Genomic DNA, 56,517 nt, shown 5'->3' with positions numbered 1-56,517 from the left:
CAGCAGATCCGCCGTTGATTAGACACTCCCCACGAATCCGAGAGATCGCACCCGGCGTGGCCGGTGACGTGGCAGCGGTGCTTCCACCTGGTCCGGCTGCACCTGGACGCGGGCGGGACGCTGCCCACCATGGCGGGCGAAGTCGTGCGCCAGGGCGAGGATCTGGGGCGGTGGGTTCAGTCGGTGAGGCTTGGGTGGGACAAGCTCACCGGGGTGCAGCAGTGGATGTGCGAACAGGTCCTCGGGATCGAGCCCGCGACCGAGGACGAGAAGCCGAAACTGCGTACGAGCCAGGCACAGAAGTGGGCGCTGCACCTCGCCGCGGCCCGGCAGTTCTTCGAGCGCGAGGGGCACCTTTGGGTGCCGCGCAAGCACGTCGAGACGATCACCACCGGGGGCAGCGGCGAGGACCAGGAGCGGCGGGTCGTACATCTGAAGCTCGGTGCGTGGGTTGGGAACCAACGCTCCCGCGCCGCGATGCTGACGCCCGAGCGAATCGAGCAACTGTCCCAGGTCGGGATGCGGTGGACGTGATGGGCATCGGGGCTGGGCAGGGTGATCCTGTCCGGCCCCGCTGTCGTCGAAGGGTCAGCCGAAGTCGAGCGTCTCCTGCGCCGGGGCGGTCGGGGTCGGGCGGGGCAGCGGTGCGCTCGTTCAGCTCGTCCTTCCAGCCCTTCGGTGGGGGCCACGAGACGCCCCAGGCGGCGAGCTGGTCACGCTTCCAGCCGCCGGCGGGCGTGCGGGCGGCTTCGATCTCTTCAGGCGACGGCAGTGCAGTGCAGGCATGTGGGGTGAACGAGCGGCGCGCAGCGGCCCGAACGGAGTGAATCATCGGCAGGCTGCTGTCCGGGACTGTTCATTGGCCGCGTGGTCTCTGTTCCGGGGGGACTTCTACGCCTGCCTTACGCGCCGATCGGATGTGCTGTTCGGGGGCTGCTACATGTGTCCGGTCACGTCTACCAAGGAGGCAGCTGGCCGCAGTGATGGCCGCTGCGGTTCCGGCTACGAGGAGCAGGACTCGGTGGTCCACGAGAGCAAGCAGGCCCGCTCCGGTGGCCAGGGCAATGGCATTGGGGGCAAAGAGGAGGCTGTTTGCGGTGGCCGCCACTCTGCCCAGGAGTTCGCTTGGCGTCTCGCGTTGGACGGCCGTCATAGCCGCGATCAGCACGCAGGGCAGTCCCGCGCCGATCACCGCGCTGGCAAGCAGAACTACGGGCACCGAGGGGATGACGCGCAGGGCGACACCCACCGCGAACAGCATGATTCCGGCTGCGGCGAAGACTCGTTCGGACATCCGCCGCAGCAGAGCACCGGCGAACAACCCGATGACTACGGATTGATTTTCGTGAGGTAGTCGGCGAGGGAGTTCAGGATCTCGTCGGCGGTCTTGGTCCAGGTGAAGGGCCTGGGGTTCTCGTTCCATCCCTCGATCCATGCCGTGATGTCTTGCTCGAGGGCCTTCACGGAGGTGTGCACGCCGCGGCGGATGAGCTTGTCCGTCAACAGGCCGAACCACCGCTCGACCTGGTTCATCCAGGAGGAGCCGGTGGGGGTGAAGTGGATGTGGAAGCGCGGGTGTTTTCCCAGCCACGTCTTGATCTCGGCGGTGTTGTGGGTGGCGTAATTGTCACAGACCAGGTGGACGTCGAGGCCGGCGGGCACGACCTTGTCGATCCGGGTCAGGAACTTCTTGAACTCGATGGCCCGGTGGCGGCGGTGCAGTGCTGATATGACGCTGCCGTCGGCGATGTTGAAGGCGGCGAACAGGCTGGTGATGCCGTGCCTGTAGTAGTCATGGGTGCGCCGCTCGGGCATGCCGGGCATCATCGGCAGAACCGGCTGGGACCGGTCCAGCGCCTGGATCTGGCTCTTCTCATCCACGCACAGCACCACCGCTTTTTCGGGTGGGTTGTGGTACAGGCCGACGACGTCGACGACCTTCGCGACGAACTGCGGGTCGGTGGAGAGCTTGAACGCGTCCTGGAGATGGGGCTTGATGTCGAACTTCTTCCAGATCCGCCCGATGGTGGACTTCGACAGCCCGGAGTGCTTCGCCATCGAGGCCCGCGACCAGTGGGTGTCCTTGCCCGGGGTGGACTCCAACGTCGCCGTGAGCACGTCCTCCACCTGGTCCAGCAGGATCGAGGGCGGCCTGCCGGGGCGGGGCTCGTCAATCAGCCCGTCCAGCCGCAACCGGATGAACCTTGATCGCCAGCGGTTCACCGTGCCCGGTGCGACGCCGAGTTCGGCGGCGACCTCCTTGTTGGTCCCGCCCTCCGCACACCGCAGCACGATCCTCGCCCGCAGCGCCAGGAACTGCGCGGTCGTCGCCCGCCGCACCCAGCGCGTCAGCTCCGCACGCTCAGCCTCGCTGAGTACCAGTTCCGGTTTGCGCCGACCCGGCCGAGGCTCGTCCACGAGGCCCGCCATCCGCCGGACCGCGAACCGCGAGCGCCACTTACGCACCGTCTCCGTGGACACCCCGAAGTCTGCCGCCACAGCGGTGTTGGAGCCGCCCTCGGCACAGGCCAGGATGATACGGGCCCGCTCCGCCACACGAGCCGACACCGCACCACCCGCTGCCCAACGCGCCAACTCCGCCCGCTCCTCGGCAGACAGCACGACTTCGACAGCACCAGGACCCCGAGACACCATGAAAACAGCCTACAGACTTAGTCTCGCCATTTCTGGCGCAGGACACTAGTAGTACTTCGTTAGGTCGGGCTGGAGAGGGTCTGTTGTCTTCGCCTTCGGGGTGGTAACTGGCGATGGCAGGTGGGGCATGCGCCGGTCCAGCAGAGCAACAGGTCCTGCATGGTGTGGAGGACCTGGTAGAAGGTCAGGCCGGCGCTGTTGCTTTTGGGTCCAGGCGGCGGAGGGTGCAGAAGGCGTGGGCGGCGGTGACGAGGGTGGCGTGGTGGTGCCAGCCGCGCCAGGTGCGGCCTTCGAAGTGGTCCAGTCCCAGGCCGTGCTTCATCTCGCGGTAGTCGTGCTCGATCCTCCAGCGCATCTTCGCGAGTCGGGCCAGTTGCCGCAGCGGGGTGTCGGCGGGCAGGCTGGTCAGCCAGTACTCGGTGGGCGCTTTCTCGCCGGTGGGCCACTCGCTCAGCAGTGTCGCCGTGGGCAGAACACCGTCCCAGGCGGTGGAGCCGCCAGCCCGGGCGATGGCGTGCCTGCGGGCCGCGACGCCGGCCGGACGCACCGTCTCGACTTTGAATCTTGAGCGCATCGCACCGCGCGAACCGGTGCGCCAAGTGGCCTGCCGGTATGCCTTGCGTCCGGTCCCGGTGGCCAGGTCCTTCAGGGAGGAAGCCTTGGTGCGGTAGCGGACAGCGGGTTTGCGTCCGGTTCCGCTCCAGGCGGGGGCGGTGGGGACAGCGTCGGCCGGGTGAGCGGATTCATCCGCCCGGACGGCGACGACGAAGTCCAGACCACGGTCGGCCAGAGCCTGCCGGAAGGCGTTGTTCTGGCCGTACCCGGCATCCGCGACGATCACCTTGGGTTCCAGGCCCCAGCCGATCGCCTCGTCGATCAGGTCCAGGGCCAGACGCCACTTCTCCCGGTGCCCCACCTCCTCGGGCACCCCCGCCTTGGCCCGGCGCGGTGTCGTCCTGCCACTCGGCCGGCAGGAACAGCCGCCACGAGATCGGCACGGAAGCGGTGTCGGACGCGGCGTGCAGGCTGACCGCGACCTGGCAGTTCGACTGCTTGCCCAACGCCCCGCACCACTGCCGGGCCACCCCCACCGACATCTTCCCGTCCTTGGGGAACGACACATCGTCGATCACCCACACCATCGGATCGACGACGGGAACCGTCTTGACGGCTACCGCCCGCAACACCGCCACGTGGTCCCACGGAGACTGGTTCACGAACTGCTGCAAGGCCTGCATGTCGCCGTCCGGCAGCCGCTCGGCCATCGGCTGGATCGACTTCCTGCGACCGTCCAGCATCAACCCCCGCAGGTAGCAGTCACCCTTCGCCCGCTGATCCCTCCGCGGCACCGACGCGAACACCTCAGCCACGAACTCGCCCAGCTCGCCCCGGAGTTGCTCGATCTCCCCCAGCTCCATCAGAGCAGCATGCCCAACCCGGCAGCCCGAGATCAAATCAACCTAACGAAGTACTACTAGTGCTGTGACCGCATAAGTTCGCCGGCTTGTGGTTGGCCCTGCTGAGGCGGCCAGCCGTTACAACGATCGTGCGGCGGGGAAGTACCAGTTCGGTGCGCTACCGGCGGGTGATGATGCTGCCGGCCCCGGCTGGCGGCAACCGGGTGCCGGTCATCGCCCGGCTGGTGGCGGCGGACGAGAACACCGTCCGGGACGCCATCCACCGGTTCAACGAGATCGGCCTGGCCTGCCTGGATCCTCGCTGCCCATCTGCGCCGCGTCCACGATCGGGTGATCCGGATCGCCCGCGAGGCCCTGCTCTGCCTGCTCGCCCGACGCGGGGTCACCTTCCAGCGCACAAGACCTGGAAGGAGTCCACCGACCCCGAACGCGACACCAATGGTGACGTAGGAGCAGACCTGCTGAACAGGTTCCACTCGGCAAGCAGTGAACGGACGAGGCCCCCCGGCGCCACCAAGAGGTCGCCGGGGGCCTCGCGCGTGACGGTGTGTCAGGCTGCGACGGGGGCGACGTTGGCGTTCCGGTGGAAGACGTTCTCCGGGTCGTACTTGGACTTGATCCGGGCCAGCCGCTGGTACTTCTCCGGCCCGTAGGACGCCCGGACGCGGTCCTTCTCGATCTCGGTCATGAAGTTGACGTAGCCACCGGGGCCGACTGCGTGCGGCAGCAGCTCGGTCCACAGCGCCCTGACCCAGGCGGTGTCGGCCACCAGCTCCTCCGGGTCGAAGGTGAGGGCGGTGAGGCCCATCATGTAGCCGGGTTCGCGCGGGCTTCCGTAGGCCGTGGCGTCCTCGTCGACCTCGGTGAAGGCGCCGTCCAGCCGGAAGGTCGGGCAGAAGGTCAGCGGCGAGGTCTTGCGCCGCAGGTACTCGTTCAGCAGCGCGATCACGTCGTCGCTCAACTCCGTGATGGGGATCCCCTTCTCGTAGTCGAGGATCCCGTACGGCGAGGCGTCGTCGAGCATGCTCTGCAGGTGGGTGTAGGGCAGCGGGGTCCGCATCTCGAAGAGCCTCGGCGGCCCACCGTCCAGCAGGGCGGCCGCGGCGGCATGCTCCTCCGCGCCGCCGAAGCCTCCGATGATCAGTGCGTGGCCGAGCTTGCCGCGGTGCTCGACCGGTACGAAGGGCTCTGGCGGGGCGTTCAGCCCGATGCCGACCAGCACACTGTGCCTCGGTGGCAGCGTCGGAACTACCTCGCGGATCAGCTCCATCGCCTCGCGGCCCACCGACATGTCCCAGAAGAAGACACCGACGTGCACCTCGGGCCCGACCGCGTGCAGCCCGAAGTCGAAGGCCGTGACCACCCCGAAGTTCCCACCGCCGCCGCGCAGCGCCCAGAACAGGTCCGGGTTCTCCTCCGCCGACGCGTGCACCAGGGTGCCGTTGGCCAGCACCACCTCAGCGCCCAGCAGATTGTCGACGGTCAGTCCGTGCTGGCGGGTGAGCCAGCCCATGCCACCGCCCAGGGTCAGGCCGCCGACGCCCGTGTGGCTGATGGTGCCGGCCGGCACGGCGAGGCCGTGTGCCTGGGTGGCGGCGTCGAGCTGGGCGAGGGTGGCTCCGCCGCCGCAGCGGGCGGTGCGGGCCTCGGGGTCGACCGTGACGGCGTGCATCGCGGTCAGGTCGACGACCAGCCCGTCGGGGCAGACGGCGGCACCCGCCGGGTTGTGCCCCCCACCGCGCACCGACACCTCGAGGTGCTCGTCACGGGCGAAGGACAGTGCGGCGGCGACATCCGCGGGTTCGACGCAGCGGACCAGCAGGGCGGGGCGGTGGTCGATGGCTCCGTTGGCCACGGAGCGGGCGGCGTCGTACTCAGGATGCTCCGGCCCGAGGACGTCTCCCCTGATCCGCTCCCTGAGCGAGCCGACGGCACGATCGGTGAGCCAGGTCATAACGGCCTCCGCGGAGCAGACGAGGCTTACTCCTGCCACGCTAGCCGCACTCCCATAGGATGACAATTCACGCAAACCAGGCAAATGTCGTGCACACGTCATCTTGCACGGCCGGACGAACGGGCCGGCGCGGCGTCCGCCCCGTCCCATTGGATCTTTGCCGGTACGGCGGCGGACCCGACGGCCGCCCACCCCCGTGCTGTGACCGCATTGGTTCACCGGGTTGAGGCTGCCCGATGGGTCAGCGGGGCCTCCCCCAAGGCCGGCTAGTTAACGTTTTCGCAGGTCACGCAAGTGGGCCTGGGGACCATGGTGTTGCGGCGTAGAGGCCGGGGCCGAGTTTGTGGATGAGGCCGCTGACGGCCCACCGGTTCACTCTGTACATGGTCTCCAGGGTGACGTCACCGAAGCGGTCGGCGATTTCACGGGGCTGCCACAGGCGCGTGGGTTCTTCCTGGAGCAGGGTCAGGATGCGGTGTCGGCGCCGTGCGGCGGGGGCGGCGTGCCGGTCGTCCCGGGAGGCTGTGGGTGGCGCGGGTGACTGGTCCACGGGTTCGAGGACGGTGACGTCGAGGCGGGTGACGGTTCGGCTGGTATCGGGCCGACCGTCGGCGTGGCGCTCGCTGTGGCGGGACATCGGCGACTTGACCTTGCGGGTGCTGAGCCGTTGCCGCCGGGGAGGGAGCAGGCCAGTGAGGATCTGGCGGCCGATCGTCCCGAGGAGAGCGCCCCGATCGGCGTCCGCGGTGACGGCGTACCGGACGCCGCGCGGGTCGGTGCCGTAGAAGCCGTAGGTGCTGCCGCTGTCATCGATGGCGAGGATCATCACGAGGTGCCGGAAGCGGTCCTCGATGACGGCCGGTGAGGCACCGGTCACTCCTGGCAGTCGCACCGGAGCCGTGCCGCGCGGGGCAGGCGGCCGCGAGGGCACCGGCATCGGATGAGTGCGGCCCGGCACGCGCGCGGAGACCCCGCGAAGGTGAACGCTTTTCCTGGTCCAGGACATCAGGCCCCACCTGCCCCGGTGTCCTCGCCGTGCACGACGTGCAGCCGCTCGGTGTGTGGCGCGACCGGACCGGACTGGACCGTGGTCCACCGGCGCTCGAGGTCCTCGCAGCTGACCGTCTCCGGCGGTGCCAGGGTGCTGTTGGACGCGACGCCCGGATAGTCCAGCAGTTCCCGGGCGCTGCTGGGCAGCTTGATCTCCGGCAGCTCGTCGTGGAACACAGGCTCGCTCACGGGCTCGGCCTGGTTGCGCACGACCTCGCGGAGGTACACGTGACCTTGCCGGACGGCGTCTGCCGCGACGGCCTCGACCCCAGCCCGGGCGGACGCAATCGTCCCGGTGTGCCGGGCGGCGGTGGACTGCTCCTGCGCCCGGGAATGCGGTGCCTGCGGCTGCTGGTGCGGCAAGGCGCGGCTTTCGGCACCCTTGCGCAGACGATCACACAGCGCTGCGGCGCGTGCTTCGGCGTCCTGGAGTGCGCGCTCGAGCCGTTGCTCCACCTCGGCTTTGATGTGGTCGTGCGGGTCGGCGGCGTGCGAACTCCTCCCGTGGGCGGGAACGCCCCCAGCTGCTCACCCCGTCAGCGAGACGTCTCAGACGCCTCGGGCGCACCTGTCCCGCACGCGCAGGGCGTACTGCGTCGCGTTGCCATCCAGCGCCGTCAGTTCGGACATCGTCCCAGCCCTCGGGGGCTTTGGCTCGTTGTGCGCTCGCCGTCCCAGACGGGTCCGGGCGGCACATGCAGCTCGAAGACAGCCCAGCGCGGCAGGGCCCGTGGCCGGTACGGGCCCGCGCCCTTGGACGGTGACGGAGCTCAGCGAAGGGCGTCAGCTTGCGTGCGGCTGCTCGTGTTCGCGGCGCGCTTCGTGGAGTACTTTCCGCCAGGAGACGACGTCGGGTTTGCGGCGCAGCAGCGTCCTGCGCTCGCGTTCTGTCATGCCGCCCCACACGCCGAACTCGACCTGGTTGTCGAGAGCTTCAGCGAGGCACTCGGTGCGGACCGGGCACCCGGCGCAGATGGTCTTGGCCCGTTTCTGCCCCGCGGTGTTCGCGAAGAGTTCGTCCGGATCGGTGCCCCGGCAGGCCGCTGCGTCACTCCAGTGGACCCTCATACTCGTCATGCCGTCCCCTCCCCCATCGAGGCTTGCCCCCGTCGTGAGCCTATGACGCTGCCAGGGAGCAGCCCCCCGGGCGCCCCCGGCAACAGGTACGTATGGCGGATTCTCGGCGTTCGCGCCTGCTCCGCCGGTGTGCGGCCAGCAACGCGAAGTCCGTGTACCCGCAGGAAGGGCATTGCGACCGGGCGGCAACAACAGCCACGCGCGGTGGGTAGCATCCGGCAGCATCCATCAGGTACGAAGAGAGTGAGTTGCTGTGGCCGAAGAGCCGGACAACACCCCCATCCAGAGCAAGTACGCGCAGCAGTACGGCGCCGATCTTGCGGCGAACCGCGAGGAGCAAGAGAGGCTGGCGGAACGTCTGAAGCAGCTGCAGGCCGACGAGGCATGGCTGTTGCAGCAGCTCGAGGCAAAGAAGGCCGGCGCACCGGCCAAGGCAGCGGCCTCCCAGACGGTGCCGCAGCAACGGCGGGAAGCTGCCAAGGCAACCCCTGTCCCTTCCAATGCCAAGAAGAAGACCACGCGCGCCAAGACCCCCGCCAAGAGGACGCATGCGCCGAAGGCGAAGGCTGGTGGTGACAAGGCGACCGTCAAGAAGACGACCGTCGAGAAGGCGACCCAGCACGTGGCCGAGACCGCCAAGCGTGCCGAGCCGCCGCTGCACGAGGTCGTTCTGAGCATCCTGCGCACCCAGCCCGGGCACCCGCACCTGGCCCGCGAGGTCCACACCGAACTCGCGGACAAGCACCGCCGGTCGGCCTCGATCCAGGTGGTGCGCAACAGCCTGGAAAGCCTCGTGAAGAAGGGGATGGTCGAGAAGGAGAACAAGCAGAACTCGGTGATGTACACGGCGCCCACGGGCCGCACAGTCGAATCGGTGCCCGAGGCAGCCGCCGAGAAGGCGAGCGAGAAGGTCACGGCGGACGCCTAGGACTTACCCCTGCGACGGCGCATCGTCGTGCAGGATGCGCTGGAAAAGGTAGTGGTCGCGCCAGGTGCCGTCGATGTGGAGGTAGCGGGGCGCGGTGCCGATGCGTTCGAAGCCGCTCTTGGCAAGGACGCGCTGGGAGGCGTGGTTGTCGAGGAGGGTCCCGGCCTCGATCCGGTGCAGGCCGAGCTGTTCGCGGGCGGCGCGGCAGACCTCGTCGACGAGGTTGGTTGCCAGGCCGCGGCCGGTGTAGGCGCCGTCGATCCAGTAGCCGAGGGAGGCGCTGCGGAGGGGCCCGAGGGCGATCCCGGAAAGGGTGGCGACGCCGACGATTGCCTCCCTGCCGAGCGCGAACCAGCGCTTGGCACCGTCGGCGAGCCGCTGCGCCTGCCCCTCGACCGTGTAGTAGCCCTGGGGGCGGTACGGCTCCCACGGCCGCATGCGGTCCCGGTTACGCATGACAGCGGCGGCAAGGGCGGGGGCGTCGTCGGGGGTGGCGGGACGGATGTCGATCATCCCCGTACCGTAACGAGCCGAGACAGGGACTACACCACGGCGGCTCAACTCCTGCCGGACCTCAGAGCGCGCCCGTTCGCACCTGCCCCGCGAGCCCGACCCGTCGGCCAAGCCGAAGGCGAGGTCGCCCGGCGCGGACAGGGCGGACGGCCGGTGACATCCTCATGTCCCGGGTCTGCGCCATCGTGGGTGGTCCCGTCGGAGGGGGTCGGTGGTGAGAATTGACGCGACGCGACGCGACGCGCGGTGCGGGGCGCGGCCGACAATCGTCCGATGACTGATCAGAAGCGTTGCCTCGCCCTTCGCGTTGCTGTTCCCGATCCCAGGGGCGCAAAGGTCGAGGTTCGAGCGCTGGTTGATGGGAGTGCCATCCTGGCTGACGCGTTCACGAAGGGGCTGGGCGAAGAACCTGAGTACCTCTTGGTGCCGGGCGGTCCTCTCACTACTACGTCAAAGCCGCATGAGGTTCGGCTGGCCGAGGCATCGTGCACCGACGGCTGCTTCGGCGTTCTGTATGTGAGCGTCCGGCGCGAGAGTGATCACGTGCTCTGGGACGGATGGACTCCTTCGCTGGGCGAGGAGTGGACAGGGCCAGACCCGGGGTGGCAACCGCCCGCCCGGTCAGCGAGAGGACAAGACCGGGCGGGCGCGGACGGGGAGCCGGATTCTCCGTGCCTCCTGCCGCACAGAGAAGGCCTCATCTCGGTCATGTAACCGGCCGTCCCCTCGACATGCCCGACACGGTGGCGAGAATGGAAGCAACGTCACGCAACGGGGGGGCAGCGTGTCACCGTATCTGCGGCAGAACGGCAGTCGTACTCATGGGTGGTTGAGGTACTTAACGGCCGTGGGAATCGGTGCCTCCGCCTTGGCGCTCGCCGCTATCTGGACATCTGGTCCGTTGGCCACCGGTATCGGTGCGGCTGTCACGACCGTGTACACCCTTGTTGCGGACCGTATGCGTCCGCAACACGTCGAGCCGAACGTGGCCGCACTCTTACGGACCGCGTCGGGAGGCATTCTCAGGGTTGACCAGCTGGACCGTCCTGAACTGGCTGGTGTGCATCCGGCAGACGGACACCACGATCAGCGGCCGGCGCCGCCGTACGTGGAACGCGATGCCGAGCCCTCCTTGCGGCAAGCACACTGGAACAGGGTGGCTTCGTACTCATCGTGGGTGAATCAACTGCCGGCAAAACCCGTTTGGCATACGAGGTAGCGCGGTCCTGCTTCCCTCGGCATGCTTTCGTGCGGCCCATGGCCAGAACAGCACTCGCCCCTGCCATTGAGGTTGCCCGGCGTCGCCGACGTGCTGTCCTGTGGCTGGACGATCTTGAGAACTATCTGGGCTCCGACGGGGTGACCACATCCATGCTGGCCGGTCTCCTTCAGGGTAAGCCCGGCCGTGTCGTGGTGCTGGCGACGATGCGGTCGGAGGAGTACCGCCGCTATGACGCTCGAGAGGAGAGCAGGCTGACAGGATCTGACCGGGACGCCTGGCGGATCCAACGCCAAGTACTGCACCTGGCGGTGAAGATCCGCCTGGAACGCCACTGGTCCATGACCGAACGGCAGCGCGCTGTGGCACACCAGGGGGATCCGCGAATCAGGCTGGCCTTGGAGAGCTGCGATCGGTTCGGACTTGCAGAAGTTGTCGCAGCCGGTCCAGAGCTGTTGGCTGCGTGGGAGAACGCCTGGGCGCCGGGGGCCAATCCGAGGGGCGCAGCCATCGTGGCGGCAGCCGTCGACTGTCGCCGGTCGGGACTACGACGGTCGGCCAGCAGGCAGTGGCTCCAGGACCTCCATCTGCCCTATCTCGCTGAGCGCGGCGGGCCGGACCTGCAGCCCGAACCTTTCGCTGAGGCGATGCAGTGGGCGTGCAAGGCCGCCTACGCCACGAGCGGGCTCCTGATCGGGAATTACAGCCAGGGCTACATAGCCTTCGACTATCTGCTGAACGCACCGGAACTGCCTCCGGTGCCGGATCATCTTTGGGAGACGCTGCTGTCCTGGGTGGAGCCCGCTGATGCCTACGACATGGGGCTTCTCGCCCACCAGGCAAGTCAACTGTCGAGGGCGACTGCGGCTCTCGAACGCGCCCGCGCAGGGGGCGCAGTTGGGGCGGACTTCTTGCTGGCGATAGCGGTCGGCGACCGCGGCTGGCCGCGCCAGGCGGTCGGGGAGCTGGAGGGCATCGTGCGGCGGAGACAGGCCGAACTCGGCCCGTGTCATCCCGATACGCTGGTTGCCCGCCATCAGTGGGCGTTCTTCACCGGAGAGGCCGATGATCCGCAGGCAGCCTCGACCGCATTCGGTGCCTTAGTGGTCGACGCCGCCGCGGCCTTGGGGCCCGAGCACACCGATACGCTGGCTGCTCGGCACCAGCAGGCCTACTTCACCGGGGAAGCGGGCGAGACCTGTACGGCCATCCGGCAGCTGCGTGACCTACTTGACGACCGGTTACGGCTGGAGGGGCCTGACCACCCCCAAGTTCTCTCTGTCCGGCGGAGCCTCATCTGGTTCTCCAGCCTGCATGGCGATCTGGCCGAGGCTGAACGGCAGCTCCAACATCTTCTGACGGACGCCCAGCGATCTCTGGGGCCAGACGACCCGCACATGCTTGCCATACGCAGCACCCACGCAGCCTTTGCTGCCCGGGCCGGCCGGACCAGTGAAGCAACTGCGGCGTTCGCGCAACTGGTGACCGACCGCAGCCGCGTCCTCGGTCACGAACACCCGCATGCCATTCACACCCGCCTGCAAAAGGCTCAAGCGCTGGTTGCCGCAGGTCACAGTGAGGAGGCGAGTGAAGAACTAACGCAGACCCTCAACGACGCACAGCACGTCCTCGAGCCCGGACACCGCCACACCGTCCTCGCGCGCAGCATGCTCGACAGACTGCAGCGTCCGTAAGATGCCCAGCGTGATCAGATCCCGAGCACCACCTGCGGTTATGCACATCCATCGCCCTCCTCATCGTCCGGCTCTGACCAACCCGCTCCACAGCGCGACCTACCACTTGGTCCAGGGCGTCGACGGCGAGCGTTCGGAGGTCTGCGAGGAACTCCGGAATCGGTTCCGATGGGCCGTAGTTCGAGCACGCCGGTTCGCTGTCAGGGTGCCGTGCGACAACCGCACCCGAAGTTCTTTTCTCGACACTCGGTTGCTTCTCAGCGGCTATGACTGGCCGATACCGACAGCCGTGCCCCGCAGGACCAACGGATGAGCAGACGTCGAATACCGCACCCTCCGAATACTGCGTCTCCACCAGTTGGAGGGCGGTGTGGAGGCGGCGGAGTACCGGGGGTGGGTCCGGGCTCCCGACCATGTGCGCCCGGTCGACGGCGTCGACTACGCCAGGTCGCCACCGAGCGGCTGGAGCCGTCGCCGCGGTCGGCGGTCCGCGAGGTGCTCGGGGAGCGCCGGCTTCGGGATGGGTGCTGGCGAAGGTGCGCGAGGGGCGGGGCCCGGCCCGGGGTGTGCTGCACGCGCCGGACTGCGAGGAGGCACCGCAGGGCGCGCCGATGCTCGATGTGGAGCACGCCTTGAACGTCGCGGAAAACCCGGGGACGCGGCTATGCACACTGTGCGGGTGTGCTCAGGAGCTGACGCCGATGCTGAGCGGCTTCGACCACATCACCGACTCCTGACCTGCCGTGGTCGGGCCTGTGGTCAGGCGCCGGACCAGGGCGCGGCCGCTACAGCGAGGGGCCGGGCGGCGGTCACGAGCCGCTCTCGATGGTGACGGGGACTTCCAGCGGCACGATCCACTCGCTGCCCTTCGACCTGGCGGTGATGCTCAGGCGTACCGGCTCGTTCGCGTAGTCGCGTCGCCAGTCGTCCGTGTTGCTCGCCGACCACAACGGCGGGGAGGTGGGAGTCAGGCCGTATCGCGTCCACTCGCCGACCGCCAGATGCTGGGGGGCGACCGTTCGGCCAGCGCTGGAGCGCCTCAAAGGAGAGGCGGTCCCCAGACAACAAGACGACTTCGCCGTCGAGGACCAGGCCGTACGGGAACTGGCGCGCGGCGGCGGCCAGGTCGGGGAAGTGGCGCCGGATCAGCGATCCGCACCGCGACTGCAGGAGCGTCGGCCCGCCCGGCCGGGCCGGGGTGAAGAGCAAGCACCGGTAGCCGTCGAACTTGGCGTCGGTGATCAGGTGGTGTTTGCTGCCGGTTCTGCCCCGGTCAACAGGGTTTCATCCCGTCTTGGTGCCCCTTGTAACGCCCGGATGTGGGAGCCGTCGACCGCCGCCAACGCGGCAACCGCTGACTGTCGGCCTTGAGTACGGGCGTTCGCGGTGCTGCGCCTGGAGGCCTCGGCCACGACTGGGGCTGGCGCCCGGACACAGAATTGACCCATGATCTGGACGTCAGAATGCACCATGAGGTGGGTCTCTTGCTGGCATAGATTGATCAGCACAAGGCCCCGGGAGACGCCCGAAGCCGCAGCTCAGCACAGGGAGTACGACTATGAACGCCGCCGACACCCCCGCACTGACACCGGTTCTGACTCGCGCCGCTACCGCCGAGACCACGAGTGACCCGAGCAGTGTGATGACGCTGCTGGCCGACTGCGGCACGGATGGCAGCTCGCTCACCAGCTACCGCTCGCAGTTCGCCAAGGGCGCTGTGGGTGCCCCGGCGCACTTTCACACCCGTGCCTCGGAGCTGTTCTTCGTCATCGGCGGCTCTCTTCAGGTGCTTGTCGACGACGAGGTGAAGATCCTGGATGAGGGCGACCTTCTGCTCGTACCGCCGCGCACTCCGCACGCTTTCGCGGCGGCGCCCGGCGCGAGGCCGACGTGTTGTTCGTCTTCACGCCCGGCATGCCACGCTTCGACTATCTCCGGCTGCTCGGCCGGGTGATGCGCGGTGAGGCGAGCCCGCAGGAGATAGCAGAGTCTTCCGAGCGCTTCGACAACCACTACGTGGACAGCCCGGTATGGCGCGCCGCTCTGGAAGCCGCACACTGAAGGAGGATGTCGCACGTGGTCACTCTGTCTGACGGGCCCCTCACTTGGCCGACGCTCGAGTCGCTGTCAGCCAGCCGGGCGGGAGGTGGCTTGTTGACCCTCACACCGTGTCAGGTGCTGAACTCGGAGACATCATGTTCACCATCGGAGACTTCGCCCGGCACGGCCGCGTATCGGTCCGGATGCTGCGTCACTACGACGCGACCGGCCTCTGCGCCCGGCCCACGTCGACCCTGCCACCGGCTACCGCCACTACACGGCCGCCCAGCTGGCCCGTCTCAACCGCGTCATCGCGCTCAAGGAGCTGGGGTTCACCCTCCAGCAGGTCCAGGACATCCTGGACGAAAAGGTCACCACCGAGGAACTGCGCGGCATGCTACAGCTGCGGAGGGCCGAGCTGGAGGCCACGATGACCGCGGCGGCGGCGCGGCTGGTGCAGGTCGAGGCAAGACTCCGGTCGATCGAGAGTGAGGGGCACATGCCCACGAACGACGTCGTCCTCAAGAGCGTCCCGTCGATCCGGGTGGCGGAGCTGACCGCGACTGCCGCGAGCTTCGAGCCGGAGGACATCAGCCCGGTCATCGGGCCGCTCTATCATGGGCATTCTGGCTTGGATCCTCATTGGTCTGCTCGCGGGCTCCGTCGCCAAGGCGCTGATGCCCGGCAAGGACCCGGGCGGCGTCATCATCACCATGCTCATCGGTATCGCGGGCGGCCTGCTCGGCGGCTTTCTCGGCAAGGTCATCTTCGGAGTCGACTCCATCGATGGCTTCTTCGACCTCTCCACCTGAATCGCTGCCATCATCGGCTCGGTCATCCTCCTCGCTGTCTACCGACTGGTCACCGGCAACAAGCGCCACCACAGCCACACCTGACACAATCTCACCCCGGACGGAAAACGGCTCCCCCTCTCCCGAGGGCGGAGCCGTTCCGCTGCTGTGCGGCAAACACCCTTACGGCCGAGCTTCGGCCCAAGCGACGTCTCCGCCCAGGCCTGGCGCGTTAGCGCCTGCTGCGAATGCTGACCCGGTGCGGCCGACGGCAGTGGCAGAGGTGCCGATCGCAATGACAGGGGCCAGGTAGGCACTGTTGCCGGTGATCGAAAGGACGATGACCGCGAGGACTGTGTCCTGCTCTGTCGCGGCGTTATCAGCTGTTGGCGACCGGCGAGTTGTTGGCTGCCAGCCGCCACAGGCGGTCCGAACTCGGCTGCGCGTAGTTGAGGTTCAGGCTGTCCCAGCTGCCGTCGTTGTAGCGGTTCAGGGACATCGCCAGATCCTTGTTAACCATGGGGCGGTAGATCCACCAGCCGGTGTGCGTGTCGCCGGCCATTTCGCGAATCAGGCTCCACTTCTGGAGCTGGGATCCATCGCACGTCTTGACGACGATGGTGGTCCCCCGTGCAGGCGTGGCGGAGCTGGGCTGGAGGCACTTGTTCGCGGCCTCGTTCTTGAACGTGGCTGTGTACGTGTTGGGTGCGTCTGCCCCCCAGGCCGAGAAGTCGGCCTCCCAGCTCTCGGTGCTGTAGTTCCAGGCGGGGTCGCGCAGCGTGATGGCGGGGGCGCCCTCCCCGGTGCTGTTGCTCAACAAGGCCAGGCGCCCTCCGCTCATCTTGTTGACGATGTCCCGGTCGGGATTGGGGGCTGCGGAGGCGGGGGCCACGCTGGCTGCGGTGAGGCCAGCCAGCGTCAACACGAACGTTGCGAAGGCCAGTGCAGGACGATGCAGAGACATGGATGTGTCCTTTCCTCGTATCTCGCCAGATCGCGAGAGTGCAGCCATCGAAGCAACCCGATCCACATCCATATGACACGTCTTAGTTGAAACACCCCCTTGAGGGGGAGCGCGAAGGATTCGCCCCCAGGCTGCGCGGGGCCGAGCGCCCCCGTGTTGTGGTGAGTGTAAATCCCTCGAACTGTGGAGTCCTTCCTATGCTGCCAGTCCCACGGTGAGGCCGGCTCGGTACTCGTTCTCGTAGTCGATCGGGCTCTTGAACCCGCACACGCTGTGTAGTCGGCGGGCGTTGTAGAAGTCGGTGATCCAGGTGGCGACTTTGTTCCGGGCCTCGGTGCGGGTGCGGAACGTGTGCCGGTGGACGTACTCGACTTTGAGGACGCTGTTGAACGCCTCGCTGACGGCGTTGTCGAAGCACGAGCCGACCCGGCCCATGGACCGCGTCACGCCCAGTCGGCGGCAGGCGCGGGCGAACTTCCGGGACGTGTACTCGCTCGCTGCCGCGATCGCTATGGAAGATCACGCCACGGACGTCACCGCCGGGTGGCCGCTGCCATGTGCAGCGCCGCCACGACCAGGTCCGCGTCGTGGTGGGAGCCCATCGCGTAGCCGAGCAGGCGCCGGGAGAACTGGTCGATGACCGTGGCGAGGTAGAGCTTGCCCTTCTCGGTGACGATTTCCGTCATATCGCCCGCCCAGACGAGATCGGGTTCCTCGGCGGTGAAGTCCCGCTTGACGAAGTCCGGTGCGGCCGGCCGCTTCCCCGGCCTGGTCAGCCCGCTTCGGCGTCTGACCACCCAGGCGACGAGGCCGAGTTCGGCCATCAGCTTCGCAACGGTGTGCACCGAGATGCGCCAGCCCTTTCGGACCAGCAGGACGGAAGTCTTCGGTGATCCGTAGGTCCCGCCGGACTCGGTGAAGATCTGTCGGCCAGATGCTGTCGCCGCTGTTCACGTCCGGTGGGCCGCCGGTCGCGCCACTTGTAGAACCACGACTCGCTCACGCTCAGGGCGCGGCACGAGACGGTGTGCGGGATGCCGTGCTCGGTCCTGTTGTCGCTGATCACCCCGGCCACAGCGGCCGGGTCCGCCACGGCTACTTCACCCACAGGACCATGCAGCGTTTGAGGACATCACGCTCCATCCCCCAGTCCCTTGTTCTCCTTCTTCAACGCCGCATTCTCCGACGTCAGCCGCACGATCAACGCGTCCCTGTCCTCGACGGTCGCCTTCCCGGCCCGCTTCGCCCGCGAGACCCAGCTCGCCAGCGTCGTCTCGTTGATCCCCAGGTCCTCCGCGACCTCGGGGACCGGCTTCCCGGGCTCCGTCACGATGCGTACCGCCCCCTCACGAAACTCCGCCGTGAACACTCGACGCTTCTCCGCCATGACAACCAGCATCCCCTGCTGTCACGGACTCCACGCTACGAGGGGAACCTCACCGGTCGCCTCCCCCGTGCTCATCGAGGACGATCAGCTCAAGTCCGTATACACCCAGCGCTTGCAGCCAGGACCTGGACGACCTGCGGGGGATCGACACCACCGCGCACCTCTTCCAGGCCTGGGTCAGCAAGGAGCACGAGGTCCGTCTCACGGTGGTCGGCGAGCGTATGTTCGCCGCCGCGATCCACGCCGGCAGCGAAGCCGCCCATGAGGACTGGCGCAGCGACTACGGGTCCCTGACCTACGTCACCACCGAGATCCCCGAGCCCGTGGCCGCCGGAGTGCGACGCCTGATGGAGCGGCTGCAACTGCGCTACGGCGCGGCAGACTTCATCGTGGGCCCCGACGGGCGTTGGACGTTCCTGGAGGTCAACCCGTGTGGCCAATGGAACTGGATACAGGGCGCAACTGGTCTGCCGATCGCCGAGGCCATCGCCGATGATCTTCAAGGAGTCACCTGATGGACTGGAAGCCGTACGCGGCCGCGCTCGCCGCCACCATCGCGCACCCGGGATCGGACCAGGGGGTACCGATCAGGGAGACGCCCCGGCACCCCCTGGTCGAGCGCTGGTTCACCCCCGGCGAGCACGGGTGGACGGCCATCGACGGCCCGGCCGACGAACAGACGTGGGCGACGGCCGCCTACTCGGACACCACGCTCGTGACCCGCATCGGTCCTGTGCACGCCGACCACGCCAACATCGGCAAACCCGTCACCGGACACCCCACGTCATCCTCCACCCTCCCCAGCCTGGTCGTGACGGGTACAGCGCCGCCCTCGCCTGCCGGCGACTCGGCGACGATTTGGTGACCACGCTGGACGTCGACCCGTACCTGACCGAGGCCGCCGCTGAACGGCTCGGCCGGATCGGCTGGCACCCGGCAGTGGTCACCGCGGACGCTGGCGCGGACGAGCTGCCCGGCACTTTCGACCGGATCGTGTCGATGCCCCGCATCCCCGCCTCGTGGCTAGCCGCGCTCGACGCGGCGGACGCCTGGTGACCACCATCGCGGGCACCGGTCTGATTGTCACCGCGGACAAGACCGACGACGGCGGCGCCAGGGGCCGCGTCGAATGGGACCGCGGATCGTTCATGACCCCCCGCGCCGGCAACGACTACCCGCCCGCGTTGAACGAGGTGTTCGCCCAGGCCGTTGACCACAAAGGAGAGGAGGTCACCCGGTCGCCCTTCCCCGTGCTCAACGTCATGCAGGCCTGGGAGGTGTGGTCGATGCTCTCACTCACGGTCCCCGGCATCGAGCACCGCGCCGGCATCAGTGACGACGGCAGCCGCATGGCGTGGATGCTGCACGCGGACGGGTCCTGGGCGCGGGCGTGCACCAGGCCGGGAGAGCAGACCGCGACTGTGCACCAGTGCGGCCCGCGCCGCCCTGTATGACGAGCTCAACAACATCCGATCGTGGTGGCTGCAGCACGGGGAACTGCCCGTCTATGGAGCCCGCGTCATTATCAGCCCTGACGGCACGACCACACTGACACGAGGGGGGTGGACGGCAACGCTGAGACCCTGGCGGCAGGTTCCCCGCCACCACGCCGACGCGGCAGACTGGACGGGCCAACGAGGAGGGAGCACCGCATGGACGACGAGCCCCTTGAGCAGTGGGCGGAACGCCGCGAGGGGCGCCGACCCGCGCGCGGGGAGCGCAGGCCCGCCCCGCTCGGCGACCAGATGGAGCAGGGAACCCACGTCGACCCTCACGCCCCGCGCGGCATCCAGGAATGGGACGGGCACCAGTGGGTGCCGGTCGGCGTTGCCGAGGACTTCACGACCGCCGCCCAGGAGACCGGCGAGGATGCAGCAGCACGGGCGAATCGAGTCCCCCTCCCGTCGTTCAGCAAGCTCCCACCGGCGCCAGAACCCTGGCGACCGACCGAGGTGTTCCACCGCCCCGATACCACCTGCCCCCCTCCGCTGCGCCCCCCGAGACCTCCCCCGGCTGGGGGGCGCAACCGATGAGGCGCGAACCCTGGTCGGTTTTAGCACGGTTCGGGGGGTGCCGTCCGCATCATCCGGAGCCCGAACGCTGTTCGACTGCGTCATCGCGGACGACAAGGCGAGGCAGTCGGTTCACAAAGGGCCCAAGCTGGTCAAGATTGGGCTGCCCACACTCAAGGGCGTCGCTCTGACGGGCGACTTCGAAGGAGTGGTCACCTTTGGGGCCGCTTTCAACACCGAGCCCGTCTACAACACCTTCAAGCTCCACTCGCCGGAACGCTTTGTCCTCGACATCCGCCACCCGTCCGGGTCTCAATGCCGCACGGGCTGAAGACTGCTCGAGGCCGCACCTCTTCCAACGACCGTGGCCACCGGGGGGAACCCGGTGGCTTGTCGCCGGCATAGGTGTTTCCGTTCGGCAGCTCTCGACAACGTGATCTACGACTGGAGTATCAGGCGACCGTCCGCGTAGGGGAGGGTCTTGGCGCGCGGCAGCTGCACCAGGAACTCCTCGCTCGCCGGAACTCCGTCCTCCCGCGGCACCTTCGCCCTGATGAGTTGCCCGGCCACCTCAATTTCGAGCACGCGCTGCGGCCCGTGGTCCCGGACGCCCCGAAGCGTGGCGGGAAACGTATTGGGCCCGGGTTCCGTGACGATTTCGACGTACTCGGGCCGGATTCCCACCTGCGCTTCGCCGACGTTCTCCGGAATGTCCCACGCCACGGCGAGGGGCCGGCCCCCAAGGGTGACGGTGCCGCGTGCCTCCCTGTCCACGGTCAGGAAGTTCATTGCCGGTGATCCGACGAAGTAGCCGACGTACGTCGAAGAGGGTGCCTCGAAAAGCTGCTCCGGGGTGCCCTGCTGCATCGCCCGGCCGTCTTTCATGACCAGTACTTCCTGCGCAACGCTCATTGCTTCGTACTGATCGTGGGTCACGTAGATCACTGTGGGCCGGAATTGCTCGGTGATTTCACGGATCTTGCGCCGCAGTGAGTGCTTCAGCTGTGGGTCGATGACGGTCAGCGGCTCGTCCATCAGCACGGCCGCCACGTCATCGCGGACAAGGCCACGGCCGAGCGAGATCAGCTGCTTGTCGTCGGCGGTGAGCCGTCGGGCGGGCTGCCTCAGCCGGTCGTCCAGGTCCAGCGCCTCGGCAACCTGATGGACCTTGGCATCGATCCTCGCCTTGTCCCACCGGCGGCACTGAAGAGGGAAGGCGAGGTTCTCGTACACCGTCATCGACTGGTAGATGACGGGAAACTGGAAAACCTGGGCTATGTTGCGCGCCCTCGTGGGCAGAGCCGTGACGTCCGCACCGTCGAAGAGGACCTGGCCCTGTGACGGTCTGACCAGCCCGGACAGGATGTTCAGCAGCGTGGTCTTGCCGCAGCCCGACGGTCCGACCAGTGCGTAGGTCTTGCCCGCCTCGAAGGTCAGCTCCAGTGGCTTGAGCGCCCACCGCTCCTCATCGACCCCGTGCGTGTAGGTGTGCCCAACGTCGACGATGTCCAGCTGTGTCATATCAACGCCCTTCCACGGAAGCGAGATGGTAGGAAGGTGTCCGCACGAGCGTCCCTTCCTCATCGAAGGCGAACAAACGCTCGGGGCGCAGGCGCAGTTTCACCAGGTCGCCGAGAGTGACGTCATGGATGCCTTGGATCTGTACGACGAACGGGGTCTCGCCGACGGCCGCGTGAACGAAGGTCTCCGACCCGGAGATCTCGACGAAGGTGACCTCGCCGTCGACACCGGCGGACGCCAGGCTGACGTCCGTCGCACGCAGGCCGAACTGGTAGGCACCGTCGGGCAGGTCGGCGAGATGCGCGGACCCGTGCGTGGCCTGGAAACCGGCCACCGTGACCTGACCGCTCTCGATGCGGCCCGCGAAAATGTTCATGGGCGGGTCGTTGATGATGGACGCCACTATCGTCGTCGCCGGGCGTTCGAAGACCTCATGCGGAGGGCCGGCCTGGAGAATCTGTCCTTCGTGCATGACCAGCACCACGTCACCGAGCAACATCGCCTCGGCGGGTTCGGTGGTCGTGTAGATCACTATGGTGTCGCCCTGGTCGGAGAAGAGGGTCTTGAACTCGTCGCGCAGCTGTTCACGCAACTTGTAGTCGAGATTTGCCAGCGGCTCGTCGAGCAGGAGGATGCCCGTGCCGCGGGCGAGAGCGCGAGCCAGCGCGACTCGCTGCTGTTGGCCGCCGGAGAGCTGAGACGGCTTGCGCCGCTCGAAGTCGGCCAGGCCAACACGTGCCAGGCTCTTCCTGACACGCCGCTGAATCTCGTCTCGTGACAGTCCCGCCCGCCTCAGCGGGAAGGCGACGTTGTCGAACACGTTGAGATGTGGGTAGTTGATGAACTGCTGGTAGACCATGGCGGTGTCGCGTCGCCAGACCGGCGTTTTCAGGAAGTCGGCTCCCTCCCTGGTCAGGGAGCCCGAGTCCACCCCTTGCAGACCGGCCAGCGCCCGCAGCAGTGTCGTCTTTCCCGCCATCGTGCGGCCGATGACGGTGTGGAGCCGTCCCGGCAGAAACGTCGCCGTCACCTCCTTGAGATGGTTTACGCCGTCGACGGTCAGGCACAGATCAGTGGCTCTCAGATTCATCGGACCGCTCCCGAGAGGTTGCCTTTGGACAGATAGCGCTCGACCCGGAGCGCGAGAAGGATCAGCGGCGCCACGCCGAAGAGGGCGGCGGCGGACAGAGTCCACCAGGGCGGGATGGACGAGTTGAGGGCCACGACCGCCTGGGGCAGGGTCTGGACCTCGGTGAAGGTCAGCCTGAAGGCGAAGAAGAAGTCGTTCCAGCCGAATACGACACAGAACATCGCGGCCACGGTCAGCCCGGGCAGGGAGTTCGGCAAGATCGCACGTACGAAGGTCTGGAACGGGCCGCAGCCGTCGAGCATGGCCATCTCGTCGATCTCACGCGGGATGCCGTTGAAGAAGTCCACCATCACCCAGACCGCGATCGGCAGCAGCAGGGCAACCGTCACGATGACCAGGCCCAGGATGCTGTCAAGGAGGCCCGTCCACTGCAGGAGGTAGAAGAAGGGGATCACCAGGACGACAGGCGGCATGATCCGCTGTGACACGAAAAAGAAGACGATGTCGCTGTTCTTGATGAAGCCGAACTTGAAGCGATAGCGGGACAACGCGTAGGCGGCCAAGGATCCCAGGACGAGGCTGATGGCCGAGGCGGCGATGGTGACGACAGCGCTGTTGACGAAGGGCTGCATTACGTCGACACCACCGGCCCCGCCGAAGATGTTGCGCCACCCGGTGACGGTGGGTTCGTACTGGAGCCATGGAAGGTAAGTGGCGCCACCCTGGACGCCGTTGGCATCCTTGAAACTGGTCGTCATGGCCCAGAAGAACGGTCCCGCGACGAAGCAGGCCCAAAGCGCGATCACAGTGTATTTGAATACGGGATAAAGGCGCGACCTCATGAGTCCCCCTTCAGCTTGAAGGCCCTGGCGAGCAAAGCGGCGACAATCGTGAGCGTGACGATCATCAGGACCAGATACGTCAGAGACATCGCCCCGCTGTACCCGGTCTGCTGATCCCTGAGCCCCTGGATGTAGAGGTAGTAGCCCGGAGTTTCGGTGGAGGAGCCCGGACCCCCGGAGGTCAGCACGTACACGCTGTCGGAGAGCTTGGACGCCTCGATCAGCCGGATGATGATCGCCGCGACCGACACTGGCGCCATGAGCGGGAAGGTCACTTTCCGGAAGGTGCGCCAAGCGTCGGCGCCGTCGATCGCGGCGGCCATGAACGGTTCCTTGGGGAGGCTCAACAGGCCCGCCAGCAACAGCAGGAACATGAACGGCGTCCACTGCCACACCTCGACGGTCATCAGCGCGACCAGTGCTGGACCGGACTCGGTGAGCCAGGGAACCTTGGTCAGGCCCAGCATCCCGAGCAGATCGTTCACGGGCCCCAGCGACTCGTGGAAGATCATCTGCCAGATGGCGGCCATCACCACGGGCGTGGTCATCATGGGGACGAGAAACAGCACCCGCCAGAGACGACGGCCGCGTGCCTCACGCCAGACGAGCAGGGCCATCCCGAATCCGATGACGTACTGAATCAGGACGGTGCCGCCTGCCAGCAGGGCGAGGCGCATGATCGAGGCCCAGAAGCGACTGTCGTCAAGCATCGTGGCGTAGTTGGCGCCTCCGATGAAGTCCATCTGAGGGCTGCTGACGTTCCAGCCGGAGAAGCTGACACGGATGGTGAACAAAAGCGGAAAGATGATGATGAGGGCGAGCGTGAGCAGTCCCGGGAGGAGGAACATGCTCTTGTGCCGGCGCAGGCCTTCCATGGTTCTCCTTACGGAAGCGGGCGGGCGCCCCCGGGGGGCCGGCCGGCGAGGCCGGCCACCCCGGGGCGTCCCTGCGGTCGGGTCAGGAGTTGTCCTCGAGCGCGACCACGTTTCGATAGGCGCTGCGGACCTTGTCCTTGCCGATCTGTTCGGTGATCTTGTTCCATTCCCTGGCCACGTCGTCCAGCGCGCGCTGCGGAGCCTTCTCGTCCGCCAGAGCCGCGGCGACGCCGTTGGCCAGCGCGGACATGTACCCGTTGACACCCGGTACGCGCAGGTCGAAGACGCGGTTGGGGCTCTTCTCCATGCCGGAGAGTGTCCGGACGTACGACTCAGCGACGTCCTTGTCCCAGCCCTGCTTCTCCCAGAACGCCGCGTCGAAGTGGGCGTTGCGGTAAGGGTTGACACCGAAACGGCCGATGGTCAGGTCAAGAGCGGTGTTGGCCTCGTTGCTGAAGAAGCACAGATAGTCGAAGGCCATGTCCTGGTTGGGCGCGGCCTTGGCCACCGCCGAAGTCCATCCCCAGGTGAAGTAGGGAACCTGGTTCCGCTTCTTGTCCCACGCCTTCGTGGTGCGGTTGTAGACCTCATCGGATCCCGGCAACGGCGCCGCCAGGACCTTGTTGCGTATCCGGCTGTCCGGCGACTGGGCCTGGATGAAGGCGTCGTCCCACGAGTAGGACATCAGCGACTGGCCGCCTCCGAACGAGAAGATCTCGTCGCCCAGACCGAAGTTGGCGCCGCCGGGTGCCCAGGTCGACTTGGCCTTCACCATGTCTTCGAGGGCGCGTACGAAGCCGGGCGTGTTGATCAGCGGCTTCATGGTCTCCACGTCGAAGAAGAGGCCACCCTTGACGTCCGGGTGCTTCGCATACGGCGCCGCGCGGCTGATGAACGCCGAGAACGTCAGGTCGTCCCGCTTGGTCACCTCGGCACTGCCGAAGTTTGGCTTCTCGTCATCGTCGACCTCCTTGCCGCTGAAGAACGCGGCGACCTCCTGGTACTCCGCCCACGTCCTGGGAGTCCGGAGTTCCTTGCCCGTGGCCGCCTTGTACGCCGACTGCCGCTTCGGGTCCTCAAGGACATCCGTCCGGACCTTGAGGTAGTGCCGGTCACCGTCCACGGGGTATTGCACGACCTTCCCATCCCAGGTCGCCACGTCCATGTAGGCCTTGGTGACGTCCTTCATGGCGGGAGTGTCCAGATACTTCTTCGGCACCGGGGCCAGATGAGGGGCCATGTCGCCGACCCACAGGGAGGGGTAGAACATGACGTCGTACGCCGACTGGCCTGCTTGCAGGGGTGTGAGGATCTTCTGGTGCAGCTCCCCGAAGGGGACGTTGATCACCTGCACCTTCGCCCCGGTGATCTCCTCGAACTGCCTGGCATGAAGCTTGGTCGGCTCGCCGATGACGGGGACGGCGTGGCTGATGATCTTCAGCGTCTGTCCGGAGTAGTCCTTACGGCTGATCGACTCGTAGCTGCACGGGCCCGGGACGTCCTTGACTTTCGTCGCCGGATAGTCGGGGCCGTACTTGCTGTAGCTGATCTGCGAGCCCGGCTTGAAGAGCCCGGGCTTGTCGGGCTTGTTCTCCACCGGGTTCTGACCGGTGCAGGCAGTGGCGGTGAGGGCCACTACGGCCGCGGCGGCGACCACGCCCTTGTACGAACTGTTACGCATGGGAGTGCTCCTTCGGCCGTCAGGGGATCAAGATTGCTCTGCCGCGTACGGCACCGGCGGACAAGTTGTCGAGGGCCTCCTGGAAGGAGGCCAGGGGGTACCGCTGGGTGTGCAGGCCGACCTTGCCCCGGGCTGCCAGCACCATCAGCTCGGAGAGGTCGTTGTAGGACCCCACAAGGTTGCCGATGAAGTTGATCTCGGTGGAGATGACGTCGATCGTCGGAATGTCGAGCCGACCGCCGTAACCAATGACGTAGTAGTCGCCGTTACGCCGCAGGCAGGCCATGCCCGTCTCGACGGCGCCCCCCTCGCCCACGAAGTCCAGAACCGCCTCCGCCCCGTGCCCTCCGGTGAGTTCCAGGACGCGCTCGGTCTCGGTGCCGTCCGCGGCCAGCGTGTGTTCGGCACCCAGCTCCTCGGCGAGGGCGAGGGCATCCGCGCTCCGGTCGATCACGATGATCTCGACCGGAGAAAGAGCCCGGAGCACTTGAATACCGATGTGCCCGAGACCTCCGGCGCCGATCACCACTGCCCGGTCACCCGGTCGCAGGGTCCGCGCCGCCTTGGCGACAGCGTGGTACGCCGTGAGCCCGGCATCGGCCAGAGCCGCCACCGAGGCCGGCTCCAGGGAGGGGTCGAGTGCCACGACCGAGCGGGCGGTCGTCTTGAGGTACTCGGCATAGCCCCCGTCGGTGTCGATCCCCGGGAAAGCCGAGTTCATACAGTGCACGTCATCGCCGGCCCTGCAGGCGCGGCACAGGCCACAGGTCACGAGCGGGTGCAGGATGACCGGGTCGCCGACCTTGACGTGGGTGACGGCCTGCCCCACCTCCTGTACCCAGCCGGCGTTCTCATGGCCGATGGTGTACGGCAGGACAACCCCGCTCTTGGCGGCCCACTGTCCTTCGAGAATGTGGAGATCGGTGCGGCAGACCCCCGCGCCTCCCACTTTCACGATCACATCCAGCGGACCGGTGATTTGCGGGTCCGGCACATCCACGAGCGCGGGCGGCTCGTCGTACTCGATGACCTGCACGGCTTTCATGGCGCTCCCTGCGAATGGCGGGTGTGTGGTGCGCCGATTACACCGTCCGCCGCTCGCAGACCGATGTCTCAGAAGCGGTCCGCCGATGTCTCAATGTGATACACGCCATAGGCGCGGCGTCATTGAGCTGTTCCAATCACTCCACCGAGGGATGACGCGCCTGATACGGAAGTGTTAAATGCCCCGACGCCAACCTGGCAGCTCGCTGACAGCAGCCAGAGAGCTCTACCTGGAAGTCACCAAGGATCCGAGCGCCCGCCCGCTCGTGGTCGCCTCGTGGCAGCGCTCGATCGAGTACGCGGTGAAGCCGGGCTGCATCGACGCTCCGTACCTCGAGAACCCCAATGTGGACAGCCCGCTCGCCAGGGCGGCACTACCGATCGTGACCAGGCTGCACGAGCAGCTTGCCGACGATCCGGTGTCCACGATGATCACCGACCGGAACGGCGTGGTGCTGTCCCGCACGGTCTCCCACGAGGGTCTTACGACGCGGCTCAACCGAGTGCAACTGGCTCCGGGCCACGTGTTCGCCGAGCGCTATGTGGGCACCAACGGCATCGGCACCGCGTTGGCCAGCGGCCGACCGGTCATGATCGCCGGAAGCCAGCACTACGTCGAGGAACTGCGGGACTTCCACTGCGCGGCCGTGCCGATCCTGCACCCCGTTCGGCGCACACTGCTGGGAGCCTTCAACCTGACCACGGTCCGTCAGGGTTCCGCCGGCATGCTCATGGCCTTGGCCCGCTCTGTCGCGGGCCAGATCGAAAGCGAGATCGCCGCGATCAGCTCGCGACGGGAGCGGGCCCTCTTCCAGGACTACATGGACGCGTGCTCCTCGGTGCGCCCCGGAGCTGTCCTGGCCCTCAATCGTGAGGGCGTCATGATGAACGAGCAGTTGAGATCAGCCGTGACAGGGGCGGATCACCACGCGCTGCTGGACCACGCACGTGAGATCGCCGACGATCCCCGGTTCGAAGGGACACGGAGTATCGCCCTCCCCTCCGGACGAGTCGCCGAACTCCGGGTCAGCCGTAGCCGGCGCGAAAACAGCGACGCGGGCGCCATCTTCCGAGTCCGGGTCATCGGACGCCCCCAGCCCGCCCCGGCCGTTTCCGCCGGCGCCGCTCCCACACGATCGGGCCTGGGGCTGGTGGGCTCCTCCCCGCAATGGCTGCGCGCGGTTGCCGAAACCGAGGCGGCGTTTCGCGCCGGATCCTGGCTACATCTCGTGGGAGAAGCCGGTGTAGGCAAGCGGACGCTGGTCCATGCCATCCACCGGGCCCACGGCGACGGGCGCCGGCTCGAGATGGTGGAAGCGCCGCTGTCGGAGTCACCGCACGCCACCGAGCACTGGCTGCGCGACGTCCGCGAACTGTGCGCCCAACCGTCGACGGTGGTCGTGCTGCGCGACGTCCACCTGCTGGGCGATCACCTGCGCCGACAGCTCACAAGCCTCCTGGCGCACTCCGACAAGGCCGCCACCGGGCAACTGGTCATCGCCAGCCAACCGTCCATGGTTACCACCAATCAGGAGCTCGACCTTCTGTGCGGCACCTCCGTGGAGCTGCCGCCCCTCCGCCATCGCTATGGAGACATCGAGCACTTGGCCCGGTTCTTCCTGCTCAAGTACCGCCCGAGCGGAGAGAGCAGCTGCTCCCCGGATGCGCTTACGATGCTGCAGCGCTGCCCCTGGCCGGAGAACGTCCGCCAGCTCGAGTCGGTGATCCGTGGCCTCGCACGGCGTCCTGCCGGCGGGATCATCCAAGTGGAAAATCTCCCGCCGGAATGCCGGGTGTCGTCCCACAAGGTCCTGACCACCATCGAAGCGCTGGAACGGGATGCCATTCTGCGCGGGCTGATGGACCGCAACTCCAACGTCCAGCGCACCGCACAGGATCTCGGCATCTCCCGCGCCACCATGTACCGCAAGATGCGCCGTTACGGGATCGTCCCGTCGAGTCTCACCTAGTGTCCTGCGCCAGAGGTTTGTCGTTAGTTTCGGTATGAGTCGTCCTGGTCCGAAGATTCCGCCGTTGTCAGTGACTGATGCCCAACGGGTTGTGTTGGAGGGCTGGGTGCGTCGGCGTACGACCGCTCAAGCGTTGGCTCAGCGGTCGCGAATCGTGTTGGAGTGTGCGGACGGCCACTCGATCATGGAGGTGTCCCGCCGGCTGCGGATCGCTCCGGACACGGTCCGCACCTGGCGGCGGCGCTTCCTCGAGAACGGCCTGGACGAACTGTGTGATGAGCCCAGGCCGGATGTCCCGCGGAAGATCACCGACGCGGACGTGGAACGGGTGATCATCAGGACGCTTGAGGAGACACCGAAGAACGCAACACACTGGTCGACGAGGTCGATGGCGGCAGCGACGGGCATGTCGCAGTCGACAGTCTCAAGGATCTGGCGGGCGTTCGCGCTGGCGCCCCACCGTTCGCAGACATTCAAGCTGTCGACCGACCCGTTCTTCATCGACAAGGTCCGCGACGTCGTCGGCCTCTACCTCGACCCGCCGGAGAAGGCCCTGGTGCTGTGCGTGGATGAGAAGTCGCAGATCCAGGCGCTGGACCTGGGCGTTCGCGTCGGCCGGGTCGTCGCTGCTGGCGGTGGCCGGGCGGTGTTCGCTCACCGCGCAGGATCTGGGCGTTCGCGTGAAGGGCTGCGCGATCTGTGGGATGTCGAGACAGCGGTGCGGGGCACTGCCGGCAGCTTCCATCTGCTCGCGTCCGTCGACGGACGCAGCTACCTGCGGGGCGGCGCCTTCGGTTCGCGCCGCCTGTACCGGGCAACGGTTGAGGGGGTGACGGTGTGTGCGGACCGCGCCCGCACGCTGGCCTGGCTCACCCAGGCGGTGGTGGACCCCGCTCAGCTCGCCGCCCGCATCCTCACCACCGACCCCCCGCCCCCTCCCTTGGCCGGCGGTGCGATGTGGCGCGGGGTGCACGCCGTCGCACCGGGCCGGGCGCTGCTCCTGGAACGAGACGGTAGCCACCGCACGAAGGTGTGGTGGCACGCGGCCTCGCCGCAGCTCTCCCTCGCCGAGGGCGCACCGGTCCTGCGTGAGGCACTGCGTGAAGCGGTGTCGCTGCGGGTGCGGCCGGGGCAGGTCCTGGGAGCGGATCTCTCCGGCGGCATAGACTCCACCTCGCTGTGCTTCCTGGCCGCCGAGGCCGGAGCCCGCCTGGTGACCGCATCCCTGCGCAGCGCGGCGCGGTCAATGATCATCCTCATGACCCGCCGCCTCGCACGACACACACATCACACACCCACCAGCCCGTGACCGGTTCTCAGCCAGCCACTTAGGGCCGCCGTCGCTCAGGTACCGGGCCTCTCACGGCGCCGGGTGGAAGCCGAACGCTGGACCGTTCCGGTCGCACTACGGCCTGGAAGCCGTCTACTGCCAGCCCGGCATCCGCGGTGCCCACGAGAAGGGCGAGTCGAGGGCCGGATTGGCTGGTTCCGCCGCAACCACCTAATCGCCGCTGCCGTCCTCACCACGCTTCGGCCTGCGTGATCACGCTCCCAGGTCCGTCCGGTGCCCCCAGGCGCGATCACGCGCACCCGCTCAGGCGCCGTCCTCACCGAAGGCCGAACGCCGTGCGGCCGGCCCGCAGGACACGGTGCGCTGCGCCCAAGGCCGCGTTCGCCTCGTCCGCGCCCTCTACGAGCAACTGGACCGCCTAGCATGCCGGGGTGTGGGGTCGGCTGCACCAAACGGTCCTCCAGCTCCGGGATGCAGGGTCTGGTAGATCTGTCCCGAGCCGTTCTCGTCTCGGCGCACGTACGCGCTGAAAAGGAGGGTGAACTTGCAGGTCCGAGTCCCGTGGACCGGGGTAAGTCCGGTTCCAAGGTACATGTCCTGTCCGACGCGAACGGTTGAAGGATGGGACGGACACGGGCCGCCGGTGGCTCGACCGCGTGGCCGCCAGATGTCCGCGCGTGGAATGGCCCAGTATCCAGCGGGCAGGAATGGGCTCGAGGACAACAGGCCTGGGAGGCCAGACGTGAGGCGGAGACCTCTTCAGGTTCAGGACGGTCGGCATCATGGAGGCGAGTGGTGCCAGGCGACGCGACCGCGACCGACTCCTCGGCGGAGCACCGGATGACCACTTTCGGAGTCGAGGAGGAGTACCTGCTGGTCGAGGCGGACAGCCTCTCGCCGGTGCCGTGGAACAGCCGGGTGCTGTCGGGCGCCAGGGGGCTCCTGGGGAGCGGTCCGGGAGATCTGTCGCCCGAACTGTTGCGGGCGCAGATCGAGATCGGCACTCCGGTGTGCAGGGAACTCGACGAGGTGGCCGAGCATCTGGGGAGGATGCGCCGTCTGGTGGGCGAAGCGGCGGCGGCCGCCGGATGCCGGGTGGCGGTGACCGGAGCGGGGCCGTACCGGGGGCCGGGCCCGGCCCTGGTGACGGAGGGGCCCCCGTATGAGGATCTGGCCGGTGACACGCCACCACTGATCCACGAACACATGATCAACGGCATGCACGTCCATGTGGGCATCGAGGACCGGGAACTGGGGGTCGGGGTGCTCAACCGGTTGCGCCCCTGGTTGCCGGCGCTGACGGCCATGGCCGCCAACTCGCCGCTGTGGGACGGACGGGACACCGGGTTCTCCAGCTGGCGTACCATCGCGTACGGGCGGTGGCCCGTCGGTGGTCCGCCGCCGTTGTTCTCCGACGCCCGGGATTACCGGGTGCGCACGGCGGGGTTGATCGAGGCGGGCATGATCCGCGGCCGGGGTCAGCTGTACTGGCAGGCGAGGCTCTCCGATCGCTATCCGACGGTCGAGATCCGTGCCATGGACACTCAGCTGGGGGCGGAGGAGGCGGTGATGTTCGCCGGCTTGCTCAGAGCGTTGACGACGATCCTCGCGGGGCAGATGCGACAGGGGTCACCTCTCGTGCCGGTACCCCAGGAGCTGGTGTCAGCGGCCGTGTGGCACGGCGCGCGCGATGGTCTGGAGGGAACCCTGCTCGATCCGGTGCGTCTGCGGCCGGCACCGGCCGCAGACGTCGTCACGACACTTCTGGAGTACGTTGCTCCGGCGCTGAAGGATGCCGGAGACCTGGACCGGGTGGCCGGGGCCCTCGCCCGCCTGCTCTCGGACGGGACGGGCGCCGCGAGGCAGCGGGCGGCCTTGGAGCGGGGCGGCCCTTCGGCGCTGGCCTCGCTGCTGACGGCTGGCACCCGCTTCTGACCACCGGGCTACGGCAGGCCGGATCGGCACCCGCGCCGGGCGGGGCCGATCCGCCGGGGACCGGCGGAGTGCGCTCTCACCAGTGGTTGCGGTGGTCCGCTGCGGGCAGGTCCACCACCCGCACCGCCCCCGGCCAGAGGTCTGCACCCGCGTCGTCGAGGGTTTCCAGCCGGGGGGTGGACGAGCGTGCCGCTGTACGCAGGAGGTCCATCAGCCCCTCACCCGTGAGTTCGTCCGGGGTCTCGGTGGTCTGCGCTGGGCCGGATCCGGCCCAGCGGCAGGCCAGTCCGGTGATGAAGTAGGCGGGGGGTTCTTCCTCACGACGCCACAGCACGGCCTCCCCTCGCTCTTCGAGCGTGGCCGTGCGCTCCATGTGCCGCACGGTGAAGTCCCCGAGGTCGAGGGGGCACAGCGTGACGGTCCGGATGCGGTATCCCGCATCGCGCAGCATTCCTACGGCTGCGGCCGGACTGGAGTAGCTGCCGATGGTGAGTCCCAGGTCGCAGCGGAGCGCGCGGGCGTGCGCAATGATCGCGGGCGCCCACCTGAGCCCGTCGGGGCCCGCGGTGATCGACCGCTTGTCCTCGGCCTCCTCGGCCATCGGCACGTACGGAGGATTGCTGGTGACGACCAGCGGCCGGGGCACGGGCTGCGGTGCGGTGGCCAGTAGCTGCCGGGAGTCCAGCAGCGAGAAGTCCGCCTGCGCGAAGGTGACGCGGGCGCCGGGCCTCTCGGCCGCGTGGTGCTTGCCCGCCCAGGTGACGCTGTCGGCGCTCGCGTCGATGCCGTGGACGTGCCCTGCCCCGGAGCGGGAGATCGCCGCGGCTGCCGCGCCGCTGCCCGAGCCCAGGTCGAGGAGTCCGCAGCCGGGTGTGACGAGGTCGTGTCCGACCCAGGCTCCGGTCTCGGTGTCGGCGGGTTCGAAGAAGATTCCCTGTGAGGGGGGTGGGACGAGGTCGGCGTCGGTGAGATGGGTGTAGCCGCTGACGCGCGTCAGGTGTGGCATGGGGGGCCTTTCCGATGCGGTGGATTTCCCGTTGCGGTGGATTTTCCTGATGGGCGGGTGGGTGGCTGCTCAGGCCGTAAGGCCGATCGCCCATTCGAGAACCGCCATGGCGCTGGGGAGTTTCATGGCCGCCTGCGTCCAGGCCAGTGAACGCGGGCCGTCGAGGACGCTGCCGGACACTTCGTCGCCCCGATGGGCCGGCAGATCGTGCAGGAACGACGCCTGCGGGAAGCGGCGCATCAGTACGTCGTCGACGTGGAAGGGCCGGAATGTCTCGCGCCAGTTCGGATCGGGTTTGCTGGTGCCGGTGGTCTGCCAACGCGTGGTGTACACGATGTCGATGTCGGGCGGGGCCAGCGCCGGGTCGTCGACCTGCTCGATGACCGCCCCGACCGCGGCGGCCCGCGCCGCCGCGGCCTTCAGTTCACTCTCCGGCACTTCGTATCCGCGCGGCGTGGCACACACCAGGTGTGTGCCTGGCACCGTGGCCAGTGCGTGGGCCAGAGCCACGGCGGTGTTGTTGCCCTCTCCCACGTAGAGCACTTTGACGCCCCTGAGGTCACCGTGCGCGAGCAGGAGGGTCGCCAGGTCACAGAGTCCTTGGGTGGGGTGCTCCTGCGTGCTCATGGCGTTGACGACCGGGATGCCGCCGTAGCGGGAGAGGTCTTTCATTTCCTCCACGGGGGCGGCTGTGCGGGCGGCGAGCAGGTCGAGCATGGATCCCAGGACCCGGCCCGTATCGTGCACTGACTCCCCGGTGTTCAGCTGAAGGTCGTGCGGACCGTAGGCGATCGGTGTTCCGCCCAGGCGGATCGCGCCCACCGTGAAAGCCGTCCGTGTCCTGGTGGAGGTCTTGGTGAACAGCACACCCACCGCGCTGCTCTCCAGGGGCCGCTCGTGCGCACGCGGGTCGTGGAACAGTTCCACGGAGCGGGCCGTCAGGGACGCCACCTCCGCGTCCGTGAGCTCGGAAAGGGAGAACAGCCCTTGCTCCGCGCGGGGCCGGGGCGGTGCGTAGTAGTCCTTCATGCGTTCACTCCAGTCGCGAGACGGATACTCAGAAGAGCGACAGCTTCTGTCCCAGGCCCTCGGCCTCGGCGACCCGTCGCACCTCGGTCAGCAGGCCCACGTCGAGCAGGGACATGCCGAAAGGGTTGCTGACCACGTGGCCCGTTGACGGCCGTACCGCCGGCACGGCACCTGTGAGCACCTGGCCCAGCGTGCCTTCCAGGGCCCGTCCCGCACCTGATGACGGGCTGTGCGAGGGGGGCAGGACGTTCCCCTGCCCCATCAGGCGGCCCAGGACACGGCGTGGGTTCTCGGCCACGAGTGAGACATCGTCGACGTAGAGGGCCTGCGCGGTGGAGAAGACATCGGGCAGGAGGTCGTCGAGCGAGATGTGGGCCACGAACGTGCCGGAGCCCAGCCAGCGCGCCGGTATGTACCCCTTGTCGGTCGTCGTGGTCGTCAGCAGCACCGGCGCGGCACGCACCGCCTCCTCGGTGTCCTCGTGCACCCGTACACGCAGTCGCGGATGGTGCTCGTGTGTCCACCCGGCCAGGACACGGGTCCGTGTGCGGTCCAGGTCGTGCAGATGTACCTGGGCGACGCCGGGGAAGGCCCCTGCCAGGAGGTCCAGGTGCGCCCGCGCCAGGGTTCCGCATCCGATCACCGTCAGGGCGTCCCAGTCCGCCGGCCCCAGGTGACGCAGGCTCACCATGGTGTAGGCCGCGGTGCGCGCCGCGCTCAGCCAGCCGGCCTCCGCCAACACCGTGGGGCGGGCGGTCTCTGGGTCGAACAGCATGCTGATCCCGGCCGCCCGTTCCCGTCCGTGCGCCGGATTGCTGGTCGCCGCGTTGATGAGTTTGACCCCGTACGCCGCGGGGTGGCCGACCTGGGCGTCGATCGACCCCAGCATGGCGAGCGACCGGCAGTACGCGCCCTCGGTGTTGGTCCAGGGCAGGTAGCCCTCCGGGGGCAGGTGGGTGCGGCCTTCGGCGTGCCGCCGCAGGATCTCCTCCGTCACGGCGCACAGGTCCACCCGCGCGGCACACTCCCGTACGGCATCCCGGTCGAGAAACAGCAGTTCTTCCCTCATCGTCCATCTCCTCACAGCACTCACAGGAGCCTTCGGTCTCTCGGCGGCACGCGGGACCCCACCCCGCCGAACCCCGGCACGGGCACGAGCGCGTGATGGTGATCGCCGTACGCTGCCGGAGCCTTCAGTCCACAAGTCGTGCGGCGGCGAAGGCGTCCCTGGCGCCCGGTACGTCGAGGACCCTGTTGTCCTCGAAGAGCCGGAGGCTGTGCCTGGCCGTGTCCCGGATGCCGGCGTCCACCCGGTCGTCCGGGTAGCTGTCGTCCAGCACCTCCTGCGCCTGGGTGCCTGTGAGCCCCGCGGCCACGAGCGAACGGCGTAGCGGTTCGAGGTAGGGCAGCAGGCTGCGACGGATGAGTTCCGGCAGGCACCGCGCGGCGCGTACGCGCACCGAGGTGTCCTGCCGGGTCCACAGCTCGCCGAAGAAGCGCGAGAAGAACACGTGGTGCCTGCCCTCGTCCTTGGCATGGTCGCGCACGATGTCGCGGACGAGACTCAGTACGCGGCCGTCCCGGGGGATGTCGTTCAGCAGCGCGGTGATCAGCGTCTCGAAGACGACGACCTGCAACAGCTGGGCCAGGCCCGGTTGGCCGGGCATCAGCTGTTCACCTGCCGCGTCGAGCCGTCGCAGGAACGGCTGGAAGTCGTAGGGCAACGGTGCGGTACCGCAGGCGGTGGCGATCTGGTCCACCGCGTCCAGACTGTAGAGGGAGTGGTACGCCTCGTCGCAGTAGATCCGGTATGCCTGCAGGCGTACGGACCGTGCCGCGTCCACGCCGCTGTGTCCCCCGGCGATCTGCTCGGTCGCTCGGTTGACCACGCGCGTCTCGAAGTGGGAGGTGAACTCCAGGTACTGGAAGAGGTGACGTGCCAGGAGCGCGTCTTTGCTGTGTTGCGGCAGCGCACTGACCAGCGGATGGTCCCAGTACGGCACCAGATGAGGCGGGAAGAAGAGCCGTCCGCTGTACAGCTCCTCCCGCAAGAGGCGCCGCGGCCCCGCCCATACACCGGACGACTCGTACCAGTCGTCTCCCAGTCCCGGCACGCTCATCGATTCCGCACCTCCATACCGGTCGGCGGGCAGCTCACTTCCAGGACCTCGACGCCCTCGCACGGACCGGGCCCCGTGAGGGCCTGCCGCCCGCGCCAGCGCGGGTCGTACACCGTGCCCTGGTACCGGTTCGCGCCGTCGGGGCACAGGCAGGCGACCGTCTCGCGGGCCGGCACGGCACGAAAGAGCCGCATGGCCGCGGCTATGGCGGCACCGGAGCTGGCGCCCACGCCCAGCCCAGTGGTCGCCTCCAGCCAGAGACAGGCGTGGACGGCGTTCGACGCGGGCACCCGCAGGGTGGGCCGGTGACCGTGCGGCAGGAATTCCGACGGCCGGCTCGCCCCGATGCCGGGCAGAATGCGTTCACTGCCCGCACCGCCCAGTGCCGCGGATCCCACCACGTCCACGGCGGCCAGTTCCCAGTCCGGCCGTGCCGATCGGGCGAAGTCCCGGAATCCGGCGAGCGTCCCGCCCGTGGACACCGCCACGACCACGCTCATCGCGCGCCGCGACGTCTGTTCCCACAGCTCGGGAGCCGTCGTCTCCCGGTGCACCCGCGGACTGGCCGGATTGCGGTACTGGTCGGGCCAGACCAACCGCGGCTCGGCGAGCAACCGCTGCTCGACGTACGAAAGCCGGCTCAGCAAGTAACCGCCCGCTCCGTCCGGCTCATCGATCATCACCACATCGGCGCCGTGAGCCCGGACGGCCTCGACGAGCACGGCGCTGCTCCGGACGTCCATGACCGCGGTGAAGGGCACCCGGTGCGACGCGGCGACAGCGGCCAGCGCCACCCCGAGATTGCCGGATGTCGACTCGATGAGCCCCACCTCCGGGGTCACCCGGTCGGCGACGTCCGCCCACAGCGCCCGCGCGGTCCGGCCTTTCACCGAGCCGTGTTCGCCCCGTGACTCCAGCTTCAGCAACAGCGTCCGCGGCTGCCCGTCGACGAGCATCCCTACCGTCGCCAACGGGGTGACCATCGGGGCACTCGGTGGTCGGGGCACTCGCTCCTGGTCCGGCTCCACTCAGCTGTCCCCGTCGACGCGGAAACACCCCAAAAGCAGAGAGGAAGGTATGGGAGGGGCCGGTGCAAGGAACACCGGGACGCTCAATTCCCTTGCGACTACGGATCGTTCATTGATCGTAGGCATGGAGTCATCGTTGGCCAGGGACACGGATATCGCAAGGGTGCCTTCGCCGAACCGTCCTCTCCGGCCGAGCGATGGTCGTCCGCTCGTCGGATGCGCCCCGCAAGGAAGCCGCGCACGAACACCTTCCGAACGCTCCTGTCCGCACCGGGCGCCCGCCCCTGTCCGGCACGGTCGAGAACCGTACCTGTTTCGACTCCGCTGTTTCACCCCCGCGCGGCCGGCACGACCGGTCGGCCCCGAGATGACCTCTGGGCCGTGTCAGCTTCTCCCGATGCATACGAAAGTCCTGGCCTGCCCCGAGCCGTCAAGGCTTTCGTAGGGTGAGGGGACTCCTGCCTCACCCTCCGACAATCGCATGAATAGGCACAAGAGCGGCAAGCCGGGTGATCCACTGGTCTGTGAGACGTGTTTCCCGAATTCAGACTGGAGTGTCATGCGTATCCGCACTGCTTTCGCTGCTTTCGGCCTGCCTGCTGCCCTCGTCGCCGACGCAGGAGGAATCACCGCAGCCGACGACCCCGGCGGCATCAACACCGTCACCGGCAACGGCGCCTCGCAGATCTACGGCGACACGAGCACGCAGCCCGGCCTGGTCCAGGGCACGCCGAGCCAGCCCTGAGTCTTCCGGCCGGTCGAGAACACCTCCAGGAACGCAGCAATGTCGCGATCTGCGCAGCGGTACAGGTCGGGTCCAGGAGACGATCCCTCAGGGCAATGGCGTCGTCGCGGGTGGGCTTGACCGCGATGCCGGCGGCTTCCAGGTACATCACGCCGGTCGCGGCGGCGACGGCGAAGTTGGAGCGCTCCAGCCAGCGGCACCGTCCCAGGGTGTGCACCAGGGCGGCTGCCTTGGCGTACGAGCCGTCGTAAACCGACTGCTCGAAAAGCTCGGCCCTATGGCGAGCGACTGCCGACACGGGGACGCCATAGTCGTCAGGAGCGGGATCGTTGGCGCCGGCAGCCTGGGCGACCTACACAATCCGGGCAACATGGATGTGCAGCTCCATCAGGCGGCGCGCTCACCCCGACGGGTTTCCCGGGCATCCTCGGTCTCGTCGAAGACATCCTGATGCTCGGCGAGGAAGCGGGCGGCTGCGTCCACGGCGCGCGCCCGCACGCCGCTGGCGTCGTCCTGAACGAGGCGAGCGAGGTAATCCCCGATGCTCAGCCCCAAGTCAGCGGCACGCTTCTTCGCAAGTTCCGCGACATCCTGATCGACCCGGGCACCCAGCTGCGTTTCAGCCACACCAGCACGGTAACAGCTGTTACCAAACCTAGGAGGGCGGTCCTGACGACGACCAGCCACCCCCGGACCCTGCTTCCTACCGGCCTCCCACTGGGTGACAGCAGGGCCCCGTGGCCCTCCAACCTGTCAGCAGGGACAGCCATGACCGTGACAGTCAGCAGCCCACCCCGTGGGCGCCTCACGGCAACAGGCTGGTCACCAGATAGCAGCCATCGTCAACACCGACCGAACACGCCACCAGGCACGACCAACCCACATCGACTGACACCCAACCAGCGCCACCAAGACACCCCTTCACACGCCGATACGCCAATAGGGTGAACCCGCACGCCTGCTAAGCGTCGAAATGCGAGCCGCTGCGAGCAGGCTTAGCGTTGCAGTCATGACCACAACACAGACACGAGACGCCATCTACTACGTCGTAGACGGCGACACTCTCTCCGAGATAGCCGAGCATTTCGGGACCACAGTCGCGAAGCTCCAGCAGCTGAACAACATTCCGGACCCCGACAAGATCCGCGTCGGGCAGCGCCTGGTCATCTCCCACTCAGGAAACGGCTTCGTGCCGTTCCCCGGAAAGCAATGGTTCCACCACCAGCCGAACAACAAGGTCGTCCTCGCGATGGCTCATCGCCTGAAGCAGGAAGGCTGTGGCACCTACCAGCCGCCGGAGCCGGACAAGAAGTGGTCGTCGGCGGACAAGGCCTCGTACAGCAAGTGGCAGAAAAAGAATGGGTTCGAGGGCTCCGACGCGGACGGCTTCCCGGGGAAGCTCACCTGGGACAGGCTTGAGGTTCCCACACCTTCCGCCTGACCGTGCGGCGTGAATTCGCCAACTAGAAAGAACGCCTGAGGGCTTATGCCCCGGGAACCGAAAACAAGGCCGGTCGGCTCGTAGCCGACCGGCCTTGTTGAGCGGGACTGTAAATCGTTCGGTGTAACTCCCGATCATGGAAGATGCATCGATGACCACTGAGAACGTGTCCGAGTCCGAGACCGCCGAGCCCACGAAGGCTGCGTCGGCGAAGGCCGCGGACGACCAGTTGCTCGACGAGCTGGTGGGCCGCGCCCAGGCCGAGGGCCTGCATTTGACCGGCGAGGGCGGGCTGCTGCAGCAGCTGACCAAGCGGCTGCTGGAGTCCGCCTTGGAGGGCGAGATCACCGACCATCCATCTCGGTTATGACAAGCACGACCCGGCGGGCAAGAACGGTGGCAACTCCCGCAACGGCACACGCTCCAAGACTGTGCTGACCGACGTCGGTCCGGTGGAAATAACCGTGCCCCGCGACCGCGACGGCTCCTTCGAGCCGAAGATCGTCAAGAAGCGGCAGAAGCGCCTGACCGGCATCGACGAGATGGTCATCTCGCTGGCCGCGAAGGGCCTGACCACCGGCGAGGTGCAGGCCCCACCTGAGGTGATCCCCGTGGTGTGGACACACCTGACAATGGATCTTGTTGATCATGGAAGGTGTAGATCCACGTGGCAAGGCCCTCGCAGTACAGTGCGGAGTTCCGGTCTGACGCGATCGCGTTGTGGCGGGCCTCGGCCGGCAGGCGGACGTTCAGGGACGTCGCGGCCGATTTGAACGTCAACCCCGAGACTCTGCGGACCTGGGTGCGTGATGCCCACGACCGTCCGGCCGTCTCCGGCACGTCGCAGGACACCGAGGCCGAGCTGGCCCGGCTGCGGGCGGAGAACGCCCGACTGGCCAAGGCGGAAAAGGAATGGCAGCTCGAGCGGGAGATCCTGCGACGGGCAGCCGCCTATTTTGCCCGGGAGATGAAGTGAAAACCGCCGCTTGGGACTTCGTCTCCGCCCAGGTCGAGATGTTCGGCATCAAGCGGATATGCCGGGTGCTGGAAGTCGCCCGCTCGGGCTACTACCGGTGGATCGCCGGCGCCCAGGCGCGGGCGGAGCGGCAGGGCGCCGAGGACACCCTGGTCGAGGAGATCCGCGAGATCCATGCCGAGCACCGTGGGAACTACGGGGCGCTTCGAGTCCACGCCGAACTGCGCGGCTTCGGCCACACGGTCAACCGCAAACGGGTGGCCAGGCTGATGCGCAAGCACGGCATCATCGGCCGCCACCTGCGGAAGAAGAAGCGCACCACGATCCCGGACCTCCTAGCACCACCGGTGCCGGACCTGGTCCAGCGGGACTGCACCGCCGGCGCACTGAACGAGAAGTGGTGCGGCGACATCACATACGTGCAGGTCGGAGCCGCGTGGCTCTACCTCGCCTGCGTCATCGACATCCGCTCCCGCCGGGTGCTCGGCTGGTCCATGGCTCCGCATATGCGGGCCGAGCTCGTCATCGACGCGCTCCAGGCCGCAGTCGCAGCCCGTGGCGGGCAAGCCGCCGGAGTGATCTTCCATGCGGACCGCGGATCCCCATACACGTCCGCCGCGTTTGCCCAAGTCTGCAACCGCTACGGCATCCGCAGGAGTAGGTGGGTGCGGCCTGGTCCTTCTCGGAATGGCAGGTGATCAGCGTGGCGTCGATGTCCAGGACCAGGCCAGGCACCTCCCGTCCGCCCGCTTTCGCCGCCGGTATGCCGGAGCGTGTCTCGCACGCCTGCAGCCAGGCCACTTCCCGGGCCTGAGCGCGCGCCGACCGCAGACGGTCCAGATGCGTTCGTCGACGGCGGCCAGCAGCCGCCAGGCAGTCGCTGTGGAGGCGACCGGGCCGAACACCTCGCCCTGGTCGCGCAGCACAGCCAGGTCCGCGATCGCCTCGCCGCCATCAGCCACCATTACCGCGAGGTCGGTGGCGATCCGGCCCGGGTCATGACCAGTGCCGCGTGGCCGAAGCGGTCCGAGCGCGGTGGAGTACGAGCTGGTCAGTCCGGTGGCATCGGCGAGATCAGCCAGTAACCGTGATCCGGCGTGACCAACCACCCCCGCACCGTCAGCGGAGACGTGGAGCCTGGGACGCGAACCGATACCCTGCACGCAGAAAGTGCCTTCCGCTGGACCGACAGAACCCCTCGACAAGGTTCATCGTCCCAGCTCAGAAGGCACTTTCGCGTTAGCCGAACGCGGCCTCGTCGACGACGTCATCGACCCCGCCGCGACGTGCTCATCAGCGCACTCGCGATGCTCCGCGAGAAGCACGCCCCCCTGCCGGTGCGACAAGCACGGGAACCAGCCGGCATCACGGACACGGAAGGCCCCTCGCTCTCCCGCCCGTCCTCCGTGCTCCACGTCGTCCGCGGACATCCGACAGAGAGGAGCTGGCCGCGGTGGCCGCCGTGCTCGCCGCCACCGCCGGCACCCGTAACGCCCGTACGGCACAAAGTTCTTCCAGCGCCCCGCGCAGTGCGCGATGGACCGACCGCTGGCACAGAAGCAGTTCGCCGCGCTCCTGGGTCACGCGGCAGGGCGGGCCGGCCGAGGACGGACTGCCGCGCACGCGAAAAGTTTGACCGTACATGCTTCTCCCCCATACGGGGGAGGTGGATGGCCCCGTAGGTTGAGGTGCGGCGACGCCCCCGTGATGAGAATCGATCACATGCCGAGAGGGAAAGTACTACCCGATGTGCCGCGCTGGGCCGTCCTCGCCGCCTACGCCGTACCGCTGGTCACCCTGCCGTCAGGGTTGTGGCGGATCGCCCTGGTCGCCGGGCTCCCGGTGGCCTCGGATCCCGGTCCGTACCGGCTGGGGCGTGCTGTACGTCCTGACGCTGACTGCGGTCTCCGAGGCGCTCGCCCTGCTGACGCTCGGTCTGGTGCAGCCGTGGGGCGAGGTCGTGCCGCGCTGGATCCCGCTGCAGCGGCCGGCACGGCAGTTTAACCAGCAACGTCCCGACACCACTGGCGGCGGCACCGCGTTCGCACGTACAGAACCCCGCCATCGAGAAGGCGCTGGAGGGCCACGTGCAAGATCAAGGCACCCGCCCCCGCACTGCAGCTGTGCTCGCTGAGCACGTCCGGCAACAACACCAACCCCAGCTGACAAGCAGGCCAACCGACCGGAAGCACCAGGCTGCCCCGCTGCACGAGGGCCAGCCGCCCGTCGAAGACGAACCGGACCAGACTCCGACCACGCCCGCCATCCGCCACCCAGCTGCCGCCAGCCGGGCAGCGACCAGGGCGCCAGCGGCAGCGGGTGCGCTGGTCGAATCCCCGCACGGTCTGCGGTCGGCCACGCAGTGAGCGAGGTCGGGGTAATGCGGCCGCGTGGTCAATGCCCAGCGGCCTGGCACGTCAGCCCGCCGTGTCGCTGGTCGAGGCGGGCTGCTCAGCGCAACGGGCGGCGTCGGCCGGAGCGCCGTAGGTGCAGACCGAAGTAGACCAGGGCCGCGACGAACACCGCGATGCCGATGATCAACAGGTAGAACAAGCCTTCCACGAGGACACCGATGAAGCCCAACACGATTGCCGCGATGACGAGGATCAGGAAAAACGTCATTACTTAGGACCTCCTTGACGGGCCGGTCAACGGCGGGCGAGCTGACGCTCCCCGTTCACACCCGGCTGGTACGCCAGGCCGTAGTGCGCGAAGACCGCCGCCTCGTCCTCGGCGGGCAGGACATCGTCCGTGCCGATCGACGGGCACTTCTTCACCAGCGATCGGTCGTAGTCGACCTTGACGTAACCCGGTCCGACCAGCGCGCCCGCCAGCGGGACGAAGACCAGGTGGCGCCGGGTGGGCAGCCCCACCTGGACAGTCGCCATGGCCGGCTCGTCGGTGCTGGTGTCCACGTAGACCGCTTCCAACACACCAATCTTGTGACCGCCCACATCGACGACATCATGGGTGCGCCACTCACGGATATCCGCGATCTGAATCATTGCTGGATTCCCTCTCGCGCAAGGTGCCCGAAGCCGTTCCACTTCACAGCCTGCCCCGTAAAGACCGCCCACACCAGCTTGGACACTCGCAATTCCCCGCACCATCAAGCCTTTGACAGCCCGGTCGACGCTGAGGGTGCAGGTGTGGCCACCTGCAGACGGGAGGGTGTCCGCAGTCGGCAACAACACACGGCGCGTACGGCTCAGCCGCTACCGACCTGGACCGTGGCCTCTCGGCACTGAGGGGCACAGGATTAACGGCTTCGCCGCGGTAGATGGCGACGGGCGAGTCCTTGCCCCGCCACCAGATGTCGGTAACAGGCTGCCCCGAAGCGTGCCGCGCTCCTATTCCGCTGCGGTCAGCCAGCGCTGCGGTAGCGGGTCAGAGCCGGCCCACTGAGGGCCGTGCCGATCAGCCCAACCATCAGAGCCGCGATGGCCCCGAGTCGCCTGGCGCTCATGGTGTAGACGCTGGCGGCGGCCGACTGCACCGAGGCGCGTGGCCGCCGGTGCCGGTCATCGACACTCGGGGTGGGATGGCGCAAGCGGCCGCCGATGAACGCCGCTTGAGGATCAGGACGGCAGGGTCTCGCCGTCGACCTCGCGCCAGAAAGCGTCGACCCGTAGGTTGAACAAGTCCGGGGATTCCTGGAACGGCTGGTGGGCCTCCTCCGCCATGACCTCGAAGCGGGCGCCCGGGATGGCGTCGGCCACGACCCGCCCGAGCCGCGGCGGCGTGGTGATGTCCCGTTCGCCGGCTAGGACGAGGGTCGGTGCGGTGATGCCGGACAGCCGGTCGAGCGTGTCGTGCCGCATGAACGGCTCCAGTTGACGCTGGAAGGCATCGGCGGACTGCGGGTACGGGAAGGCGAGGGTTTCGTCGATGATCCGCTGCACCGTGCCATCGGCATGGGCGCGCGGCGTGTACATCCACAGAAAGAACGCCTCGAGCACGGCGCGCTCGTTGGGCGCTTCCGTCACCAGCCAGTGCCAGAAGCGGGCCATCGTGGTGAAGTAGGCGTCCGCCCGTGCCCAGGTACTCATAAGGACGAGGCTGCGGACAGCCTCCGGGTGACGGAGGGCCAGCTCCTGCGCGATCGCGCTGCCACCCGAGAAACCGGCGACATGCGCCCTGTCGACCCGGAGCCCCCGGAGCAGCTCCGCGGCGTCGTCAGCCATCATGGCCACGGACAGGGGCCCGTCGGGCAACGGCGTCCGCCCCGACCCTCGGTTGTCGAAGGCAATGACCCGGTACCGGCCCGACAGCCCGTCGAGCTGCTCCTGCCACGCCTCGGCGGGATCGCTCAGCCCCGCGATCAGCAGGACATCGGGCCCTTGGCCACGGCTCTCGGTCCAGATCGTGGTTCCGTTGGCTTCTACGTACTCACCCATGGAATACACCTCCCGCCCTATCGTCTCCTCTGCCGGTCCGTAATCGAATACCGCCGCGCCGCACGCGCTCCTGAACCTTCGGCCCTCCGCTCCACATGCCCGGCCGGTCACGAACACCTACACCGCTGGAGCGTCTAGTAGGTCGTCGATTGCCTTGGGCGGGTCTGTCAATCGAACGGTGTAACGAGGGTGGTTGGGGTTACTGACGGGCTGCGGAGAGTCGGCCGTCGAAGGTGATGTCGAAGGCGTTCAGGGCAGTCTTGCCTCGTGTTCCGTTGCGGCTGTTCCCGCCGTTCTTCCCGGCCGGGTCGTGCTTGTCATAGCCGAGGTGGTCGGTGATCTCGCCCTCCAGGGCGGACTCCAACAGCCGCTTCGTCAGGTGCTGCAGCAGGCCGCCCTCACCGGTCAACTGCAAGCCCTCGGCCTGGGCGCGGGCCACCGACTCGTCGATCAGCCGGTCGTCCACCGGCCTCGAGGGCTTCGGCTCAGACGGCTCGACGTTCTCGGCCTCAATCACGTTCTCACTGGTCATCGGTGCATCTTCCTTGATCGGGAGTTACACCGAACGATTTACAGTCCCCGACCTGGGTGTCGTCCAGCTTGGGTGGGCGTCCGGTGGCTGCCCGTCACCGCAAGGCCGAAGCACCGCCTTGCTCCCACACCCGCCGCCAACGCCGCACACTCTCGGCACACACCCCCACCGCCCTCGCGATCTCCGCGTTCGAGACGCCGCCCTCGAACAACTCGACTGCCCGAACACGACGCGCCTCCGCCAACTGAGGCCGCGACAAAGCAGGAAGGGAAGAGCCGGCAACCGAAGAGGAAGGTTGATATGCCACCCCGACAGCCTCCCACCCACACGGCCACCACACCCACTGAACTTACGAAAAGATCAGTAGAGCGTATTTCAGAAGTGGAACCCGCCAAGGTTGAGAGCCTGATGGGTGACTAGAGTCAGCTGCATGGCAACACCAGTGCTTCAAGCAGTTGAGGCGGACGGGACGACCCGTCCGAGGACCAGCTGCACGACGTGCTTGCTGATATGAACCTCGCATGTCGATTTGTCATCGTGCGGCGGCTCGATTTGGAACCCGCCGACCAGCATTACATGCAGGTCTTTCTCAATGACGACCTGAGCTATCAGGTGAAATAGGGCGAGGGAGGGCCGGACAGGCACTTCCAGACATGGGTACCTCGTGGGCACGGTGTCTTCACAGTGGAACCTGTGGCTGAGGTGCTCCAGGGCTGGGCATGCGGGCGACCTGGTTGGCGTGAGGCTCATTCCTGGTTCCCGTGGTCACCCTCAGAGCCATGCGCCCGTCAACACCCCCTCACAACCACTCGTTGATGGCTGCAACCAGAACAGTCGCTTCGTAGCGGACGGCTAGTTTGTCGTACCTTGTGGCTACGGCGCGGCGCCTTTTGAGACGGTTGATACCGCACTCGACCGCGTGTCGGGCTTTGTAGTCTTCCGGGTCGAACTTCGGTGGCCGGCCGCCGCGAGAGCCGCGGCGCTTGCGGTTGTTGGACTGGTCGGCCTTGTCCGGGATGGTGCAGCGGATCCCGGCGGCGCAGGTAGGCCCGGTTCTTGCGGGAGGCGTACGCCTTGTCAGCGTGCACCCGATTGGGGCGGACGCGCGGCCGGCCCGGCCCGATGCGGGGCACGCGGACCTTCTCCAGCACGGGTTCGAACTGCGGCGAGTCTCCGCGCTGCCCCGCTGTAACCACGATCGCCATGGGCTTTTGACCTTGCTCGACGGCCAGGTGCAGCCATCTTCCGCCCGCCAGCGCCGCCACGGCCCAGGAAGGTATCCCATCACCGCAGGCACACGCCTGGCGTCGTCATCGAGCACGTTTGCTGCAACGACCGTCGGCCGGGCAAGGAACGGTCCGGCATTACTCTGACGACGCCCTTGATGTCGGCGATGCGGCGCCCGGCCCTCCGGAAGCGAGCTACCCGGCCATCCCCTGCCGTCATGGAGCGATGCCTGCCAGCGCGAGTGGTGCCAGGCATCGACGACCTCTTGGTCCATCCGCAGGGTCTCAGCCCCGTGCGGGCACTAGCGCCCCGCTTGTCAGGCCATGTCCTGCTAGGTCGTACTTGAGTCGGCCCGCAGGCACAAGTCGGCTGACGACGAGGCCGTGATGAGCTGGCCGTAGTGGCGGGTGCGTAGGCAGAAGGTGAGCAGGGCCAGAAGGCTGGTGGCCGCGAACCAGTACAGAGCCCGGGCCGCGCAGGTGAAGGAGGCCGTGTGGGTGAAGGAGGCGGCCAGGGCCGCCTGCGCGGGTCCGTACAGCGGCAGGGCACTCAGAAATGCCTGGTCACCAGCAGGGTTCGAAACAGGGCTTTGCATGGCGACATCGATCAGCGTGGCCATCACCACGACGAAGAATCCTTCCAGTTCGCTACGCAGCAGGTAGCCGGCCATGATGCCCAGTCCTCCGTAGGCCAGGATGGCCGCTGCCAGGGCGGCGGCCACTGCCCCAGGTTGGGCCAGTGGCCAGGACAGCCGCAGCAGGCCGAGGGTGTAACAGGTGAGCAGTGCAGTGACGACGAGGAGGGCGCCAAGTTTGGCGGCCAGCAGCTGCAACCGGGGGTAGCCCGCCAGAACCAGGCGCAGGTCCATGTCCCGGGCGCTGAAGGTAGCCATAAACATCATGAAACCGGCGATCACCGCGACTGCGTGCAGCGAGCTGGAGACCTGGATGGTGCGGTTCATCGACGCGACCACGTCGATGCCCAGTGCGCTGCTGTTGAAGGTGATGTTCTTGTTTAGAGCGGTGGCACGGACCAGGTAGATCCAAGTCGGGATAAAGAAGGCAATCATGGCCATCGCAAGGCGGTTGCGCAGGTGACCGGTCAGCGTGAAGCCAAAGGCCACCGTGAATGCCGTCCACTGATGCCTCATCGCGGCACTCCCTCCTCGTGCAGGCGGCCGTCGCGCAGATGGTGGACGGTGTCGAAGTGCTGCAGGTCGTGCAGCAGATGGGAAACCACCACCACCGAGCGCCCTTGGCTGCGCAACCGCCCTGCCAACTGCCAGAATCGCTGATGCGTGTCCCAGTCGAAGCCCTGGTACGGCTCATCGAGCACCAGCAACGGCGGATCGTGCATGAGCGCCAAGGTCAGGTTGAGTTTCTGCCGGGTGCCGCCACTGAGCTCCCCCGCCCGGGTGCGACGCTCGCCGCCGAATCCGAGCAGGTCCATCAACTCCCAAGCGTGATCCAACCGGGGCAGCCGGTAGGCAACCTGGAACAGCCGCAGATGCTGAGCCACAGTGAGCGTGTCATTGACCACCGCCTGTTGCGGGCAGTACCCGAGCGCACCGAACCGCTGCACGGAGCCGCAGTCTGGCATCAGCTGTCCCACCGCGATACGCAGCAGCGTGCTCTTGCCCGAGCCATTTTCGCCCACTACGCCGGCGAGCATGCCAGCCGACACCGTCAGGTCAGCGCCGCGCAGCACCGCCCGTCGGCCGTACGCCTTGTGCACCGCCCCGATGTGCAGCCGCCTGTCTGGAGCCATGTCGTTCCATCCCCCACCACCTACCGCACAATCAACGTCCGCCTGCACAACGGGAGCAGACCGCACGCAGACACGGCTGATCGGCATCTGCCCAGACACGGGGACACAGCCGGGAGGCGGGCAATCGTGCACGCCGCAACACGGCAGGCCCCCTGAGTGCCGTCGAGCAGGCTCACCACGGCCGACGGGGGCGGCGCGGTTCAGTAAATAGTGAACTTCGCAAGGAACGTCTCGTTTACCTGCCGTGACAATGATCATCGTAGGATCCGGCCGAACGAGACTGGCGCAGCATCTGAGCCTGTACTTCGCTCCTCCCGTCATGCCCGTCATTGCTGGAAGCGCAGTCAGTTGGCATACCACCTGGCCCCACTACGACGGCCTTCTGTGGGGGTTAGGGGGAAGCAGTTCCTGGGCACTGCTGTGTGCGGCCCTGGCCTGTGCCGGGGTCCGCTTGGGATGGTGGCCCGCCCCCTTTCCTTGTCAGCGCAGACACCGGCTGATGCTCCTGGCTGCGAGCGTCCTCGCCGCAGCAGTCGTATGGCTGATCTGCAGGCGCTTGGGGGCTCCCGCTCCACTGCTGGCCCTGGGAAGCACGGCCCCTCTACTGGCAGCCCTCCTGCTCGCAAGCACCTGGGCGAGCAATGTCTCCCTGCACACCAGCGCGGCAGCCGCCAGCATCACTCTCCTTACCCTCCATCTGGGCGCCGGCTCGGCCCTGCTGTACCTTCTCGTCGCAGCGATCGGCTGGTCCCGCCTGCATCTGCGCGTCCACACGCTGGACCAAGTCCTCGTGGGTGCGGTGCTAGGGGCAGCGACATGCGTGGCCATGTTGTATTTCGGCCCGTAAGCGGACCCAGCCGTGCCTTGCCTCCCTCGCTGTCCACTCCGCCGACACGGCCCCGTGAACGCGGTGGGCCATCGCCGAATCTCTGAGTGAGCATCTGCGGCTGCGGGTCCACGCCCACTGCTGGTTTCCCCCGTTCGGCGAAGAGGCCGATGTCGTGTCCGGTGGCGGACGCCGGGCCCGCTCGACCGTCATGGAGAACACGTTCGGAGTAACGATCATTTGTGGCGCCGCTGGGATCTGCCTCACGTCGTTGGAGCGGTGAAGCACCAGGAGCAGCCGCTCCTGGTGCGCCCCGACTGTGAGGCCCCTACCTGATGCGCTTGTCCCACCGCACTCTGTACGAGGCGGACACCTGGAACGATGGCCCCGCCCGCGGGCGGACAGCGAGTCGACTGGCTGAGCGCGCGACCGCGCTGGCCGTTCGGCATCTGCTGTCCCGCCAGAATGCTGAGGGCTGGTGGAAGGGCGACCTCGAGTGCAGTGTGACGAGCGACGCCGAAGACCTGCTTCTCCGGCAGTTCCTCGGGATCCAGGACGAGAAGACCACCCGTGCCGCCCGCCTGTTCATCCGCGGCGAGCAGCGCGAGGACGGCACCTGGTTCACCTTTCATGAAGGGCCAGGCGACCTTTCCACCACCATCGAGGCGTACGTTGCCCTGCGGCTCGCCGGAGATGCTGCCGATGAGCCGCACATGGTCAAAGCGGCGGCGTGGATTCGGGTGCACGGGGGCATTGCTGCCAGCCGGGTCTTCACTCGCATCTGGCTCGCGCTGTTCGGCTGGTGGAAGTGGGAGGACCTGCCGGCGCTGCCTCCCGAGCTGATCTTCATGCCCAAATGGTTCCCGTTCAGCATCTACCGTTTCGCCTGCTGGGCCAGGCAGGCCATCGTGCCGCTGGCTGTCGTCTCCGCCATGCGCCCCGTACGGCCCGCACCGTTCCGGCTTGACGAGCTGCATACCGAGGTGGGCGTGCGTGGTCCTGCCGGGGCGGGTGCTGTGGTGAGAGGTTGGGACAGGTTCTTCCTGCGCCTGGACAGGGTGCTGCACGCGTATCACAAGGTGGCGCCGCGCCGGGTACGCCAGGCCGCCATGAACAGGGCGGCGCTTTGGATCATCGAGCGCCAGGAGATTGACGGCTGCTGGGGCGGCATCCAGGTGGATGCCACGTATTCGTTGATGGCCCTGCACCTGCTCGGCTACAAGCTGGAGCATCCGGTCATGCGCGCGGGTCTGGCATCGCTGGACGCCTTTGCCGTCTGGCGCGAGGACGGCTCCCGCATGATCGAGGTCAGTCAGTCGCCCGTGTGGGACACGAGTCTGGCTGTCAGCGCTCTCGCCGACGCGGGCGTGCGCCCGGACCATCCGGCCCTGGTCAAAGCCGCTGACTGGATGCTGGAAAAGCAGCACCGCCAGCCCGGAGACTGGGCCGTCCGCAGGCCGGGCCTCGAACCGGGCGGCTGGGCCTTTCAGTTCCACAATGACAACAACCCGGACCTCGACGACACCGCCGAGGTCATCCTCGCGCTGCGCCGCGTTCAGCACCCCGACCCGGTACAGGTCGATGCGGCGATCGGGCGTGGCGTGCGCTGGAGCCTGGGCATGCAGTCCAAGAACGGTGGCTGGGGAGCCTTCGACGCCGATAACACCAGCGCCGTCGTCGGCCGGCTGCCGTTCTGCGACTTCGGGGAGGTCACCGACCCGCCGTCCGCCGACGTCACCGCCCACATCGTGGAAATGCTCGCCGTCGAGGGCAAGTGCGCTGACCCGCGCACCCGGCGCGGCGTCGAATGGCTCCTGGCAGAGCAGGAGGCGTCCGGAGCCTGGTTCGGACGCTGGGGGGTCAACTACATCTACGGAACCGGCTCGGTGGTCCCCGCGCTCATGGATGCGGGGCTGCCCTCGGAGCATCCCGCAATCCGCCGCGCCGTTACCTGGCTTTCATCCGTCCAGAACGACGACGGGGGCTGGGGCGAAGACCCCCGCTCCTACCGGGACCAACGGTGGGCCGGACGTGGCGCATCCACCCCTTCGCAGACTGCGTGGGCGCTGCTCGCGCTGCTGGCGGCCGGCGAGTGGCAGAGCGAGAGTGTCGAGCAGGGAATCGGCTGGCTCGCCCAGACGCAGCGTGAAGACGGCACGTGGGAAGAGCCGTACTTCACCGGCACCGGTTTCCCCTGGGACTGCTCTATGAAATACCACCTCTACCGCCAGGTGTTCCCTCTCATGGCACTCGGCCGCTACCTGCACAAGCAACCGCTGGAACGGCCCTTTGACGAAACCACGGGCGTACCGTCGTCACGACGGCCTTGACTAGCGTCCTGGAGATGCCAGCCAACGCGCCCCTGGCGGCCGGTGGCGACTGAGCTCGCATTGGCGGAAGTGGGCGGGATTCCTGACCGGCACCGCAGTATGACTGACGAGCCGCCGGGGCCGCAGTGCTGGTGTCCCGCTTGGACGGAACCGTTCAGGAGTCGGCTCGTTGGCTGAGAGTGCCCCCTGTCGCGTTTCTTCCCATTGCCGGCCCGCGTGGGCTGCCGCTGCTCGGAAACCTGCCCGCCTTCGGCCGGGACCCGTTGGCGTTCCTGGTGCGCCTGCGCGACGACTTCGGGGACGTGGTGACCTGGTCGCTCGGCCCGATGCGGATCATCTTCCTCTCGCACCCCGAGCACATCGCGGAACTCCTAGGGGCCGACGAACGACGCTACGAGACCCCGGACGTCGGCTGGTCGTTCAGACGACTGGTCGGCGACAGCGTCATCCGCAGCCAGGGTGCTGACTGGCGGCGCAAGCGGTCCCTCGTCCAGCCGACGGTCCGCCCCCGCCAGGTACGCACATACGCGACAACGATGGTCGACTGCGCTTCGGCGCTTGCGGACCGCTGGCAGGACAGGGAGCGGATCGATGTGCTGCGGGAGATGACTCTGCTCACGCAGCGGATCGTGGTCCGCACCCTGTTCGGCAACGACGTCGGGGACCAAGCCCGCGCGCTCGGCGACGCGATGTCGGTGGCCGGACGCGAGATCGGCGCCGAACTGCGCGGGGTCGGGCTGTTCCTTCCCGTTTGGGCCCGCACGCCCGCTCGGCGGCGTCTGCTTGACGCCGTCGCAACCGTCGATGCCGAGATCGATCGACTCATCCGCACCCGACAAGCCTCTCAGGGCGTGGACGGCGAGCGCGAGGATCTGCTGAGCAGGCTGCTCGCAGCCCGGGACGAGACTGGCCGGCCGCTCACCCCCACGGAGGTGCGGGATGAAGCGGTGACCTTGTGGGTTGGGGGCCACGAGACCACCTCCACGGCGCTGATGTGGTCCTGGTACCTGCTGTCGGCATCCGCGCATGCCCAGGCACGACTCACCGCGGAGCTCGACCGCGTCCTGGCCGGGCGGCCCCCCACCATCGACGACTACGAGCAACTGACCTGGACACAAAAGATCATCAAGGAAGCGCTGCGGCTCTATCCGCCCGGATGGATGATCCCTCCCAGAGTGGCGCAGGACGGCGCTGTCCTCGGAGGAAGCCCGGTCCCGGCCGGGACCATGGTCTGGTGCAGCCAGTGGGTCACCCACCGAGACCCCCGCTGGTTCCCCGACCCCACGGCCTTCCGACCTGAACGCTGGGACGACAACCCCCAACAGCCGGTGCACCAACACGCCTGGTTTCCATTCGGCGGTGGCCAGCGAAGCTGTCTCGGCGCGCGGTTCGCCCTGGTCGAGGCAGCCTTGGTCCTCGCGACACTGGCCCAGCGCTTCCACATCACCGTCGACCCAGGCGAGGTGACTCCCACCGCCGGCCTACAGCTCCAGCCAGCCACATCGCTGAAAGCCACGTTGCGAGCCCTTTCTGCTTGCCCGCCCGGCGGGCAAGCTAGGACGGTCCCCACCTCATCGTCCTGACCGCCCAACAGCAGTTGACCTGCCCGCCTGGGCGAGCAGGGCCCATTCCGCGACCGTGGTGTCGGAGGGCCTCGACGACCGAGCGCGCGGCCAGGCGGGCCAAGCAGGGGCTGGAGAACAGGTTCATCCATACCCTCGCGGTCCGTCAGCGCGGCCGATGCGCCCGGTGCGGTCTCGACCTCGTCGAAGGAGCCGAGTTCGAGCCGGACAACATCCACGACTGGGTGTCCTGGTTCAACTCGGTCCGCCGGACGCTGAACGTACACCACGTCGTGCACCGACAGTACGGCGGCGGCAACAAGAGGAAGCCCTCGACTGCGCCTGCGGCCGCTACCTCGGCGTCCTCACCGCCGAACACCCCTCAACGAACTGACGCGGGGCTGCACTAGCTCACCAAGGGCGCGCGCCCCGCCGATTTCACCTGCCACCACGAGTTCCCCGGGTCGCGGGACCAAACGTACTGCCGGTTCGGTTCCACGGTCATGCCGAAGTCATACACGTCCGGCCGGTCCTCGGCCAGCCACCGGTCCCAGGCATGCTCGAGCTCGTCGGCCAGGCGGCGAGGACCTCCCTGGTCGGCGATGGTCCGCCCACCGCCGAGTGCGGAGAGCGTCGCCCACGACGAGACGCCATCATGCAGCCAGGCGTTCATGCCGTCCTCGTCGACCGCCGTGGTGATCTCCACCTCGGGCAGGGCGACCCGCAGAGCAAAGCGCAGATGGACGTTGTCGGCCAGGAGGCACACGTCCTTCTCGAAGGGCCCCTCGTCCTGCGAGGGGCCGTCTCCGCGGACCTGCGCAAAGCTCCGGCCGACGAGGAGATGGCGGGGCGGCATGAACGCGGCCAGCCCCTGCATCCATCCGGACGCCGACCGACCGTCAGCGGCAACCTTCAGCGCCACATGCCCCAGCCGGCCCCACGGGGTCACAATCCGCCCGCCCGACCGGGTCTGCGCGACCCACGTCCATGGCACCTCGTCGACCGCGAAGGTGGAGATCACCCGGTCGTACGGCGCGCCGCTCGGCCAGCCCGCGGCGCCGTCACCGACGACGACGCTCACGTCGGCACCCGCCGCCTCCACGTTCCCCTGGGCGGACTGGGCGAGTGCCTTGTCGACCTCGACCGTGATCACTCGGCCCGGGCCCGTCCGGCGGGCGGCGAGTGCGGCGTTACGACCGGTGCCGGCACCGAGCTCCAACACCTGGTGGCCTTCCTCAAGGAGCAGCGAGTCGAGCATGTCCGCGACGACGGCTTCGCAGCTCAGGCTGGAGCTTGGGACGCCGTGAGTGATCTGGGTGATCGTGGCGTCGTCCGGGTCCGGGTAGACCAGGGCGGCCCACCGGTCGGGATTGGCACTGCGGTCGACCGGCACGTATGCGTGCCCGTCCCAGTACCAGACCTGGTCCGTTGCGAAGGCCTCGCGGGGCAGGTCGCCGGCGGCCTGGCGGATCCATGGCGCTCGCGCCGGCCAGGCGCCGCGCTGCTCCATGTCGGCATCGAGGCGTCGGCGGTGCTCGGCGAGTTGAGACACGGCTACTCGTCCTTCTTGTGCTGCCCGTTGGACGGCGGTGGGGTCGGTACCTGGCCGTCGGAGTTGTCCGGTGGCGGCGTGCCCTGGCCCGGGTCCGGCTGGGGTTTCTCGTGCTTGCCCATCATGTCCCCCTTTCTCGTCGCCTGATGGGTGCGGGCCATGCTGACGCACAACCAACCAGGGCGGTAGGGGGCATTCTCAGCCGCTCCGGCCAATATGCCTTACGGGCGCGTGGAGGCTGGGTGCGGGGTGACGCGTACGAAGTTGCTGTGGCCGGTGACCGGGTCCAGCACCGCTACCTTCAGCGGTGTGCGGGCGGCGGCCTGGATGCGTGAGAGCCAGGTCTGGTTGGGCACCAGGATCGTCAGGCCCTTGGGCCATCCGGCGAGCGCTTCTGGATTGGGACAGACCACACCTGACAGCTGGAACCCGACGCTCTCCCACCTCGGTCGGGCGTAGACGGGCAGCCCGTCGCCGTAAGCGGGGCCCGGGGTCCCGTACTGAATTGCCTTGCCGGATGCCGAGCGGACCATTTGTGTGAAGACCTGCCACACCATGGCGTCCAGACCCGTCTGCTCGAAGAAGGGCTTCAAACGCTGTACTTCCGCCTTCCGCTCCCGAGCCCGCTGCTGCGCGAGCCGGCGGCGTTCCTCGGCCCGCTGCTCGGTCTCCTTGCGGCGCTGCTGGGCGTCAGCAGCGCGCTTTGCGGTCTCGGCCTCGGCTTCCATCCGGGCGCGGACGATTGCCAGCTGCTCGTACGGGGGCGTTGTCCACCTCACTGTGCCGTTCGGGCCGGTAAAGGCGTGCACCCGCTTCTCCAGGATCCATTGGACCGCTTCGCCGAGCGTGCAGGTGATGTGCACCCACTTCGCCTTCGCCTTCAGCGTGCGTGGCGCCCAGGTGTAGCGCGCCATCCCGTGCCACACGGTCCAGGACTCGCCCCGCAACCGCGGAAGGCGCACCCGCAGCGAAGGCACGATGCGCTCCCAAGGCCGATCTTCCAAGGCGACCCAGCACACCGCGACTCCGTCCTGCGCGTAGCGGTCCGTGCGCATGCGCGCCTCGTCCGGCGTCAGGGGCGACAACTGCGCCTCCAGCGCCATGAAGGGACGGCCGCGCTCGTCGAAGACCATCGCGTCGGCCCGCCAGGTCCGGGCCTCATTGCTGACTTCCAGCTCCGCCCGCCACCCCGCCGCCCGAGCAGCCATGGCCAGCTCCAACTTCAGCAGGTGGTGCTCCGGCGACTCGTTCGCCAGCTCGCAGTTCTCCGGCCGCACCTGGTGGTAGAAGTGCCGGACGCTGTAATGCGAGACCCGGGCGAAGACCCGGCCCCGGCACTCCGGACACGTCAGCACCAGGCCCTTGACGCGATGAACGTCTGCCCAGGCACGGCCGCAGCCGAGATCACCCCGAGATGCATCCAGTCGGCCCCAGTCCGCATGTACGGCGGTGTACCCCATCGGCTCCTCTCCCCCCTCGTACGCCCGCCGCCCAGCGTCTCCACCGCCCAGGCGGCACGTCACCGGATCCCGCAGAACGGCGGAAAGTGATCGCCACCCGGCGGGTTATCCATCAGGTCCACAACTGGACGGAGGAGGCCCGACCGGGCTGGTGCCCTCTTCGCAGGTCGCCCCTGCTCGGCAGACGGCGAGGCCGTCTGCCGGCAGCGGCGCCACACTCGGCATCACCGTGCCCGGGTGACACGCCACACGTGGTTCTGGGGCGCAGGCGGCGGCCACCGGGCGAAAGCTGACTCTCATACGGCGACCTGGCCATCCTCAGGATGGCGTCCGGATGCTCCGCGAAGGGTGCGAGGCCGAGGCTGTTGTCGGAGTAGGACGACGCTGGGACGCTTCCGCCGCGTCGCCAGAATGTCGCCCGGACGAGGGCGAGCCCGGGTTGAGCCGGTCATTGCCGGGCGTGACTCGCCCGCTACAGTCACGCGGCAGCGGGCCGGAGCCACTGGCGTTGGCTCCGGCCGCTGTGTCCGGTCGGGCGAGGACGGGTCAGGCTGTGTCCTCCTGTGGT

48 protein-coding genes and 15 pseudogenes (1 of these 63 running past the window's edge) are annotated in these 56,517 nt (G+C 67.8%); 25 read left to right on the top strand and 38 right to left on the bottom strand.

Annotated features, from left to right (window positions below; all coding sequences use genetic code 11):
• The first annotated feature begins 63 nt into the window (after positions 1-63).
• Entirely contained in the window at positions 64-534 is a 471-nt protein-coding gene (locus AS594_RS34540; RefSeq protein ID WP_069774710.1) for a helicase associated domain-containing protein, read from the top strand.
• A gap of 322 nt (positions 535-856) precedes the next feature.
• On the opposite strand, the gene AS594_RS46615 is transcribed toward AS594_RS34540, so the two are convergent.
• The 3 genes and pseudogenes from AS594_RS46615 to AS594_RS34530 form a co-directional block, all read right to left on the bottom strand.
• Positions 857-1,294: an MFS transporter gene (locus AS594_RS46615; RefSeq protein WP_420877870.1), complete on the bottom strand. Its 438-nt coding sequence runs from the start codon at positions 1,292-1,294 to the stop codon at positions 857-859.
• A gap of 35 nt (positions 1,295-1,329) precedes the next feature.
• Entirely contained in the window at positions 1,330-2,655 is a 1,326-nt protein-coding gene (locus AS594_RS34535) for an IS630 family transposase (protein WP_079148804.1), read from the bottom strand.
• A 184-nt stretch (positions 2,656-2,839) separates the two neighbouring features.
• A pseudogene (locus AS594_RS34530) lies at positions 2,840-4,073 on the bottom strand (IS701 family transposase).
• Between the two features lie 86 nt (positions 4,074-4,159).
• On the opposite strand from AS594_RS34530, the pseudogene AS594_RS41650 reads away from it, so the two are divergent.
• Positions 4,160-4,546: pseudogene (locus AS594_RS41650) on the top strand (helix-turn-helix domain-containing protein); the annotation flags it as partial.
• Between the two features lie 77 nt (positions 4,547-4,623).
• On the opposite strand, the gene AS594_RS34525 reads toward AS594_RS41650, so the two are convergent.
• From AS594_RS34525 to AS594_RS34510, 4 genes are all read right to left on the bottom strand, one after another.
• On the bottom strand, positions 4,624-6,027 hold the full coding sequence (locus AS594_RS34525; RefSeq protein WP_069774652.1) for an FAD-binding oxidoreductase: 1,404 nt from the start codon (positions 6,025-6,027) through the stop codon (positions 4,624-4,626).
• A 286-nt stretch (positions 6,028-6,313) separates the two neighbouring features.
• Positions 6,314-6,904, bottom strand: a complete 591-nt coding sequence (locus AS594_RS34520; protein WP_069935731.1) for a hypothetical protein — start codon at positions 6,902-6,904, stop codon at positions 6,314-6,316.
• Positions 6,905-7,032: 128 nt separating this feature from the next.
• Positions 7,033-7,533, bottom strand: coding sequence for a hypothetical protein (locus AS594_RS34515; protein WP_069774655.1), 501 nt, complete (start codon positions 7,531-7,533; stop codon positions 7,033-7,035).
• A gap of 327 nt (positions 7,534-7,860) precedes the next feature.
• Positions 7,861-8,154 (bottom strand): WhiB family transcriptional regulator, encoded by a 294-nt coding sequence (locus AS594_RS34510; RefSeq protein ID WP_069774656.1) that lies wholly within the window; start codon positions 8,152-8,154, stop codon positions 7,861-7,863.
• Between the two features lie 253 nt (positions 8,155-8,407).
• Between AS594_RS34510 and AS594_RS34505 the strand changes: the two genes are divergently transcribed.
• The gene (locus tag AS594_RS34505) at positions 8,408-9,082 is read left to right on the top strand and encodes a BlaI/MecI/CopY family transcriptional regulator (RefSeq protein WP_069774657.1); all 675 of its coding nucleotides are present in this window, start codon (positions 8,408-8,410) and stop codon (positions 9,080-9,082) included.
• Positions 9,083-9,085: 3 nt separating this feature from the next.
• On the opposite strand, the gene AS594_RS34500 is transcribed toward AS594_RS34505, so the two are convergent.
• Positions 9,086-9,595 carry a GNAT family N-acetyltransferase gene (locus AS594_RS34500; protein ID WP_069774659.1) on the bottom strand — a complete coding sequence of 170 codons (510 nt, stop codon included), beginning with the start codon at positions 9,593-9,595 and terminating at the stop codon, positions 9,086-9,088.
• Positions 9,596-10,852: 1,257 nt separating this feature from the next.
• Between AS594_RS34500 and AS594_RS34495 the strand changes: the two genes are divergently transcribed.
• Entirely contained in the window at positions 10,853-12,508 is a 1,656-nt protein-coding gene (locus AS594_RS34495) for a tetratricopeptide repeat protein (RefSeq protein WP_141743721.1), read from the top strand.
• Positions 12,509-12,869: 361 nt separating this feature from the next.
• Positions 12,870-13,245: pseudogene (locus AS594_RS34490) on the top strand (DUF6233 domain-containing protein); the annotation flags it as partial.
• A gap of 72 nt (positions 13,246-13,317) precedes the next feature.
• Here the strand turns inward: AS594_RS34490 and AS594_RS44055 are convergent.
• Positions 13,318-13,551 (bottom strand): hypothetical protein, encoded by a 234-nt coding sequence (locus AS594_RS44055; protein WP_141743722.1) that lies wholly within the window; start codon positions 13,549-13,551, stop codon positions 13,318-13,320.
• 515 nt (positions 13,552-14,066) lie between these two features.
• On the opposite strand from AS594_RS44055, the pseudogene AS594_RS34485 reads away from it, so the two are divergent.
• From AS594_RS34485 to AS594_RS34475, 3 pseudogenes are all read left to right on the top strand, one after another.
• Positions 14,067-14,569, top strand: a pseudogene (locus AS594_RS34485) (cupin domain-containing protein).
• A gap of 134 nt (positions 14,570-14,703) precedes the next feature.
• Positions 14,704-15,164 (top strand): annotated as a pseudogene (locus AS594_RS41645) (MerR family transcriptional regulator); the annotation flags it as partial.
• A gap of 1 nt (position 15,165) precedes the next feature.
• Positions 15,166-15,444: pseudogene (locus AS594_RS34475) on the top strand (GlsB/YeaQ/YmgE family stress response membrane protein).
• A gap of 274 nt (positions 15,445-15,718) precedes the next feature.
• Here the strand turns inward: AS594_RS34475 and AS594_RS34470 are convergent.
• From AS594_RS34470 to AS594_RS34455, 4 genes are all read right to left on the bottom strand, one after another.
• A complete protein-coding gene (locus tag AS594_RS34470) occupies positions 15,719-16,303 on the bottom strand; it encodes an RICIN domain-containing protein (protein ID WP_069931896.1) in 585 nt (194 codons plus the stop codon).
• 195 nt (positions 16,304-16,498) lie between these two features.
• Positions 16,499-16,750, bottom strand: coding sequence for an integrase core domain-containing protein (locus AS594_RS45520; protein ID WP_218109139.1), 252 nt, complete (start codon positions 16,748-16,750; stop codon positions 16,499-16,501).
• A gap of 86 nt (positions 16,751-16,836) precedes the next feature.
• A complete protein-coding gene (locus AS594_RS45515) occupies positions 16,837-17,226 on the bottom strand; it encodes a DDE-type integrase/transposase/recombinase (RefSeq protein ID WP_256098580.1) in 390 nt (129 codons plus the stop codon).
• Positions 17,227-17,435: 209 nt separating this feature from the next.
• A complete protein-coding gene (locus tag AS594_RS34455) occupies positions 17,436-17,690 on the bottom strand; it encodes a transposase (protein WP_240509166.1) in 255 nt (84 codons plus the stop codon).
• 206 nt (positions 17,691-17,896) lie between these two features.
• On the opposite strand from AS594_RS34455, the gene AS594_RS41635 reads away from it, so the two are divergent.
• The 6 genes and pseudogenes from AS594_RS41635 to AS594_RS34430 form a co-directional block, all read left to right on the top strand.
• Positions 17,897-18,205, top strand: coding sequence for an MvdC/MvdD family ATP grasp protein (locus tag AS594_RS41635; RefSeq protein WP_240509165.1), 309 nt, complete (start codon positions 17,897-17,899; stop codon positions 18,203-18,205).
• Positions 18,205-18,555, top strand: coding sequence for a hypothetical protein (locus AS594_RS47650; RefSeq protein ID WP_069774671.1), 351 nt, complete (start codon positions 18,205-18,207; stop codon positions 18,553-18,555). Before AS594_RS41635 ends, AS594_RS47650 begins: the two co-directional genes overlap by 1 nt.
• The gene (locus AS594_RS47645; protein WP_069774674.1) at positions 18,552-18,746 is read left to right on the top strand and encodes a hypothetical protein; all 195 of its coding nucleotides are present in this window, start codon (positions 18,552-18,554) and stop codon (positions 18,744-18,746) included. Before AS594_RS47650 ends, AS594_RS47645 begins: the two co-directional genes overlap by 4 nt.
• The gene (locus AS594_RS47640) at positions 18,743-19,144 is read left to right on the top strand and encodes a hypothetical protein (RefSeq protein ID WP_069774675.1); all 402 of its coding nucleotides are present in this window, start codon (positions 18,743-18,745) and stop codon (positions 19,142-19,144) included. Before AS594_RS47645 ends, AS594_RS47640 begins: the two co-directional genes overlap by 4 nt.
• Before the next feature lie 198 nt (positions 19,145-19,342).
• On the top strand, positions 19,343-19,723 hold the full coding sequence (locus tag AS594_RS44945; protein ID WP_141746804.1) for a DUF6087 family protein: 381 nt from the start codon (positions 19,343-19,345) through the stop codon (positions 19,721-19,723).
• 85 nt (positions 19,724-19,808) lie between these two features.
• Positions 19,809-20,033, top strand: a pseudogene (locus AS594_RS34430) (AMIN-like domain-containing (lipo)protein); the annotation flags it as partial.
• Positions 20,034-20,140: 107 nt separating this feature from the next.
• Here the strand turns inward: AS594_RS34430 and AS594_RS34425 are convergent.
• From AS594_RS34425 to AS594_RS34400, 6 genes are all read right to left on the bottom strand, one after another.
• Positions 20,141-21,223 carry an ABC transporter ATP-binding protein gene (locus tag AS594_RS34425; RefSeq protein WP_069774677.1) on the bottom strand — a complete coding sequence of 361 codons (1,083 nt, stop codon included), beginning with the start codon at positions 21,221-21,223 and terminating at the stop codon, positions 20,141-20,143.
• Between the two features lies 1 nt (position 21,224).
• On the bottom strand, positions 21,225-22,313 hold the full coding sequence (locus AS594_RS34420; RefSeq protein ID WP_069774678.1) for an ABC transporter ATP-binding protein: 1,089 nt from the start codon (positions 22,311-22,313) through the stop codon (positions 21,225-21,227).
• Positions 22,310-23,155, bottom strand: a complete 846-nt coding sequence (locus AS594_RS34415) for a carbohydrate ABC transporter permease (RefSeq protein ID WP_069774681.1) — start codon at positions 23,153-23,155, stop codon at positions 22,310-22,312. Before AS594_RS34415 ends, AS594_RS34420 begins: the two co-directional genes overlap by 4 nt.
• Positions 23,152-24,030 carry a carbohydrate ABC transporter permease gene (locus AS594_RS34410; protein ID WP_069774682.1) on the bottom strand — a complete coding sequence of 293 codons (879 nt, stop codon included), beginning with the start codon at positions 24,028-24,030 and terminating at the stop codon, positions 23,152-23,154. Before AS594_RS34410 ends, AS594_RS34415 begins: the two co-directional genes overlap by 4 nt.
• A gap of 82 nt (positions 24,031-24,112) precedes the next feature.
• Complete coding sequence (locus tag AS594_RS34405; protein ID WP_069774683.1) at positions 24,113-25,711, bottom strand: extracellular solute-binding protein; 1,599 nt, start codon at positions 25,709-25,711, stop codon at positions 24,113-24,115.
• Positions 25,712-25,730: 19 nt separating this feature from the next.
• Positions 25,731-26,756 carry an NAD(P)-dependent alcohol dehydrogenase gene (locus AS594_RS34400; protein ID WP_069774684.1) on the bottom strand — a complete coding sequence of 342 codons (1,026 nt, stop codon included), beginning with the start codon at positions 26,754-26,756 and terminating at the stop codon, positions 25,731-25,733.
• Between the two features lie 265 nt (positions 26,757-27,021).
• On the opposite strand from AS594_RS34400, the gene AS594_RS34395 reads away from it, so the two are divergent.
• The 5 genes and pseudogenes from AS594_RS34395 to AS594_RS34385 all read left to right on the top strand — a co-directional run bounded on the left by AS594_RS34395 (position 27,022) and on the right by AS594_RS34385 (position 31,951).
• Positions 27,022-28,725 carry a sigma-54-dependent Fis family transcriptional regulator gene (locus tag AS594_RS34395; RefSeq protein ID WP_240509164.1) on the top strand — a complete coding sequence of 568 codons (1,704 nt, stop codon included), beginning with the start codon at positions 27,022-27,024 and terminating at the stop codon, positions 28,723-28,725.
• Between the two features lie 34 nt (positions 28,726-28,759).
• A pseudogene (locus AS594_RS46610) lies at positions 28,760-29,323 on the top strand (IS630 family transposase); the annotation flags it as partial.
• A gap of 357 nt (positions 29,324-29,680) precedes the next feature.
• Positions 29,681-30,034: an asparagine synthase-related protein gene (locus AS594_RS46605; RefSeq protein ID WP_240509313.1), complete on the top strand. Its 354-nt coding sequence runs from the start codon at positions 29,681-29,683 to the stop codon at positions 30,032-30,034.
• Between the two features lie 407 nt (positions 30,035-30,441).
• Positions 30,442-30,631: pseudogene (locus tag AS594_RS45510) on the top strand (IS5/IS1182 family transposase); the annotation flags it as partial.
• A gap of 225 nt (positions 30,632-30,856) precedes the next feature.
• On the top strand, positions 30,857-31,951 hold the full coding sequence (locus AS594_RS34385) for a carboxylate-amine ligase (protein WP_069930981.1): 1,095 nt from the start codon (positions 30,857-30,859) through the stop codon (positions 31,949-31,951).
• A 76-nt stretch (positions 31,952-32,027) separates the two neighbouring features.
• Here the strand turns inward: AS594_RS34385 and AS594_RS34380 are convergent, their stop codons facing one another.
• The 5 genes from AS594_RS34380 to AS594_RS34360 all read right to left on the bottom strand — a co-directional run bounded on the left by AS594_RS34380 (position 32,028) and on the right by AS594_RS34360 (position 37,077).
• Entirely contained in the window at positions 32,028-32,957 is a 930-nt protein-coding gene (locus AS594_RS34380) for a methyltransferase domain-containing protein (protein ID WP_069774687.1), read from the bottom strand.
• Between the two features lie 69 nt (positions 32,958-33,026).
• Positions 33,027-33,986, bottom strand: coding sequence for an ornithine carbamoyltransferase (locus tag AS594_RS34375; RefSeq protein WP_069774688.1), 960 nt, complete (start codon positions 33,984-33,986; stop codon positions 33,027-33,029).
• Positions 33,987-34,014: 28 nt separating this feature from the next.
• Positions 34,015-35,055 (bottom strand): ornithine cyclodeaminase family protein, encoded by a 1,041-nt coding sequence (locus tag AS594_RS34370; protein WP_069774690.1) that lies wholly within the window; start codon positions 35,053-35,055, stop codon positions 34,015-34,017.
• A 124-nt stretch (positions 35,056-35,179) separates the two neighbouring features.
• Positions 35,180-36,106: a diiron oxygenase gene (locus AS594_RS34365; RefSeq protein WP_069935730.1), complete on the bottom strand. Its 927-nt coding sequence runs from the start codon at positions 36,104-36,106 to the stop codon at positions 35,180-35,182.
• Positions 36,103-37,077, bottom strand: coding sequence for a pyridoxal-phosphate dependent enzyme (locus AS594_RS34360; protein ID WP_167368085.1), 975 nt, complete (start codon positions 37,075-37,077; stop codon positions 36,103-36,105). Before AS594_RS34360 ends, AS594_RS34365 begins: the two co-directional genes overlap by 4 nt.
• 616 nt (positions 37,078-37,693) lie before the next feature.
• Here AS594_RS34360 and AS594_RS44940 point away from each other — a divergent pair.
• Positions 37,694-37,879, top strand: coding sequence for a hypothetical protein (locus AS594_RS44940; RefSeq protein ID WP_069774693.1), 186 nt, complete (start codon positions 37,694-37,696; stop codon positions 37,877-37,879).
• A gap of 25 nt (positions 37,880-37,904) precedes the next feature.
• Here AS594_RS44940 and AS594_RS46595 read toward each other — a convergent pair.
• Together AS594_RS46595 and AS594_RS34350 are read right to left on the bottom strand one after the other, a co-directional pair.
• Positions 37,905-38,267, bottom strand: a pseudogene (locus AS594_RS46595) (fic family toxin-antitoxin system, toxin component); the annotation flags it as partial.
• Positions 38,267-38,506 (bottom strand): hypothetical protein, encoded by a 240-nt coding sequence (locus AS594_RS34350; protein WP_069774695.1) that lies wholly within the window; start codon positions 38,504-38,506, stop codon positions 38,267-38,269. The pseudogene AS594_RS46595 and the gene AS594_RS34350, both read right to left, overlap by 1 nt.
• A gap of 382 nt (positions 38,507-38,888) precedes the next feature.
• Between AS594_RS34350 and AS594_RS34345 the strand changes: the two genes are divergently transcribed.
• From AS594_RS34345 to AS594_RS34325, 3 genes and pseudogenes are all read left to right on the top strand, one after another.
• A complete protein-coding gene (locus tag AS594_RS34345; RefSeq protein ID WP_069774696.1) occupies positions 38,889-39,320 on the top strand; it encodes a peptidoglycan-binding protein in 432 nt (143 codons plus the stop codon).
• A gap of 151 nt (positions 39,321-39,471) precedes the next feature.
• Positions 39,472-39,913 (top strand): annotated as a pseudogene (locus tag AS594_RS43315) (transposase); the annotation flags it as partial.
• Positions 39,914-39,987: 74 nt separating this feature from the next.
• Positions 39,988-40,958, top strand: a pseudogene (locus tag AS594_RS34325) (IS3 family transposase); the annotation flags it as partial.
• On the opposite strand, the pseudogene AS594_RS43310 reads toward AS594_RS34325, so the two are convergent.
• The 9 genes and pseudogenes from AS594_RS43310 to AS594_RS34285 form a co-directional block, all read right to left on the bottom strand.
• Positions 40,954-41,501, bottom strand: a pseudogene (locus AS594_RS43310) (transposase); the annotation flags it as partial. The pseudogenes AS594_RS34325 and AS594_RS43310 sit on opposite strands and share 5 nt — an antisense overlap.
• A gap of 1,246 nt (positions 41,502-42,747) precedes the next feature.
• Positions 42,748-42,918 (bottom strand): hypothetical protein, encoded by a 171-nt coding sequence (locus AS594_RS44935; protein WP_167368083.1) that lies wholly within the window; start codon positions 42,916-42,918, stop codon positions 42,748-42,750.
• 26 nt (positions 42,919-42,944) lie between these two features.
• On the bottom strand, positions 42,945-43,301 hold the full coding sequence (locus tag AS594_RS34310) for a PRC-barrel domain-containing protein (protein ID WP_069774705.1): 357 nt from the start codon (positions 43,299-43,301) through the stop codon (positions 42,945-42,947).
• A 573-nt stretch (positions 43,302-43,874) separates the two neighbouring features.
• A complete protein-coding gene (locus tag AS594_RS34305; RefSeq protein ID WP_069774706.1) occupies positions 43,875-44,693 on the bottom strand; it encodes an alpha/beta fold hydrolase in 819 nt (272 codons plus the stop codon).
• 250 nt (positions 44,694-44,943) lie between these two features.
• Positions 44,944-45,225, bottom strand: a pseudogene (locus tag AS594_RS34300) (transposase); the annotation flags it as partial.
• Between the two features lie 94 nt (positions 45,226-45,319).
• Positions 45,320-45,532: a helix-turn-helix domain-containing protein gene (locus AS594_RS48065; protein ID WP_176733061.1), complete on the bottom strand. Its 213-nt coding sequence runs from the start codon at positions 45,530-45,532 to the stop codon at positions 45,320-45,322.
• 492 nt (positions 45,533-46,024) lie between these two features.
• Positions 46,025-46,463, bottom strand: a pseudogene (locus tag AS594_RS48060) (transposase); the annotation flags it as partial.
• Positions 46,464-46,783: 320 nt separating this feature from the next.
• Complete coding sequence (locus AS594_RS34290; protein ID WP_069774775.1) at positions 46,784-47,602, bottom strand: hypothetical protein; 819 nt, start codon at positions 47,600-47,602, stop codon at positions 46,784-46,786.
• On the bottom strand, positions 47,599-48,219 hold the full coding sequence (locus tag AS594_RS34285) for an ATP-binding cassette domain-containing protein (RefSeq protein WP_069774712.1): 621 nt from the start codon (positions 48,217-48,219) through the stop codon (positions 47,599-47,601). Before AS594_RS34285 ends, AS594_RS34290 begins: the two co-directional genes overlap by 4 nt.
• Before the next feature lie 1,167 nt (positions 48,220-49,386).
• Between AS594_RS34285 and shc the strand changes: the two genes are divergently transcribed.
• A complete protein-coding gene (shc, locus tag AS594_RS34275) occupies positions 49,387-51,375 on the top strand; it encodes a squalene--hopene cyclase (RefSeq protein ID WP_240509163.1) in 1,989 nt (662 codons plus the stop codon).
• Positions 51,376-51,548: 173 nt separating this feature from the next.
• Positions 51,549-52,958, top strand: a complete 1,410-nt coding sequence (locus tag AS594_RS34270) for a cytochrome P450 (protein WP_069930984.1) — start codon at positions 51,549-51,551, stop codon at positions 52,956-52,958.
• A gap of 385 nt (positions 52,959-53,343) precedes the next feature.
• On the opposite strand, the gene AS594_RS34265 is transcribed toward AS594_RS34270, so the two are convergent.
• The 3 genes from AS594_RS34265 to AS594_RS34255 form a co-directional block, all read right to left on the bottom strand.
• The gene (locus AS594_RS34265) at positions 53,344-54,489 is read right to left on the bottom strand and encodes a methyltransferase domain-containing protein (protein WP_240509162.1); all 1,146 of its coding nucleotides are present in this window, start codon (positions 54,487-54,489) and stop codon (positions 53,344-53,346) included.
• Between the two features lie 221 nt (positions 54,490-54,710).
• Positions 54,711-55,949 carry a competence protein CoiA family protein gene (locus tag AS594_RS34260; RefSeq protein ID WP_069935728.1) on the bottom strand — a complete coding sequence of 413 codons (1,239 nt, stop codon included), beginning with the start codon at positions 55,947-55,949 and terminating at the stop codon, positions 54,711-54,713.
• Between the two features lie 546 nt (positions 55,950-56,495).
• On the bottom strand, positions 56,496-56,517 hold the 3' end of the coding sequence (locus AS594_RS34255; RefSeq protein ID WP_240509161.1) for a helix-turn-helix transcriptional regulator. It continues 1,325 nt past the right edge of the window; 22 of the gene's 1,347 nt are visible here — the last part of the coding sequence; the start codon falls outside the window, past its right edge; its stop codon occupies positions 56,496-56,498.

It is taken from the genome of Streptomyces agglomeratus (assembly GCF_001746415.1).
Classification (GTDB): Bacteria; Actinomycetota; Actinomycetes; order Streptomycetales; family Streptomycetaceae; genus Streptomyces; species Streptomyces agglomeratus.
The sequence above is the reverse complement of the archived record's forward strand: the minus strand, read 5'-3'. Positions and strand labels throughout refer to the sequence as shown.

What these genes read in the sequence shown, in the direction of transcription:
- AS594_RS34415 (WP_069774681.1), bottom strand. Translation starts at nt 23,155, where the DNA reads ATGAGGTCGCGCCTTTATCCCGTATTCAAATACACTGTGATCGCGCTT.
- AS594_RS34510 (WP_069774656.1), bottom strand. Translation starts at nt 8,154, where the DNA reads ATGACGAGTATGAGGGTCCACTGGAGTGACGCAGCGGCCTGCCGGGGC.
- AS594_RS44945 (WP_141746804.1), top strand. Translation starts at nt 19,343, where the DNA reads ATGGACGACGAGCCCCTTGAGCAGTGGGCGGAACGCCGCGAGGGGCGC.
- AS594_RS46615 (WP_420877870.1), bottom strand. Translation starts at nt 1,294, where the DNA reads ATGTCCGAACGAGTCTTCGCCGCAGCCGGAATCATGCTGTTCGCGGTG.
- AS594_RS34345 (WP_069774696.1), top strand. Translation starts at nt 38,889, where the DNA reads ATGACCACAACACAGACACGAGACGCCATCTACTACGTCGTAGACGGC.
- AS594_RS34285 (WP_069774712.1), bottom strand. Translation starts at nt 48,219, where the DNA reads ATGGCTCCAGACAGGCGGCTGCACATCGGGGCGGTGCACAAGGCGTAC.
- AS594_RS34305 (WP_069774706.1), bottom strand. Translation starts at nt 44,693, where the DNA reads ATGGGTGAGTACGTAGAAGCCAACGGAACCACGATCTGGACCGAGAGC.
- AS594_RS34290 (WP_069774775.1), bottom strand. Translation starts at nt 47,602, where the DNA reads ATGAGGCATCAGTGGACGGCATTCACGGTGGCCTTTGGCTTCACGCTG.
- AS594_RS34535 (WP_079148804.1), bottom strand. Translation starts at nt 2,655, where the DNA reads ATGGTGTCTCGGGGTCCTGGTGCTGTCGAAGTCGTGCTGTCTGCCGAG.
- AS594_RS46605 (WP_240509313.1), top strand. Translation starts at nt 29,681, where the DNA reads ATGTGGCGCGGGGTGCACGCCGTCGCACCGGGCCGGGCGCTGCTCCTG.
- AS594_RS34425 (WP_069774677.1), bottom strand. Translation starts at nt 21,223, where the DNA reads ATGACACAGCTGGACATCGTCGACGTTGGGCACACCTACACGCACGGG.
- AS594_RS34385 (WP_069930981.1), top strand. Translation starts at nt 30,857, where the DNA reads ATGACCACTTTCGGAGTCGAGGAGGAGTACCTGCTGGTCGAGGCGGAC.
- AS594_RS34365 (WP_069935730.1), bottom strand. Translation starts at nt 36,106, where the DNA reads ATGAGCGTGCCGGGACTGGGAGACGACTGGTACGAGTCGTCCGGTGTA.
- AS594_RS34455 (WP_240509166.1), bottom strand. Translation starts at nt 17,690, where the DNA reads ATGGCGGAGAAGCGTCGAGTGTTCACGGCGGAGTTTCGTGAGGGGGCG.
- AS594_RS34370 (WP_069774690.1), bottom strand. Translation starts at nt 35,055, where the DNA reads ATGAGGGAAGAACTGCTGTTTCTCGACCGGGATGCCGTACGGGAGTGT.
- AS594_RS47650 (WP_069774671.1), top strand. Translation starts at nt 18,205, where the DNA reads ATGGACTGGAAGCCGTACGCGGCCGCGCTCGCCGCCACCATCGCGCAC.
- AS594_RS34260 (WP_069935728.1), bottom strand. Translation starts at nt 55,949, where the DNA reads ATGGGGTACACCGCCGTACATGCGGACTGGGGCCGACTGGATGCATCT.
- AS594_RS34400 (WP_069774684.1), bottom strand. Translation starts at nt 26,756, where the DNA reads ATGAAAGCCGTGCAGGTCATCGAGTACGACGAGCCGCCCGCGCTCGTG.
- AS594_RS44940 (WP_069774693.1), top strand. Translation starts at nt 37,694, where the DNA reads ATGCGTATCCGCACTGCTTTCGCTGCTTTCGGCCTGCCTGCTGCCCTC.
- AS594_RS34470 (WP_069931896.1), bottom strand. Translation starts at nt 16,303, where the DNA reads ATGTCTCTGCATCGTCCTGCACTGGCCTTCGCAACGTTCGTGTTGACG.
- AS594_RS34375 (WP_069774688.1), bottom strand. Translation starts at nt 33,986, where the DNA reads ATGAAGGACTACTACGCACCGCCCCGGCCCCGCGCGGAGCAAGGGCTG.
- AS594_RS44935 (WP_167368083.1), bottom strand. Translation starts at nt 42,918, where the DNA reads ATGACGTTTTTCCTGATCCTCGTCATCGCGGCAATCGTGTTGGGCTTC.
- AS594_RS34410 (WP_069774682.1), bottom strand. Translation starts at nt 24,030, where the DNA reads ATGGAAGGCCTGCGCCGGCACAAGAGCATGTTCCTCCTCCCGGGACTG.
- AS594_RS34500 (WP_069774659.1), bottom strand. Translation starts at nt 9,595, where the DNA reads ATGATCGACATCCGTCCCGCCACCCCCGACGACGCCCCCGCCCTTGCC.
- AS594_RS34405 (WP_069774683.1), bottom strand. Translation starts at nt 25,711, where the DNA reads ATGCGTAACAGTTCGTACAAGGGCGTGGTCGCCGCCGCGGCCGTAGTG.
- AS594_RS34420 (WP_069774678.1), bottom strand. Translation starts at nt 22,313, where the DNA reads ATGAATCTGAGAGCCACTGATCTGTGCCTGACCGTCGACGGCGTAAAC.
- AS594_RS34495 (WP_141743721.1), top strand. Translation starts at nt 10,853, where the DNA reads ATGGCCAGAACAGCACTCGCCCCTGCCATTGAGGTTGCCCGGCGTCGC.
- AS594_RS34525 (WP_069774652.1), bottom strand. Translation starts at nt 6,027, where the DNA reads ATGACCTGGCTCACCGATCGTGCCGTCGGCTCGCTCAGGGAGCGGATC.
- AS594_RS34310 (WP_069774705.1), bottom strand. Translation starts at nt 43,301, where the DNA reads ATGATTCAGATCGCGGATATCCGTGAGTGGCGCACCCATGATGTCGTC.
- AS594_RS34380 (WP_069774687.1), bottom strand. Translation starts at nt 32,957, where the DNA reads ATGCCACACCTGACGCGCGTCAGCGGCTACACCCATCTCACCGACGCC.